The sequence below is a fragment of the Mesorhizobium sp. WSM3224 genome (assembly GCF_000427725.1).
GTDB lineage: Bacteria > Pseudomonadota > Alphaproteobacteria > Rhizobiales > Rhizobiaceae > Mesorhizobium.
Map to the genome: position 1 here is coordinate 1 of NZ_ATYO01000033.1, position 53,415 is coordinate 53,415.

The following is a 53,415-nucleotide window of genomic DNA, read 5'->3' on the forward strand; positions in this document are numbered from 1 at the left end:
TTCTGAGGGCGCTCCAGAGCGCGCCGTCAGTCCCGCCAAGGCAGGTCCCGGGCCAGGAGACGCAAAGCTACATCCCGCCACGTCCAGTGTGGCGCCGTGCTCAATCAGCGCAAGACCAAGCCGCTGCGCGGCGGCTGGACAGCCGGCCTTGCGCCGATCTGCGCGCGACGCTTTCGAGCGCCCTATGGTCGGGACGAACAGCTGCCCCACGATCAAACCAACAGCTAGCAGATCAACCTCTTGACCCAATGGCCCTCATGTGAGGGGGGAGATTAGGTGCTTGGGCGTCTCGCCTTTCCTGCAACGATGGTGATTGGCGAAAGCCGGTGCGACATCCGACCTTCCCCCTTGCGGGGGAGATGTCCGGCAGGACAGAGGGGGGTGCTGTCCGCCAGCGTCTCAATCCAAATGGCCTTCCACGACAGTGACTTGCGGCATCGATGTCCAACGCTAATCTGCCGAAAACTTGGAGGGGGTACAATTCATGCTCGTGGTCTTGAACAGCGATCTCCAACCATCACACCCCCGCCATGGCTGACAGCGTCCTGGTCGTCCTCATTTCGGCCCTCGTCCTTGCCGGCGCCGTCGCCCTCATCGCGATCGCGCTGCGCCGGCGCCGGAAACGCCGCAAGGCGCGCGGCAATCCCAATCCGGCCGGCGACTACGCACGGCGCGCCAATTGGGCGCCGACATCCGGCAAGCTCAACTTCTCGTCCTTCGTCTACATGGATGTCGATGGCGATGGCGCCTATGGCGTGGCCGATCGGCCGATGGCGGGCATCATGGTGCGGCTCTATGACGAGCGCGGCACTTTCCTGGCCGCGGCGCGCAGCAATGGCGCCGGCTTCGCCAATTTCCCGATGTCGTCGAAGCGGCGCAGCGCGGCGATCCAGCGGCCCGGGGTCTATCGTTTCTCGGTCTCGGTGCCGCCCGGCTGGCGCGCCAGCAGCGCCAACGAGGTCCAGGCAGTGCGCCTGCTCGAAGCACCGGGCTCGATGGTCGGCCTCGCCGGCGAGGGCCTGCCGAAGCCGGTCGGCCTTGCGCCGGTGCGCACGGTGAGTGGCGGCACGCCGGCCGGGGCGGGGGCCATCCTGTCTATCATGGGCAAGGGCCGGTTGCTCGAGAGCCGCACGCTGCCTGCGGACGCGGCCTTCCGCTTTCCGCTGGGCGCCGATGCCAATGAGATCGTCATTGCCGGTTCCGGGCTCGACCGGCGGCTCGCGCTGTCGGCCTATCCGGTCGATCTCGGCCTGCTGGCGCCCGGCGCGCTCGCATCCGACGCGGCGCTCAAGGCCATCGGTTTCGACGACATAACTCTACGCGGCCTGTGCAAGGTGCCGTCGGGCCATGCCGGGCTCGACTGGCGCAATCTCAACGTCATGGCGCGCGACCACACCGCAAACAGCGAGGGCTATGTCAACGGCAACGTGTCGGGCGCCTACATCGCCTATACAAGCAGCGGCCATCCGGCCGAGTTTGGCCGTGCCGCGCCCTTCGGCTTCCATTCGGCGATGCTGACCGCAGCTTGGCTCGCCTCGGAAGGCGAGGTGGCGCTGGTCGAAAGCTGGCTGGGGGAAGAACTGATCGCCAGCGCCGAAATCGTGCTGTCGGCGCTGGCGCCGGTGCACTACGCGCCGATGCTGAAGGCGGTGACGCGCGTGAAAATCTCGACCAGGCACCACTGGCAGGCCGTGCTGGATGATCTGGTGGTGGCGCTCTGACGTCGTCGGATGTGTACCGGCGAACCAAGGCTTTTGCGGTTGCCGCAGAGCCTCAAAGAGGGACACCATGGCCGGCGCGAAAGCAGGAAGCCGCAGCCGCGGACCGCGAGACGATAGCCCCCGCGATCGTGCGCAAATGCGAATGGCGCATATGCACAAATCCTAGAGGCGCCCGAGAGGCGGGAAATGAAAAGACAATCCTCGTGGCGGGGATTGTCGAGAGACCAGTTTGGTTACTCGGGCACGGCACCGTTGCTGATGGTAATCGAAAGGCCTGCCACAACCGCCGATAGCTTGCCCTTGCGGACGAAAACCGGCTTCTCGTAAGTTTTCTTCATATTGAAATCCCCCAATCGATACATGCTCAAAAGCGTCGATGGTTCATTATCAACCCGGCACGGGCGAACCAGCCACAACCGCCGAAAGCTTTCCCTTGCGCACCAGAATCGGCTTCTCGTAAGTCTTCTTCATGCGAATTGCTCTCCTCGAAAATTCCGGCGGATAATCTCATATAAGCAGTTTCTGTCAAGCAAGCGGCCGTTCCGTTCCTGGGGACAGCGTTCTACTGATCTAACCGCCGCTCAATAGTATGATGGTCGCGCCTGCCGAAACCGGGTGCGAAAGATATCGCCCCGCGAATCAGTGTGATGTCTTGCACTTAGCCTTGGCCGCAACCTCGGCTAGGATGCAGGGGCCGTTACCGCTGCGGGGTTGCGAGGGCGCGGCTACTGCAAGGCGCGGGGGAGATCGATGAAGAGATCGACCGACAGGCTGCTGGCGCTGGCGATGCTGGTCGTCGGCATTGCCTGTTTCGCCAAGCTCTATCCGGCACTGGACGGCAAGCCCCTGGCGACGACGCGTCTGGAAGTCTTTGGCGCGGCCGGCCTGCTGTCGGTCCTTGCCGGGCTGCTTTTCCTCGCCGGCCTGCTGCCGGCCTCGGCAAGGCAAGATCCGGCTGCCCCTTTGTTCGGCCGCGACGCCGGGATCGAGCCGGCCGGGCATCCATGGCTGCGCCGCGTCGCTCTCGCGCTGCCGCTTTTGGCCCTGCTCGTCATCGTCACCGACCAGTACGGCCCGTGGCGGGCAGGCGTCGAACCGGCCGCGCCGGCCGATTCCAACGAGGTCGCCGCCGCGCCGGCGCTACCTGCTACGCCGCCGCCGGAACTCGCGCCGGTACCCGCGCCCGACCCGGCCGCCGCGCAAGCGCTACTGTCGACGCTTCCGCCAGAACTCGCGCCGGCGCCCGCGCCCGTATCGGCGCCTGCCGGGCCATCCCAGCCGACGCCCGTCCAACAATCGACGCAGCCGTCATCTGCGCCCACCCAGCAAACCACGCTGGCGCCGGCCGCGCAGCCTGAACTGGGCATGCCGCCCGAGACGATCGCGCCGTCTCCACCGGCGCCTCCGGCCCAGCCGACCGCGCCGGAAGGCCATCGCGACGCCGTCGTCTGACTGGCGGTGTCGGCCGACGGCCACCAGATCATGAGCGCCAGCACCGACCGGATGATCAAGCTCTGGGACATCGACGGCAAGCGGCTGATCCGCGACCTCGGCACCCATAAGGACATGGCGCGTGTCGCGCTCTTCATGCCCGGCGGCAAGGCCGCGCTGACCGCCGGCGACGACGGCGAGATCGTGCTGCGCCAGCTCTCGGACGGCACGGTGCTGCACGTCTTTTCGTCGGGCCAGAACGGCGGCGTAAACAAGCTCGCCGTCGGTCCCGACGGCAAACTTGCCGTCAGCGGCCACGACACCGGCTCGGTCGTCGTCTGGGACCTTGAGAAGGGCGCCGTGCTGCATGTGCTGCCCGGCCACGACTGGTCGGTCAGTTCCGTCGCCGTCTCGCCTGACGGAACGCGCGCGATCTCGGGCAGCATCGACGGCGAATTGAAACTCTGGGACATCGTCGCCGGCAAGCAACTGCGCAGTTGGCACGGCCACGAACGCGGGGCCTATGGCGCGGTCTTCCTGGCCGACGGTCATCATGCCATGACCGGCAGCGGCGATTACACGATAAAACTCTGGGACCTCGACACCTTCAAGGAAGTCCGGCGCTTCGACGGCCATTCCGGCACGGTCTATGCGCTGACCTTGTCGGACGACGGCAAGCGTCTCGGCTCGGTCTCGCTCGACGGCACGGCGCGGATCTGGAACATGGACACGGGCGCCGAGATCGCCGAATTCGACCCCGGCACCGGACCGATCTATTCGGTCGCCTTCGCCGCCGACGGCACGCTCGTCACAGGCGGCATCGACCGCACCATCCGCGACTGGCCGGCGGCGGGAGGGGACGGGACGGTGCTGTTTGCGGGGGCGCCGGACTGAGACTAATTCCCGAAACTTGTACACGGACAGGTCGGCGGGACAGCACCCCCCCTGTCCTGCCGGACATCTCCCCCGCAAGGGGGGAGATCGGCAGCTTCGGCCTCGCGCCGTTTCCGCACGCTGGCGATTGGCGAAAGTTTACGCGACATCTGATCTCCCCCCTTGCGGGGGAGATGCCCGGCAGGGCAGAGGGGGGTGTGACGGAACGCGACCTCGGCCGTTGCGACCTTCACGCATGTAGGAAATGAGACATGCCTACCCTCCACCTCGTCGAAGCCTCGATCGCCGACCTGCGCCGCGCGCTGGACGGCGGCGCCGTCACCAGCGTCGAGCTCACCGGCGCGTATCTCAGGCGCATTGCCCATTACGACCGCCATGGCATCGCGCTCAACGCCGTGCCCATACTCAACCCGAACATGTTCGAGGAGGCGCAAGCCTCCGACCGGCGCCGTCGCCAGGGCAAGGCGCTCGGCACGCTCGACGGCATCCCCTACACCGCCAAGGACAGTTACAAGGCGAAGGGCCTGACGGTCGCGGCCGGCTCGCCGGCCTTCGAGCATCTCGTCGCCACGGAGGACGCCTTCACCATCGCCCGGCTGCGCGCCGCGGGCGCGGTGCTGATCGGCCTCACCAACATGCCGCCGATGGCCAATGGCGGCATGCAGCGCGGCGTTTATGGCCGCGCCGAGAGCCCGTACAACAAGGATTTCCTCACCGCCGCCTTCGCCTCCGGCTCGTCCAACGGCTCGGGCACGGCGACCGCCGCGTCCTTCGCCGCCTTCGGGCTGGGCGAAGAGACCTGGTCGTCCGGGCGCGCGCCGGCCTCCAACAACGCGCTGGTCGCCTACACGCCCTCGCGCGGCGTCATCTCGGCGCGCGGCAACTGGCCCCTGGTGCCGACCATGGACGTGGTGGTGCCGCATACGCGCACCATCCCCGACATGCTGGAACTGCTCGACGTGATCGTCGCCGACGACGACGAGACGCGCGGCGATTTCTGGCGCGTGCAGCCCTGGGTGCATATCCCGAAAGCCTCGGCGCTGAGGCCGGCGAGCTATACCGCGCTTCCGATGCAAGGCGCGCTGAGAGGAAAACGGCTCGGCGTGCCGAAACTATATATCGGCAAGGATGACGGCGCGAACCGGCCGATCGAGACCCGTGCCTCGGTGCTGGAGCTGTGGCGGCAGGCGGCGCGGGACCTGGAAGCGCTCGGCGCCGAGGTGGACGAGGTCGATTTCCCCGTCGTCTCGAATTACGAGCGCGATCGTCCGGGCGCTCGCTCGATGGTCGATCGCGGCCCTGTGCCGGTGGAGTTTGCCGAGCGCGAAATCTGGGACTTGTCCATCTGGTCCTGGGACGACTTCCTGCGCGCCAATGCCGACCCCGCTATCCCCGATCTTGCTTCGGTCGACGGCCCGAAAATCTTCCCGCGTCCGCCGGGCGCGTTGCCAGACCGCTATGGCGATGCCGATTTCGATCTGGCGCAGTATGTCGAGCGGGCGAAGCAGGGCGTGGCGCCGCTCGCAACCATTCCAACCATCGAGGCGGGACTGAAAGGCCTGGAGGCAACGCGCCGCGTCGACTTCGAGGAGTGGCTCGACGCGAACCGCCTCGATGCCGTGGTGCTGCCGGCGGCCGCCGACGTCGGTCCTGCCGATGCCGATATCAACGAGGCCTCGGCCCTGCTTGCCTGGCGCAACGGCACCTGGGTCGCCAACGGCAATCTCGTCTGGCGCCATCTTGGCATCCCGACGGTGACGGTGCCGATGGGCACGATGGCCGATATCGGCATGCCCGTCGGCCTGACCTTCGCCGGCAAGGCTTATGACGACGTGGCGCTGCTGACGATCGCCGGCGACTACGAGCGCGCCACAAGGCGCCGCACCGTTCCGCCTCGCACGCCGGCGCTGGCCGATGATGTGTTCGAGGGCAGAGGCGCGGCGGGTCGCGCTGGCGGTGCCCCGCCCACGCTGGCGCTGACCGCGCAGACGACGCGATCCGGCGACACCGACGAGATCGCAATCGTGTTGGAGATCGACGCGGACGAGCCAGCCGAAGTGAAAGCCCACGTCAACGGCGAGCCCATTCTCATGCAGGCAAGACACGATCGTTACACCGGTCGAGCGGCGGTGCCGGCCTCGACGCATCAACGTTTCCACAGCGTCTGGCGCGGCGCCTACGGCTCGATCGTAACGGCCATCGTGCGTTTGCCTGATGGGCACTGCAGCGGAACCTTTGTAATCACCGGCGGGATCGGGTGACAGCCCACGGCCGATCTGGCAGAGCGATTATACGAGGCCGGGCTGGTCTGTCTTGTTTACTGCTCGGGAGGGGACTTTGTACGCCTGCGGGTCAGCCCTTTTTTACCGGGCTTAGGTCGAAGCCGATCCGCGCCTTCGGAAGTGCGCGGCAAGCTGATCGCCGCTACCCGCTCGATCCCGCAATGCGTGGCCGATCCGAGGAATGCCTGAGCAGGGCGAGTGACGGCTACTCCGGGCCGCCCGCCAGGTCGACCATCAGCGCCACCAACCCGAACACCGCGCCGGCCGCGCACACCGCATTCCAACCGCCCCAGGCCCATGCAAGTCCCGCCAGCAGCGAACCGATCGCGCCGCCGATGAAGAAGATGCCGACGAACAGCCCGTTGATGCGGCCACGCGCCTTTGGCTGCAGGAGGTTGACGGCGCGGCGGCCCAGCGTCTGGTCGCCGGTGACGCCGATATCGAGCAGCACCGCACTGAGACCCATGAGGATGAGCGGCAGCCACGCGCCGCCGGCCTTGGCCGCGCCGGCGAAGGCCGCGAGACCCAGCGCCGCGATCAGCATGAGATGGCAGAAAATCGTGGCCGGGTGCGTAAGACCGCGGTCGCCGGCGCGGCCGAAGATCGGCGTCACCGCGGCGCCCCCGGCGCCGACCAGCGCAAACAGCGCAATGCCTTTCTGGCCGAGATCGAAGGGCGGAGCCGAGAGGCGCAGCGCCACCGCCGTCCAGAACACGCTGAACGCCGCCATCACCAGACTCGCGGTGAAGGCGCGGCGGCGCAGCACCGGCTCCTGGCCCAGAAGCCCGACCAACGAGGCGATGAGCCCCGCATAGCTCGCACGCGCCAGCGGCTTCCGCCTTGGCAGGGTGAGGCCGAGCAGGACGGCAAGCAGCGCAAGTGCCGCGGCGCTGATGCCGTAGAAGGCGCGCCAGCCGAAAGCGTCGGCGACGAGGCTGGCAATCGGACGAGAGAGCAGGATGCCGATCATCAGCCCGCTCATCACGTCGCCGATGACGCGCCCGTCCTGTCCCGGCGGCGCCATCGAGGCAGCGACCGGCACCAGCACCTGGATGCAGGAACAGGCGGCGCCTAGGATGAACAGCACGGCGAGCAGCGAAGCGGCGGACGGCGCGAATGAAGCGACCGCCGCGGCGAGGGCGGCCGCGCACAGCATGCGCAGCACCAGCACGCGGTTCTCGACCAGATCCGACAGCGGCACCAGGAAGAACAGCCCGGCGGCATAGCCGAGCAGCGTGGCCATCGAGACCAGGCCGCTTTCCGATGCCGCGGCGCCGAGCGACGGGCCGATCAGCCCGACCAGCGTCTGCGGCGCGAACAAATTGGTGACGATGATGCCGACCGAGGCCGCGAACAGCAGCGTCTGGGACCGGGTGATGGTGCCGCCGCCGGCATGCGGCGGCCGTTCGGCTAAGTCGGCCGTAGCGACCCGGGCGTTGTCTGTTCCGTTCATGGCTGGCCTCGTTGTTCGCATATTCCGCGAGGACTTTATTCGCAACGATCATAATGCTACAATTGAATTGATCTGATAATGATTATGCGAGTTGCGCATGAACATCCACGACCTCGAGGCCTTCGTCGCCGTCGTCGAAACCGGCTCCATCGTCGGCGCTTCGGCCAGGCTCAACCTCACCCAGCCCGGCGTGACACGCCGGGTGCAGAACCTCGAGGAGCGGCTGGCGACGTCCTTGCTCGACCGCCAGTCGAAGCCGCTCAAACCCACCGCATCGGGCCGCGAAGCCTATGAGCATGGCCGCCGCGTGCTGCGCTCGCTGGAGGATCTGAAGGCCGGCGTCTCGCCTGCGGGGGAGGTGAGGGGCGAGTTCCGCCTCGGCATCATGCCTTATCTCTCGACCAGCGCGCTGTCCGAGCCGCTCGATAGCCTGCGCGCCGCCTTCCCGCAACTGACGCTGAAGATCACCTCCAGCCTGTCGCCGCGCCTGGTGGAGCAGGTGCTGCACAGCGAGATCGACGCGGTCGCGGTCTGCCTTGCCGAGGGCGTCGCACCGCCGCCCGAGCTCGACGGCGACGATCTCGGCCTGCAGGCGGTGCTTCTTGTCGCATCGCCGGGCCTCGGCGTGCCGAAGCCGGCCGAGCTCAACGATCTTGCGCGCTATCCCTGGGTGCTCAACGAAACCGGCTGCGGTTTTCGCGCCTTCATTCGCCACCGCTTCGAGGTGGCGCGGCTGCCCTTCCATGTCGGCGTCGAGGCGCAGGGCGCCGACCTCAGGATGTCGCTGGTGGCGCGCGGCCACGGTATCGGCGTCGTCACCCCCGGCGCGCTGTCGGGCAGCCAATGGCGCGACGCGGTCGAGGTGGTCGACTGTCCCGGCTTCAAGCCGCAAGTGCGCTGCTGGCTGCTCCACCGCCCGCCCGCTGGAAGGCTGGCGCGCCCGATCGCGGTCTTTCGCGATGCGTTGGCGGAGGCGCTGAAGGGCCCGATGCCGCTGATGTCGTGAGGCGGCGGCGCCTTATCTTCCCCCTGGCGGTGGAAAAAGCGACTTCAACATCTTGGCAAAGCCAAGTGTTAGAGACCGCCAGAGGGAGTGGACTTCGCCGCCCTTTGAGTTCGCTATCTCCGGGGCTTGCGATCGGGGCAGGGAGGCGAGCCATGAATCCCAAAACTTCTGCTGCATGGAGACGAACACGGGCATCACATCATAGCCATCGTCGAATATATTGACTAAGTCGCTCTTCTTGGGATGTTCCCCCGTTTTCACCTTGCAGACCACCAATCCACGACTCATCTCTGTCACGGTGCCTTCAGGGAAAACATTGGCGCTCGCGCCATAACAAAAGGGCAGTATCCCTTCCACTTCGAGGTGCTTGCGGATTTGGCACAGGGCTTCGAAATAGTCGTCTTCTTCGACCTCGATGACCTTGTTTCGATAGTTGCAGGTGAGCCTGCACCGGGTTCCCACATCGTGTGGCGTGAACACCGCCTGCTCGTCGCCGCCAGTGTCTCCTCCGATCAGGAATACCGTATATTGTTCATCCATTGTCATCCCCCAAATCCCTCGACCTATATTAGTTGTATCGTTTTCCGATTTCAACTAGAGATTGTTTCTCCCAACGCAAGCATAGCGCTCGCCGGCTCGTCCCGGTCCTTGACCCATCCCACACCCACGCTATCTTCGCCGCCATGCCGGTCACCCCCTCCGCCGCCGCTCCGCTCATCGTCATCGACCTGCAGACCGGTATGTTCGACGGCCATTTCGATCCGCCGATCCATGACGCCGACGCCATCGCCGAGCGCGCCCGCACGCTGATCGACTGGGCGCGGCGCTCCGGCCGCAAGGTGGCGTTCGTGCGCCATGACGGGCCGGAGGGCGATCCGCTGGCGCCGGGTGCTTCCGGCTGGCCGGTCTGGCCGCCGCTCGGCCAGGCTGCCGACGAGCCGACCTTCGGCAAGAGCGCCGGCAACGCCTTCTCCAACCCCGGCCTGGCCGAATGGTTGGCGGGGCAGGGCGCGAAGGACGTCGTGCTCATTGGCGCCCAGACCGATTTCTGCGTCGCGGCGACCATCAAGGGCGCCTTTGCCGAAGGGCTCGGCGTCACCGTGGTCTGCGACGCTCATTCGACATTGGACAGCGACAAGGAAAAGGCGCCGGAAATCATCGCGCGGCACAATACGGCGTTCGAAACGCAGGGCGCGCGGATGGCGACGACGGCGGAGCTGACTGGCGGCAATAGCTGAAAGGCCGCATTCCTTCGCGCCCCCCTCTGTCCTGCCGGACATCTCCCCCACAAGGGGGGAGATTGGCTGTCCTAGCGCCTCGCGTTATCTACAGCGTCGGAGATTGGCGAAAGCCAAGGCGACGTCTGATCTCCCCCCAAAGTGGGGGAGATGTCCGGCAGGACAGAGGGGGGCGCTGTCCCGCCGACATTTGTCACTGGAGTCTCGATCCGACGATCCAACCCAAGGAGCCCATCTTGCCCACCCTCACTCTGCCCGCCGAAGGAGGCTGCCGCTGTGGCCGGGTGCGTCTGAAAATCTCGGCGAAACCCTTGCTGACCATGGCCTGCCATTGCACCGGCTGCCAGTCGATGTCGTCCAGCGCCTATTCGCTGAGCGCGGCGATCCCTGCGGAAGGTTTCGAGATCACGAAAGGCGAGTCGGTGATCGGCGGCCTGCACGGCGCGTCGAAGCACTATTTCTGCGGCTACTGCATGACCTGGATGTTCACCCGGCCCGAAGGGCTCGACTGGTTCGTCAACCTGCGCCCGACCATGCTCGACGATCATGCCTGGTTCGCGCCCTTCATCGAGACCTGGACGGCTGAGAAATTGCCCTGGGCGGCGACATCGGCCGTGCACAGCTACGCGGCGCTGCCTGCCTTCGAGGAATACGAGTCGCTGGTCGCCGAATATGCCGAGGCGCGGGGGTAAAAAAACGACGACCCCGGGCAAGGTCGCCGTTGGCGTTTCCGTTCATGGTCGACGCGGCCGTTGGGGGCGCATTGTTGGGGATGTGCTTGGGCGTCCGCGTCGACCACGGCGGCCTCATACCGCAGGCTTCACCATGGCATATTTGCCGCCGGCTGAAACTTCCGCGAAAGCGGTATATGGCGGGGCTCGCGACTTTGCCTTCTCCCCCAAGGGAGTAGGAAAGGACGAAACAGTTTCTATTCCTTGCCGCATTGACCTCGTCCGCTCGACCGGCGACGACTAATGCCTTCCTTTTCAATGGATTGCATCGTGAACCGGACTCGTTTTCTCAACGCCAAACTTGCCGACGGCACACTCGCCGACCTCACCGTCGCCGCCGGCCGCTTCAGCGCCATCGCTCCGGCCGCCAACACGGCGACGCCGCCGGCGGGCGCCATCGACCTCGCCGGCCAGCTCGTGCTGCCGGCCTTCGTCGAGGGCCACATCCATCTCGACACCTCATTCTATGGCGATGCCTGGCGTCCGCATATTCCCTGCACCAACGGCTTTGATGTGCGCGAGCGGGTCGCCTTCCAGATGCGCAACCTCGAGCAGGCCGCGCCGATGGCGGAGCGCGCGAAAAACCAGCTCGAGCTCTGCGTCGGCAATGGCAGCCTTGCCATGCGCAGCCACGTCATGGTCGATGCCGATGTCGGGCTGAAGCATGTCGAGACGATCCTTGCCGTGCGCGAAAAATACCGCGACCTCGTCGACGTCCAGCTCGTCGCCTTCCCGCAGAGCGGCATCCTGTCCTCGCCGGGCACCGCGGAGCTGCTCGACGAAGCGCTGAAGCTCGGCTGCGACCTGATCGGCGGGCTCGACCCGGCAAGCTTCGACCGCGACGTCGACGGTCACCTCGATGTCGTCTTCGGCCTTGCCGAAAGGCACGGCGCCGGCATCGACATCCACCTGCATGACGGCGGCACACTCGGCCTGTTCGAGATCGAGGAGATCGCCGCCCGCGCAAAAGCGCTCGGCATCGGCGGCAAGGTCGCGATCAGCCATGCCTATGCGCTTGGCGACATCTCTCCCGACGCATTGGCAAAGGCCGGCGAGATGCTGGCCGCTTCCGGCGTCGCCATCATGACCAATGCGCCCGGCAACCATCCTTTCCCGCCGGTTGCGGCATTGCGCAAGGCCGGCGTCACGGTCTTCGCCGGCTCCGACAACATCCGCGATTCCTGGTGGCCGTATGGCGACGGCGACATGCTGAACCGCGCCAACATGATCGGCTACCGCTCCGGCTTCTACGAGGACTGGGAACTGGAATCCGCTCATGATTTGGCGAGCCACGCCGGTGCGAAGGCGCTGGGGCTGGAAGGCTACGGCATCGCCGTCGGCGCCAAGGCGGATTTCGTTGCGCTCAAGGCCGAGCATGTGCCGGAAGCGGTGGTGGCGGTGCCGAAGGAGCGAACCGTCTATCGGGCGGGAAGAGAGGTGGCGCGGCAGGGGAGAATGACGCGCTGATGCGGGGCGGCTAATATATCGCTCGCCAAGATTTGTTCGAAAGCGTACAGTGGTGACATCGTCGGCCTGATTTATGGGCGCTGACGCTTGGGAGCGACCATCGCACTCCTGCCCTAACGGCATTGGAGCAAATGGTGCAGCGGCCAGGTCAATCCGGTCTGAGCCCAGAAGCCGTAGCGGCTTTGGCGCGTGAATCCGGAACCACGGAGCAGCAGATACTCGAGATCGTTTCGCTGATCGGCAACGATCGTGCGTCCATCCTCAGGGAAGCGCGTATCCTCGCCGGCGAACGCTCAACGCGCTGATTCAGATCGATTTTGTGGCCTGAATTGTCGGTTTTGTACCAAGCCCGCCCGGCTAATTTGGGTGGGCTATCCTCCCGCGACCGTTTGCAGTGAATCAGGGCGCGGACGGCTGGGAGATTACACGTGCTCTTGCCCGATCCGGGAGAGAGCGATGGACCAGCCGGTCAGCAAGGAGAAGAGCGCACTTTTGCGCCGCATGAGTCCGGGTGACTTCGAGTTGCTCGCTCCGCATCTGCACTATCGGATCCTTGATCTGAGGGCCCCGCTCGAATCGGCAGGCGAGCCGATCAAGACGATCTGCTTCTTCGAATCCGGCATCGCCTCGGTGGTGGCAAGGAACCGGCCGGGGCTGGACACCGAGGTCGGCATAATCGGCCGCGAAGGCATGTCGGGCTCGGCGCTGGTGATGGGCGTCGACTGGGCGGCCAACGATTGCTACATGCAGATGATGGGCGACGCGGTCTGCATGGATGCGGAAGCATTCAAGGGCGCCCTTCAGGAAAGTCCGACGCTCCGCGACTTCCTGCTGCTTTATGTCCACTACCTTCATATCCAGACCAGGTCGACGGCGTTGAGCAATGCCCGCGCCAGGCTGGAGGACCGGCTGGCCAGATGGCTGCTGATGTGTGATGACCGGACCCTCGGCGGCGAGATCCGGGTCACTCATGAATTCCTGGCCGTCATGCTTGGCGTCAGGCGGCCCGGCGTCACCATCGGCCTGCAAATTCTGGAAGGACGCGGCCTCATCTGGTCGCGGCGTGGCGAGATTACCATTCGCGACCGGGATGGTCTGGTCGGTATTGCCGACGGCTACTACGGACAAGCCGAGGCCGAATATGTCCGGATGCTCGGATAAGCTTTGATCGCGACAGGTTAAAAATGGCCGACGCGGCTGCCGGTGAAGCAACGTTGCCCAAGTCGCGCCGGCCACTGCGGCTTACCGCGCGTCCTGTCTAGCACTTGGAAATGCCCAGGCAACGACTGCCTCTGCTTGGTAAAATTCGTACAATCGAGCCGACTGAAGCTTGGCGGACAAGGTATGGATCCCTGTGTTGCCGGCCACTGTCGCGGCGCCGGAGCCTAAACGCAGGCGCCGGAAACGAGAACCTGACCCGGTGCTTTGCCGGCCCAGAAAGCCGATCGTGCAATTGACGAGCCCGTGAGCGAAATCGGCGGACAAGCCGGCGCTTGCCGATCTGTACGAAACCGTACAATCATTTGATCTTGCGGGCCGATTCCGCCGATCATAGATTCATGGTTTCCCATTGCTTCCAAGGAGAGTTGCGATGGATGATGTGACACCGAACGGCCATGTCCCGTCCCGCGTTGAATTGATCGAGGCCTGTGGCGAATGGTTTGTCCGCGTGGTCGAGGAAGACCGGGAACTGACGCGATCCTTCGAGCTTGAATCTTTCGCCCTCGCGTTTGCGGAAGGCCAGAGGCTGCGCCTCAAGCTGGATAGCTTCGAGCGACTGTGACCGGCTCGCCGAACGCGGTTCCTTCTGGTGCACGGTGGCATTGCTCTGTTTATAAATTAATTTGCATGCAAATGTTTCAGGCCGCTCCGGCTTCGTGAAGCATTTCACCGTTCGCGCGCAATCCACTGGTTACAGACACATCGCAAAAGCGGCGTCGGATGAATAGCGGCGCCGGTTTTCCGCCGCTGATTTATGGGGGTTTCCGATGTTCAAAAGTCTTAGCCGAATCCGCGCCGCCTTTGCGCGGTCGACCAAGTGCAAGAGGACGACGCGCGAATTGAACGAGCTGCCGCACGAGCTCCAGAAGGACATCGGCTGGCCGGAGCAGTCGAACCAGCTCGACGAAATCCGGTTGCCGTTCTAAAGCGCGTCGCGCGGCCGGCGTGGCGGTCTTGTAGCCTTATCCGGTCACCCGTCACCCAAGCCACCACCACAAGCCGCCGACCGCCAGCGCGATCAGGGCCGCGACGCCGGCAAGCATCAGGTAGGATCCCATGATCATGCCGTTAATGATCTTCTTGATGCTTGCGCGGTCGTTGAGATTGGGGAAGGGCTCGTTGGGCAGCGCGACGCCGAGGAAATCGCAGAGCGGCGCCCAGCCGTCGCTGACCTTGAACACAAGCAGTTTTTCCGGCGGCACCGCCGCCTTCACTTCCTCGACATAGGAATTGTAGCGCGCCACCGCTTTGTCGCGGTCGTTCATCACGCCCTTCAGCGTCCGGCCCCAGACCAGCTTGCGCGACATGTCTCCGAACTTGCGGCCGAACGGCGTCAGCCATTCCAGCACCTTGAACTGCCAGACATTCTCGGTGAAGTAGATCGTGTCGATGGTGCTGTCGTACCAGGCTTCGGCGCCGCGCGGATGCAGCGTCAGAAGCACTTTGGCTTCGGGGTAGGCGGCCATCAGCTCGCGCCACACGCAGCAGCCCGGATTGTCGACGGTCGCCCGGTAATTGGCAAAGACCCGGTTCCAGTCCTGCTGCGCACCGGGCGAGCTGTTCGCCACTTTGCGCCAGAAATCGAGATGGCCCTTGTTGGCTTTGTTGATGATGACTTCCTGCATGTGGTAGCTCGGAAAGCCGAGCCGGTTCAGCGCGGCGAAAGTCGACCATGTGCCGGTGCGGCCGAAACCGGCCCCGATGATTTCGAGTGTCATTGCCCCATCCCATTTTTGGACCGGTATTCTTTTTCTGGCCGGTCTCCTGGAATGAGGTTGCATCCGCCTGCGCTTTCGCGCAACGGGTTCCATCGGCAATCGCTAAATACTGTTGAATTATTGGGCTGAATGGGGATGGCGGTCCTCTCTCCAGGGCCGCCACCTGCGCCCGATCAGGCGTGGCCGGCCAGCGCGTTCAGCTTCGCGCAGAACTCGGCATGCGGCTTGCTCATTGCTGCGTCGTTGCATTCCTTCATCATGGCGGCCTGGTTCTTCTTCGACATCTTGGCCCAGGCCTTCTTCATCTGGGCGTCCGACTTCATCGTCTTCATCGTCTTGTCGGTGTAGAAGTGTGCCATCATCTTCGGTTCGTCGAGGATACCGGCGAACGCCGTGCCGGTTATGACCGACGCGACCAATAGGCTCAGCAATGCAGTCTTCGTTTTCATGGCCTGTCTCTCCCGTCATTCTAGCCCCGTGGCGGAGCCGCCTTCATCAGTACCACCAATGGTAGTTGAGTTAGAGGACGCTGATATTCCGGGTCAGTCACGTTTCAGTGAACGCGATGGCCGGCGGCAGGTTCCGCCAGCAAACGGGTGCGACCGAAAAAATTGGCCCGTTCGCGTTTCGCGGCTGGGCTATTCAATTCGGCTAAAAAGTCTGATAATAGGTCAGTAAAGTTGACCTAAATGCAAAACTCGCCCTGCGGGAGGTGCGCCTTGACCCTGTTGAACCTTCTGGCCTCGCGCTCCTCGCGCATGAAGGCTTCGGAAATCCGCGAGCTGCTGAAGCTACTCGACCAGCCCGACATCATCTCCTTCGCCGGCGGCATTCCCGACCCGTCGCTGTTTCCCGCCGAGGCGATCGGCGATGCCTACCAGGCCGTGCTCGGCGGCAAGGAAGCAGGAGCGGCGCTGCAGTACCAGGTCAGCGAAGGCTTCCTGCCGCTGCGCAAATGGCTGGCCGCCTATATGGGCAAGCTCGGCGTGGCGTGCGACGAGGGCAACATCTTCATCACCTCCGGCTCGCAGCAGGCGCTCGATTATCTCGGCAAGCTGTTCCTGTCGCCGGGCGACACGGCTCTGGTCACCTGGCCGACCTATCTCGGCGCGCTGCAGGCCTTCAACGCCTATGAGCCGCGCTATGACCGGCTGAACACCGCCGGCGGCAACATGACGCCGGAAGCCTATCGCGCCGCGGCCGCTGCCCCTTCTGCCTTTTCGAAAGGGGGCGGCAAGGTGAAGTTCGCCTATCTGGTGCCGGATTTCGCCAACCCGACCGGCAACACGCTGGACGCCAGGCAGCGCCAGGCGGTGCTCGACCTTGCCGGCGAGCTCGACATCGCCGTCATCGAGGACGCAGCCTACCGCGCGCTGCGCTATGACGGCGAGGGCGTGCCGCCGATCCAGGCGCTCGACTGCGCCCGCTCCGGCGGCATCGACAAGGCGCGCACGCTCTATTGCGGGTCATTCTCGAAAATCCTGTCGCCCGGTATGCGCGTCGGCTGGGTCTGCGCGCCGCGCCATGTCGTGGAGAAACTGGTGCTGATGAAGCAGGCCTCCGACCTGCACAGCCCCTCAATCAACCAGATGGTCATGCACCGCGTCGCCGAGGCCATCTTCGACGCCCAGGTGGAAAAGCTGATCGGCGCCTACCGCAAGCGGCGCGACGCGCTGCTCGGTGCGCTCGAAGCCAACATGCCTGACGGCATTTCCTGGAGCCGTCCGGACGGCGGCATGTTCGTCTGGCTGACGCTGCCGGAGGGCACTGATGCCACCGCGCTCCTGGCGCGCTCGGTGAAGGAGGCGCGCGTCGCCTTCGTGCCGGGCAACGCCTTCTACGCCGATGGCGCCGGCCGCAACACACTGCGCATGTCGTTCACGTTGGCGGATGATCGCGCGGTCAACGAAGGCGTGCCGAGGCTGGCGAAGCTGCTGTGGGGTTGAAGCTGCTGATCTCCCCCCTTGTGGGGGAGATGTCCGGCAGGACAGAGGGGGGCGCCGTAGAGCGCCAACCTCAATTAAACCCGATCGGCCGCGCGCCACTTGGACTTGCCAGGACCCAATTGCAAATTGCCGAGACGCTGGCGGGACAGCGCCCCCCCTCTGCCTTGCCAGGCATCTCCCCCACAAGGGGGAGATCAGATGTCGCCATCGCTTTCGCCAATCTCCAACGCTCCCTTCGCCGGCTATCACCTCCCACTCGCGCAGGCGTGATTGCTAGTGCGCAGGCGTGATTATCGGCGCGGCCGATTCTTCGGCTAGTGTCGCAGCCGATCCAACCCCCTGGATCGACCCGACCGTGGGGTCCCACCTTCATGGTCCGAACCAAAGAGCCCCGACGGCCTCCACCGGCGGGGCTTTTTTGTCACCTGTCCTATGCATATCGGCAGGCGCCGGCGTTGGCCTTCCCACTTGATTGCCCCGTCGCGACAGAGGTCGCTCACCTCACCGTGGGCACAAAAGTCGCGCGGATTTTCTCCACAATGGGGAAGGCTCCCGCGGTTTGCATCGTTCATTGCCACAGGTTCCAACAGAGCTTTGCCGCCAGCCGGAAGAAAGCGTGGCCCTTGTCGGGAGCGGCGGGCAAGGCTCATATGCGCTCCGCAAGAGTGCGCGAAGAGGGATGGCATGATGAGTGATGCACCGCCCCGCGTGACGCTGCTGCTCGGCAGCGCGCCGGATGTCACGCGCTGTGTCGCGTGGACCAAGCATGCATTCGCCAGCATCGTCGCAATCAACAATGCCTGGCGCGTGCGCCCCGACTGGGACGTCCTGGTGCATGCCGGCGATTTTCCGCCTGACCGCATGCCGCGGCGGCATGAACTGCGGCAAGCCGAAATCTTCAGCGCCGCCCACTACGTGCCGGCGCAGAACAGCTTTGGCGGCTTCGTCTATGCCGGCGCCACCATGTCGCTGACGTCGGCCTATTGGAGCGTTCATAGCCAGAGGCCGGACGTGCTCGCCTTCCTGGGCTGCGACATGATCTATGACAGCGCTGGCGACACCCATTTCTACGGCGTCGGCCGCGCCGACCCGCTGCGCGACGACGTCACGCTGCAGAGTCTCGAGGCCAAGTCCGCGCGCCTTCTTTTCCACGCGCTGCGGCGCGGCACGCTTTGCGTCAACCTGTCGGATCTGCCGCGCAGCAGGCTGGTTTTCCCAAAACTCTCCTTCGAGGACGTGCAGCGGCTGTCCATGCCGCAAGTCCTGGCCATGCAGGCCGAGTTGCATGCCGGCATAGACCTCGAGGCGGTTGAAGCGGCCGAGGCGATGGAACGCAAGTTCGGCTATTTCTACGAGGATGGGATGTACTGGAAGCATCTCGACGAGATAGACCGGGCAAAGCTTGCCGGCATCGATCGGCTCTGGATGTCGGCTGTCGCGGGCCTGGCGATGCCGGCGGTCGCGGAATGCAGAGCGGCGGAGTAGAGATTGGAGGTTGCCGGCCGCCGTCACGCAAAGTTGCTCGGTGCCGCCCGGCCCGTTAAGATACGCTCTGCGATCTCAGCCAGGGAGGACGGGCCATGATCCCGCGCCTAAGCTTCATCGTATGCGCATTCACTCTCTTCGCAACCCAGGCGTCCGCCTTTGAGATTTCCAGCCCGTCGGTTTCGGACGGCAAATGGGATGCGAAATATCTCGGCGACAAGGCCGGCTGCGGCGGACAGAGCGTCTCGATCGCGCTTGCCTGGAAGGACCCGCCAGCCGGCACCAAAAGCTTCGCGCTGACCATGTTCGACCCCGACGCCAATGGCGGCAAGGGTTTCTGGCACTGGCTGGCCTGGAACATCCCGGCAAGCGCCAAGGGCCTGCGCGAAGGCGCCGGCGCTGAAGGCGGCAAGCGCATGCCCAAGGGTTCGGTGTCCGGCACGGGCGGCGTCGGCCGCGCCGGCTATTTCGGCCCGTGCCCACCGCCCGGCAGCGGCACGCATCACTATGTCTTCACCCTCTATGCACTGAGCGGAAAGACGCTGCGCATCCCGGAAAATCCGTCGCCGGAGATGGCCTCGACAGCCGCCAAGAGCCAGGCGCTCGGCCAGGCGGCGGTGACGTATACATATGGGAGGTAGCGTAGCGTCCTACTTCCCCTAGTGGGGAGAGTAGGGAGCCTCACTCCGCTGCTTGCAGCTTGTCCTGCGTCTTCGTCTCAAAGTCGCTGGCGTCGTGGCGCTCGCGCAACTGGAAGGCCGGATCGCCGGACATGCGGTTGACCATGCGGCCGCGCTTCACCGCCGGTCTGGCGTCGATCGCGTCGGCCCAGCGCTGCACGTTCTTGTATTCATGCACCGAGAGGAACTGCGCGGCGTCGTTGTAGCTGCGGCCTTTGGCGAGCCCGCCATACCAGGGCCACACCGCCATGTCGGCGATCGTGTAGTCCGGGCCTGCGAGATATTCGCTCTCCGCCAGCCTGCGGTCGAGCACGTCCATCTGCCGCTTGGTCTCCATGGCGAAGCGGTCGATGGCGTATTCGATCTTTTCGGGCGCATAGGCGTAGAAATGGCCGAAGCCGCCGCCGAGGTAGGGCGCCGAACCCATCTGCCAGAACAGCCATGAGAAGGTCTCGGCGCGCGCAGCGCGCTCGGTCGGCAGGAAGGCGCCGAATTTTTCGGCGAGATAAGTCAGGATCGAACCGGATTCGAACACGCGCACCGGCTTCGGCTCGCTATGGTCCATCAGCGCTGGGATCTTCGAGTTCGGATTGACCTCGACGAAGCCCGAACCGAACTGGTCGCCGTCGCCGATCTTGATCAGCCAGGCATCGTATTCCGCGCCCTTGTGGCCGAGCGCCAGAAGCTCCTCCAGCATGATCGTCACTTTCTGGCCGTTGGGCGTAGCCAGCGAATAGAGCTGCAGCGGATGCCTGCCGACCGGCAGTTTCTTGTCATGCGTTGGGCCCGCGATCGGCCGGTTTATCGAGGCGAACTCGCCGCCATTCGGCTTGTTCCAGGTCCAGACTTTCGGCGGGATGTATTGATCCATGTTGAAGGCCTTGTGTTTCGTGAAGCGCGAGATGTTTTGCCACGGATGCCGATAGACTTAGGTGTGGTTTTGCGCGCGTCAAAGAAAAAAGTTCAATCTTCGTTGAACTAGCGCTTGTGCCAGCCCGGCAAGGGGGAAGATCACCCTTGCACCGCGGCCCTTCGGCCATACTTATAGAAGAAGACCCGCAATGCAGGATGGATCGATGACCATCGAAAAAATTTCGCGCTCCGTCGTTGCCGTGCGCGCCACGGTTCCGGACGACGCCTTCACCGCCAATGCGCTGGGCACGCGCCGCGAGGGCAGCGGCGTGGTGATCCGCGACAATGGCCTGGTGCTCACCATAGGCTATCTGATCACCGAGGCCGAGGAAGTGTGGCTGACCGACCAGGACGGCCGCGTGGTCGCCGCGCACGCGCTGGCCTACGACCAGGAGACAGGCTTCGGCCTGGTGCAGGCGCTGTCGCCGCTCGGCCTGCCGGCTGTCCAGTTCGGCGACGCCAGGAAGGCCAAGATCGGCGATGCCGTGACGCTCGCCGACGGCATCGGCCAGCAGGTCGACGCGCATATCGTCACCAAGCAGGAATTCGCCGGCTACTGGGAATATCTGATCGATGAAGCGATCTTCATCGCGCCCGCGCATCCGTCCTGGGGCGGCGCCGCGCTGTTCGACCACCGCGGCAAGCTGCTCGGTGTCGGCTCGCTGCGTCTGCAGATGAGCCGCGCGGGCGAGGTGGCCGACATCAACATGGTCGTGCCCATCGATCTTTTGACGCCGATCCTCGACGATCTCACCAAGCGCGGTCAGGCGGCGAAGGCGCCGCGTCCGTGGCTCGGCGCCTTCTCGGCCGAGTCGAACGGCATGGTGGTCGTGATGAGCGTGGCGGAAGGTGGTCCCGCGGCAAAGGCGGGCCTGCGCCAGGGCGACATCATCTCCGACGTGCGCGACGGCGAGGTCGACGGTCTGGCCGATTTCTACCGCAAGCTTTGGCAGAATCCGGCCGGAGCGGAGATTCCGCTGCGCGTGGTGCGCGACGGTCGCGAGACCTGGCTCAGGGTAAAATCCGCCGACCGCAATTCCTTCCTCAAGAAGCCGCAGCTCCAGTAGTCCGGCGCCCTTATGCACCCCAGGCTGCTGAAGACTTTTCTCGCGGTCGCGCGGACCGGCAACGTCACGCGCGCGGCGCAAGGGGTCAATCTCGCCCAGTCGAGCGTCAGCGACCAGATCCAGGCGCTGGAGACCGAGCTTGGCGCCAACCTCTTCACCCGCTCGCGGCAGGGGCTGGAACTGACGCCGGCGGGCGAGGCGCTGAGACCCTATGCCGAGGACCTGCTGGCGCTCGCCGTCGAGGCCAGGGCCGCGGTAGATGGGACCAGGGCCGAGACGGCTGGCACACTTTCGATCGGCGCGCTGGAGACGATTGCCTCGGCAAGGCTTGCCGGCTGGCTCGCGGGTTTCCGCGCCGCTCACGGTGGTATCGACATCAAGCTCAGGATCGGCGGCAGCGGCGACTTGCTGCGCAGGCTGGGGGAGGGCGAGATCGACGTCGTCTTCTGCTTCGAGCGGCCCGCTGATCTCGATGTCGATGCCGGCGAGCCGGACCAGCGCTTTGCCAGGCGCGTCGTGGCGGTCGAGCCATTGGCACTGATCGCGCCGCCCGGCGACAACCGGGCCGATGTCGATCTGGCGACACTGGCCGAAAAGCATTTCGTCGCCACCGAGACTGGCTGCGTCTACCGCGCCATGGTCGACAAGGCATTTGCCGAGGCGGGTCTCGGCAAGCCCGGCCTCGCCGCCGAAGCCGGCAGCATCGACGCCATTGCCGGGCTGGTAGCAGCCGGCGCCGGCTTTGGCCTGGTGCCGCGGCTGGCGGTCGCCGCCGCGATCGATCGCGGCGACGTGGCCGAGCTTGCCTGGCCTGGGCCGGTCCGCTCGGCGGACGTGGTGATGATCTGGCGGCGCCGCCGCGTCCAGCCGCCGGCGCTGAAGCAGTTTCTCGCGGATATCGGCAAGAATTTCGCGCCGGTCAGACCAGCCGGTGGCCGCCCTCGACCTGCAGCGTCTCTCCCGTCGTAAAGCCGTTGCCCATCAGGAAGCGAATTGCGTCGGCGATATCCTCAGGCCGTCCGACCCGGCCGGCAGGCAGGCGCTTCGCCATAGCGGCAAGCGTCTCGTTCTTTTTCTCGCCCGCGACGAACGCCCAGATCGGTGTGTCGACCCAGCCCGGCGAGACGGCGTTGACGCGGATCGGCGCCAGCTCGACGGCGAGAGCCCGCACCAGCCCTTCAAGTGCCGCGTTGACGGCGGCGACCACCGCACCGCGCGCCGCGGGCCGATAGGCCGCAATGCCGGAGACGAAGGTGAGCGAACCGGTCGGCGGCAACTTCGGCGCGCCATGCTTGGCAATCAGCAGCGGTCCGTAGAATTTGCTCTCCACCACCCGCTGCGCGGCCTCCAATTCGATCTCGGGCAGCAGCTGGTAGGCGCCTTCGATCGCGGCGGCCGTGCTGACGATATGGTCGAGCCGGCCGATACGCTCGAACAGCGCCGCGACCTCGTGCTCGCGGCCGATATCGACCGCCGCCGTTTCGAGCGCGTCCGGGCGGCCGAGATCGTCTCGCGCGGCGTCCAGCTTCGCTTCCCCGCGCCCGGCGATGATGACGTCGGCGCCTTCCTCGAGACAGCGCCTGGCGAGCGCCAGCCCCATGCCCGAGCTGCCGCCGACGATCAGGATTTTCTGCTTGTCCATGTCCACGCCTTTCCTTTGCATGGACTCTGATGTGGCAAGCCGGCGCGCGAAGCGGAAACGGAAGAAACCGATAGCGCCATCGGAAGCTCCGATGACGAGATCGACAGTCCCGCCGGCTTTCGCCGCAAGATCTGGCATAACCGGTCGCGAGACCTGGCCGCGCATGAAATCCGCCGGCCGCAGTCCTTCCCGCGGAAGCCGCAACTGCGGCAACCTTGACTTGGGCGCCGCTCGATCCAGATGCACGGTGCGGGCTCCCGAGTTCATGCATTGCGCACCGATCGTCGACGCCTTCAGCAGGCGAATGCCCGCCGAAAGGAGGTATCTGTGAACAACAAGTCGCTTATCATTTTGGCCACGTCGCTGGTTTCCGGCCTCGTGCTTTCGTTCGGAGCAACGCCTATGGCGGCCGCGCAAAGCGCGGCAACCAAGATCGTGGTCGGCGCCGATACGACCTTTCCGCCATTCGAGACCGAGACGAACGGCCAGGTCACCGGCTTCGACATCGACATGATCCAGGCGATCGCCAAGGCCGAGAACATGACGGTCAGCCTGAAGACGCTGCCGTTCAACGGCATTATCCCCAGCCTGCAGGCCGGCTCGATCGACGCCGCGGTTGCCGGGATAACGATCAAGACCAGCCGGATGCAGAACGTCGATTTCAGCGACGCCTATTACAAATCCGGCCTTTCGGTGCTGGTGATGAATGACGCCGACATCAAGGGCTTCGACGACCTCAAGGGCCACGTGGTTGCCACCAAGAAAGCAACCTCGTCCGTCGACTATCTGACCAGCCACGGTTTCGCGCCCGATTATGTGAAGCAGTTCCAGAGCATCGATGCAGCCTACCAGGCGCTCGAAACCGGCGGGGCGGACGCGGTCATCTTCGACAACCCCGTCAACATCAACTTCAAGGCCGGCCATGACAACGTCAAGACCGTGGGCCCGCTGCTGACCGGCGAATATTACGGCATCGCCATCAGCAAGCAGAAGCCGGAACTGGTCGACAAGATCAACGCCGGCCTCGCCAAGATCAGGCAGAGCGGCGAATACCAGAAGCTTTTCGAAAAATATTTTGGAGGCGATACCAGCGGCGTCGTCAACGAGGTGCAGAAACCTGCCTCCGTTGCGATTTCGGGCTGACGACCGCTCGGGTCACCCGAACGACGATCCTTCAGCTTTCGCGGCCAGTCCGGCAAGTCGATACGCATGGCGCGAGCCGCGCCATGCGCTCCGATGAGGCGGGCGAGAAATAGCACTCCAAGGCACGCTTCATGGGCCCCATCTGGCAAAACCTACCCGTCATCCTCGATGGCCTGCGGCTTACCATCCAGTATTCGATCGTCGCAATCCTCCTGATGGTGGTCATCGGCCTGTTCGCGGCGCTGATGCGCCTGTCGACGGTTGCGCCGCTGCGCTGGATCGCCACCGGCTATGTCGAGATTTTCCGATCCACCCCGCTGCTGGTGCAGCTCTTCTTCATCGTGCTTGGACTGCCGGCGATCCTGCCCGTCAACCAGTGGTTTGGACAACTGACATATCCCATCCTCGCCGCCGCCTTCACGCTCAGCCTGAACGAAGGCGCCTATGTCACCGAGATCATCCGCGCCGGCATTCTCGGCGTCGACCGTGGCCAGAAGGAAGCGGCGCAGTCGATCGCCATGAACGGCTTTCAGACGATGCGCTATATCGTCCTGCCCCAGGCGTTCAAGCGCATGATCCCGCCGCTGGTCAACCAGGCTGCCCAGACGATCAAGGACACCTCGCTGCTGGCGCCGGTCGGCATCGCCGAGCTGGTCTACAAGGGCGAGATCGTGATTGCCGAGACCTTCGCGTCCTTTGCGATCTGGGGACTGATTGCCGCCCTGTACTTCGTCCTCATCTTCTCCCTGTCGAAGTTCTCGTCCTACCTGGAGAGGAGGCTTCAAGTTGATAAACGTTAGGGACCTTCACAAGTCCTTCGGCCACGACGAGATCCTCAAGGGGATAAGCACTCATGTCGAGGAAAAGGAGGTCGTCGTCGTCATCGGCCCTTCGGGAAGCGGCAAAAGCACGTTCCTGCGCTGCCTGAACGGCCTGGAGAAGGCAACCAGCGGCGAGATCGAAATCGCCGGCATGGTGCTGACCGATCCGAAGACGAACATCCACCAATTGCGCCAGCATGTCGGCATGGTGTTTCAGCAGTTCAACCTGTTCAAGCACCTGACCATTCTGGAGAACGTCACGATCGGGCCGCGCAAGGTCAAGAAGATCCCGGCCGAGGAGGCCAACAGGGTCGCGCGCGAATTGCTGGCCAAGGTCGGCCTCGTCGGCAAGGAGGAAAGTTACCCCGATGAGCTTTCCGGCGGCCAGCAGCAGCGTGTAGCGATCGCCCGCTCGCTGGCGATGGGACCGAACGTCATGCTCTTCGACGAGCCGACCTCCGCGCTCGATCCCGAAATGGTGGGCGAGGTGCTACAAGTCATGAAGACCTTGGCGGTCGAGGGAATGACGATGGTGGTCGTCACCCACGAGATGGGTTTTGCCCGGGAGGTCGGGCATCGGGTGATCTTCATGGATGACGGCATGATCGTCGAGGAAGGGGCACCGAGGGTGCTTTTCTCGGATCCGCAACGGGGCCGCACAAAGAGCTTTCTGGCGAAAATCCTGTAGCCGCCGACCCGCTCGCCGGGAGAGCGCGAGAGCGGGGCGATCCGGCCTGACCTTTCGTTGCGAAAGTCAGGCGGCCTTGTGGAACTCCATGTCAAATCGCAGAGGATGGCCGAGCGCCTTGAACGCCTCCTCGAGTGAGTCGAGCCGCGAGTTGTGGTCGAGCCGGAATAGCCGGTCGACATGTTCGCGCTGGCATTTCAACTCGCGCATCAGATCCGCGCGACTCCAGCCCTTTTCCCTCAGGGCCATGTATAGGGCCGACTTCAGGAAAACGAGCGCCGGAATCTCCACAAACCATCCCTTGCCCTTGGTTTCCTTGAGCGGGAAGGGGATATCGTCGCCATTCGCAATGCGGGCGGCGATTGCCTCCTCGATTGCATTGCGCCCATTATGGCAAGCTTCTTCCTCAGTGTCGCCGTAGGACGCGACCTCAGCGAATTGAGGTGCCGTAACCAGCCAGGTATCGTTGTCGTCGGGCGTGAGGGCGAGTTCATACCACATACACTTCTCCTCTATTTCAGGCCCAAATCCTTCTTGTTCTTTTCAACCAGACGCGTTCCAAGCTCCTTGCCGCCACCATGCATTGGCAACTGGGAAACCTTGTCTTTGAACGGACAGTCAGATGACCGCTCCCACCACGGTGGGTTTCGAAGGTGCATCCCTGCTTGGCGAGCCAGCGCCGGAATTCGTTTGCGTTCATAAAGGATAGCGTACTCCACACATCTGTGGAAGTCAACAGAAGTGTGGAGTGTGCTGAAGCGAGGATCCATCGGATCAAGCCGTTTGGCGCCTGCTGACAGAAACTGGCGCCATCCGTCGCCACAACCGCTGCGGAATCGTCCACACTGTTGTGTGATGAAACGAGGAGGTGATGATGCCCCCGATCAAGGTCGATCCGGACAAGGTTCGCGAGTTCCGCGACGCTGAAAGCTTCCATGCCTGGCTGGCCGACAACCATGCCAGTGAAAGCGAGGTCTGGATCAAGATCCACAAGGTGGGCTCAGGGCTCGCCTCGATTACGCCGAAGCAGGCCATCGATGTCGTGCTCTGCTTCGGCTGGATCGACGCGGTGCGCAAGTCGCTCGACGATAAGAGTTTCCTGCAGCGCTACACGCCGCGCGGCAAAAAGAGCATCTGGAGCAAGATAAACATCGACAATGTCGCGCGCCTGATCGAGGAGGGCCGCATGACCAGCCATGGCCTCAAGCAAGTCGACGCGGCCAAGGCGGATGGCCGTTGGGACCGCGCCTATGGCGGCTCGAAGAAGATGACCATCCCGCCCGACCTGCAGGCCGCGATCGACGCCGAGCCGAAGGCGAAAGCGATGCTGGAAAAGCTTTCGGCGCAGAACCGCTTCGCGCTCACCTTCCGCACCCACAACATGAAGACCGAGGCAGGGCGCAAGAAGAAGATCGCCGATCTGGTGGCGATGCTGAAGCGAGGCGAGACGATCCACCCGCAGAAGAAGTAGGGGCGTGATCCGGAACTCAAGGACCGCGTCGGCGGACGTGATTCCCGAAAAGCAAAAAACGCCGCCCTGAAGGACGGCGTTTCCGGAAGCGATGATCCCTAACCCTTTGCAAGCGGTTCCGGATCATCCGGTCATGAAGTTCGAAGGCGTCAGGCCTTACGCGGCCTTCTTCGCAACATGCTTCTTCACATGGTGCTTGCGCACGTGGTGCTTCTTCACGGGATGCTTCTTGGCATGATGCCTCGAGTGCTTCTTCACGTGATGATGCTTACGGGCGTGGTGACGATGATGCTTGCGGTGATGCTTCTTGTGCGGGCCATTGCTGGCGGGCTTGGCGGCATCGGTCGCTGCCGGCTTCGCGGCTTCGGTGGTCGCAGCCGGAGCAGTCGTGGTCGCGGCAGTCGTGGCAGCGGCATTGGCTTCGGTGGTGCCGAGCGCCGGTACTGCGAAAGCGAGCGCGACGGCCAGGCCGAGTGCGGAAAGAAGGGTCTTTTTCATAATCGGCAATCCTTGGTTTAAGGTCGATGTCTGTTGTCGCGCGCCGCAATCGTTCGGCTGCTCCGGTGCCGCTTATGACAGCCGCTCTTTTCGCGAGTTTTTCCGGACTGTTGAATCTTGTTTCTGGATTATGTCCGGCGAGGTCCTCGCCCGCGGAATGGGGAAGTGGCCGCATGGCGATCGGCGAGGGGCAGCGCTTCCGGATGCGGCTACGCCTCCTGCCGCGGCAATGGCGAACGCAATTGGCTCAGAGCCACTCATGAAGCGCGTCGCATAATGATTGCGAACTCTTCACCCTAATCAAACGGCGCGATCGATGCGATCTTGCAGTCAATGCGATCTTGCAGTGGACACAAGGAACCGAAGGAGCAGGAGCAATGACCGGCAACGCAAATTATTCCGGCAAGGTGGCGCTGGTCACCGGCGGCAACCGTGGCATCGGCCTGGAAACGGCCCGCCAGCTCGCTGAACTGGGTTTCACCGTGCTCATCGGTGCGCGCGACTTCGCCAAGGGCGAGGCGGCGGCGAAAAAGTTCGGCGGCAAGGTCGAGGCGATCGCGCTGGATGTCGCGGCGCCCGAAGCGGCCGTGCAGGCGGCGGCCCAGGTCGAGCGCCGGTTCGGCCGGCTCGAAATTCTGGTCAACAATGCCGCCATCCATTACGACCCGTCGGCGCGAGCGCTCAAGCCGGACTGGACGGTGATCCGCGAGGCTTTCGAGACCAACGTCTTCGGCTCCTGGCGCGTCGCTGTCGCCTTCGCGCCGCTGCTCGGCGCCTCCGGCCATGGCCGGCTGGTCAACGTCTCGTCGGAAGGCGGCTCGCTCGCCTCGATGGGCGCCGGCGCGCCGGCCTACTCGACCAGCAAGGCGACGCTCAACGCGCTGACCCGCATCCTTGCGGCCGAGCTGCGCGGTTCAGGCGTGCTGGTCAATTCGATCTGCCCCGGCTGGGTCGCGACCGACATGGGCGGCCCTGGCGGCCGTCCCGTGGCGCAAGGTGCCGCCGGCATCGTCTGGGCCGCGACCTTGTCTGACGACGGCCCGACCGGCGGCTTCTTTCGTGATGGCAAAAAGCTGCCGTGGTGATTGAAGCTAGGATTTTTGGAGTAAGATATTGAAAAATATAGCTTTTCCACTCGGTCGTCGCGAAATCGCAGCAAGAGTGGAAAAACTAGCCGGGTCAATGCTTTAGCCAGCAAACAGCCCAGAATCGGATTCACCCCGCCGCGCCGTTCGCTATGCTACGAAAATAGCATTCTCGGCCCCCGAAATGTGATGCTAGGTTTCGCGCTCCCGGCGGCGGCCGCGCGAGCGGCAGAGGAGGGACGGCAAGCGGGGGCGCAGGCCCGCAATTCCTGCGATATCGGACGGAACTGTTGAACCATTGCGAGGCCGCCGCGTTTCCGGTGGTTGGCCACCAGGGAGGAACCACCAGTGAAAGCATCCTGTCTCGTCTCCGCCGCGCTCATTGCGGCGTCCGCGCTGCCTGCCGCGGCCGGCGAAATTTCCGACGGCAAGGTCAAGATCGGCATCCTCAATGACCAGTCTGGCGTCTATGCCGACTTCGGCGGCAAATGGTCGGTCGAGGCCGCCAAGATGGCGGTCGAGGATTTCGGCGGCAAGGTGCAGGGCGCGCCGATCGAGATCGTCAGCGCCGATCACCAGAACAAGCCGGACATCGCCTCCAACATCGCGCGCCAGTGGTACGACACCGAGCAGGTCGACGCGATCATGGAGCTCACGACGTCTTCCGTGGCTTTGGCCGTCCAGGGGCTTTCCAAGGAAAAGAAGAAGATCGACATCGTCACTGGCGCCGCAGCCACCGACCTCACCGGCAAGCAGTGCTCGCCCTATGGTTTCCACTGGGCCTATGACACGCATTCGCAGGCCGTCGGCACGGGCGGCGAGCTGGTCAAGCAGGGTGGCGACAGCTGGTATTTCATCACCGTCGACTACGCTTTCGGCTATTCGCTGAAGGACCAGACCGCCAAGCTCGTCGAGGCCAGCGGCGGCAAGGTGCTGGGCGAGGTGCGCTATCCGTTGGGTTCCACCGACTATTCCTCCTTCCTGCTCCAGGCGCAGTCCTCCGGCGCCAAGGTGGTCGGGCTTGCCAATGCCGGCCTCGATACCTCCAACTCGATCAAGCAGGCGGCGGAATTCGGCATCGTCGCCGGCGGCCAGCGGTTGGCCGCGCTCCTCTTCACGCTCGCCGAAGTGCACGGGCTCGGCCTGCAGGCGGCGCAGGGCGTGGTGCTCACCGAAGGCTTTTACTGGGACCGCGACGACAAGAGCCGCGAATTCGCCCAACGCTTCTTCAAGCGCACCAAACGCATGCCGAACATGATCCAGGCAGGCACCTATTCGGCGGTGACGCAGTATCTGAAGGCAATCGACAAGGCCGGCACCGACGAGACCGAGGCGGTGGCCAAGCAGCTGCACGAAATGCCGGTCAACGACGTCTTCACCGCCAACGGCAAGGTGCAGGCCGACGGCTCGATGGTGCATGACATGTATCTCTACCAGGTCAAGAAACCGGAAGAGTCGAAGAAGGACTGGGATTACTACACCTATCTGGCGACCATTCCCGGCGACAAGGCCTTCATGAAGGCCGAGGACAGCGGCTGCCCGCTCGTCACCAAGTGACGCTCGACACCGCCATCGCTGTCCGCCGAGACGGTATAGATGACACGCCGCGGGTGGTGCTTTCCGCCCGCGGTCTGCGGCGCGACTTCGCCGGCTTCGTCGCGGTGAAGGATGTCGATCTCGACGTCCATCACGCAAAAATCCATGCGTTGATCGGCCCGAACGGCGCCGGCAAGACCACCATCTTCAACCTGTTGACCAAATTCCTGCAGCCGACCAGCGGCAGGATCGAATTGCTCGGCACCGACATCACCCGAACGCCGCCGGCGAAAGTGGCGCGCATGGGCCTCGTCCGCTCGTTCCAGATATCGGCGATCTTTCCGCATCTCTCCGTCCTCGACAATGTGCGCGTCGCGCTGCAGCGCCCGGGCGGGCTTGGCTACCAGTTCTGGCGCCCGGTCTCGGCGTTGGATCAACTCACGCCAAGGGCGCGCGAGCTGCTCGCCGTCGTCGGCCTCGACGATGCAGCACATCGTCTCGCCGGCGATCTCTCCTATGGCAGGAAGCGTGTGCTGGAGATCGCCACCACGCTGGCGCTGGATCCCAAGGTGCTGCTGCTCGACGAGCCGATGGCCGGCATGGGGCATGAGGATGTCGGCATGATCTCCGGCATCATCCGCTCGCTGGCCAAGGATCGCGCCGTGCTGATGGTCGAGCACAACCTCACCGTCGTCGCCGACCTTTGCGACTGGGTCACCGTCATGCAGCGCGGCCAGGTGCTGGCTGCCGGCGACTACGCCACCGTCAGCCGGGACGAGCGCGTCCGCGTCGCCTACATGGGCACCGAGCATGGGGGGGAAGGAGCATGAGTGAGCCGCTGCTTGCCGTGCGCGACCTCCACGCCTGGTACGGCGAGGGCCATGCGCTGCACGGCGTCAACCTCGATGTCAGGCGCGGCGAGACCGTCACGCTGCTCGGCCGCAACGGCGTCGGCAAGACGACGACTTTGCGCGCCATCATGGGCCTGATCCGCAAGCGCACCGGCTCCGTCACCTTCAACGGCAAGGACTTGATCCGCCTGCCGCTGCACCGCGTCGCGCATCAGGGTATCGGCTTCGTGCCGGAGGAGCGCGGCATCTTCGCCACGCTTACCGTCGACGAGAACCTGATCCTGCCGCCGGTCGTGGCCAAGGGCGGCATGAGCGTGGATGAGATATTCGAACTCTTCCCCAACCTCAAGGAGCGCCGCAACAGCCAGGGCACGAAACTCTCCGGCGGCGAGCAGCAGATGCTGGCCATCGCCCGCATTCTTCGGACGGGCGTCGAAATGCTTTTGCTCGACGAGCCTACCGAGGGTCTCGCGCCGGTCATCGTGCAGCGCATCGGCGAGCTGCTGGCGACGCTGAAGAAGCGCGGCATGACCATCCTTTTGGTCGAGCAGAATTTCCGCTTCGCCGCGCGCATCGCCGATCGATTCTACCTGATGGACCACGGCAAGGTGGTGGAGGGTTTTGCCGTGGGCGAGCTTTCCGCGCACACCGACAAGCTGCACGAGGTGCTGGGGGTATGATGGCCAAATGACCCTGATCTTCGGCATCCCCATCCAGGCCTTGCTCGGTCAGCTCCTGGTCGGCCTCATCAACGGCTCCTTCTACGCCATGCTCAGCCTCGGCCTTGCCGTCATCTTCGGCCTGCTGCGCATCATCAATTTCGCGCATGGCGCGCTCTATATGCTGGGCGCCTTCATCGGCTATCTGCTGCTGGTGCATCTGGGCATCGGCTACTGGCCGGCGCTGGTCCTTGTGCCGCTTATCGTCGGCCTGTTCGGCATTGTGGTGGAACGCCTTGCTTTGTCACGGCTCTACCGTCTCGATCCCCTCTATGGTCTGCTCTTCACCTTCGGCCTCGCCTTGGTCATCGAAGGCGTGTTCCGCTATTATTACGGCGTTTCCGGCAACCCATACGCGGTGCCTGCGCTGCTTGCCGGCGGCACCAATCTTGGCTTCATGTTCCTGCCCAATTATCGCGGCTGGGTGGTGGTAGCCTCGCTCATCGTCTGCATCGGCACCTGGCTGCTGATCGAGAAGACCAGGCTCGGCTCGTATCTGCGCGCCGCGACCGAGAATCCGGAGCTGGTGCAGGCCTTCGGCGTCAACGTGCCGCTGCTCTTGACGCTCACCTACGGGCTGGGCGCGGCCCTTGCGGGCCTCGCCGGCATTCTTGCCGCTCCGGTCTACCAGGTCAGCCCGCTGATGGGCTCGGACCTCATCATCGTCGTCTTCGCCGTCGTCGTGGTCGGCGGCATGGGCTCGATCCTCGGCGCCATCGTCACCGGCTACATGCTCGGTCTCGCCGAGGGCCTGACCAAGGTCTTCTATCCCGAGGCCTCGAACCTCGTCGTCTTCGTCATCATGGCGGTCGTGCTGCTCCTGCGCCCGGCCGGCCTGTTCGGAAGGGACGCCTGAGATGAGCGAGGCCACCCTTCATCAGGAACGCGCCGCTGCCGCCATCAGGCTCGAACGGGCGCTGGTGGCGCTCGGCATCGTGGCGCTGATCGCGGCACCCTTCGTCGTCTACCCGATCTTCGTCATGAAGATGCTTTGCTTCGCGCTGTTCGCCTGCGCCTTCAACCTCTTGCTCGGCTACACCGGGCTGCTCTCCTTCGGCCACGCAGCCTTCTTCGGCGGCGCCGCCTATTTCTGCGCTTATGCGGTGAAAGCCTGGGGCTGGCCGCCCGAGGCCGGCATCCTGCTCGGCACCGCCGGTGCCGCATGCATGGGCCTCGTCATGGGGTTCCTCGCCATCCGCCGGCAAGGCATCTATTTCTCGATGATCACGCTGGCGCTGGCGCAGATGTTCTATTTCTTCTGCGTCCAGGCGCCCTTCACCGAAGGCGAGGACGGCATCCAAGGCGTTGCGCGCGGACATCTCTTCGGCGTCATCGATCTCGGCGTCACCATGAACATGTACTTCTTCGTGCTCGCGGTCTTCCTGGTCGGCGTCTTCGCCATCTGGCGCATCGTCAACTCGCCCTTCGGCATGATCCTGCGCTCGATCCGCGAGAACGAGAACCGCGCCATTTCGCTCGGCTATTCCGTCGGCCGCTACAAGCTCGCCGCCTTCGTCATGTCGGCGGCCCTTGCCGGCTTTGCCGGCGCCACCAAGGCGATCGTTTTCCAGTTCGCCACGCTCACCGACGTCACCTGGCAGATGTCGGGCGAGGTGATCCTGATGACGCTGCTTGGCGGCATCGGCACCATGGTCGGCCCGGCCGTCGGCGCGGGCCTGGTCGTCGGGCTGGAGAACACGCTGGCGACGTCCGGCTTTCCCGTAACCATCGCCACCGGGTTGATCTTCATGGTCTGCGTGCTGGTCTTCCGGCGCGGCATTGTCGGTGAGATCTACGCGCGGTGGCTGGCGCGGGCGGAGTGAGCGCAACGGGGATCTCCCCCTTGCGGGGGATTAGCAGCAGTCCTACGCCGCGCGCTTGGGTTCCACCGCGAACGGGCTGAGCCCCAGCCATGTCTGCATCTTCCTGCCGATGGCCTTGTCGCCGGTCAGAGCGACCTTCGCGCCAGCCTTCTCGACGGTGAGCAGCCCCATCCAGATCGCCGTCATTGTGTGCAGGTCGGTCGAGACGTAGAGGTCGACCGCGAAGCCTGGATCGTACCAGCACAGGTCGACCTCGCCATGCTTCTCGACGATCAGCCACCACGAGCGTTTCGACGCCGGCAGGTCCTGATACAGGAATTGTATCACCGTTCGCCCTTCGGGCAGTGGTGTAGGGTTCAAATTGCGCCGCATGTCCCACATCAGCAGCGACGGATCGAGGTTCTTCAACGACAGCCGCGACTCGACCCACTTCTGTCCCCAGAAGCCCATGGCCTCGACCACTGGGCGCAAATCCCGCCCTGCTTCGGTGAGCCTGTATTCGAAGATTCCCTTCTCGCCGGGCACTTCCTTGCGCTCGACGATGCCCGCTATTTCGAGCTCCTTCAGCCGTTGCGACAGAAGGGTTGGCGACATCTTCGGCACGCCGCGGCGCAGGTCGTTGAAGCGGGTCGAACCCGCCACCAGCTCGCGCATCAGCACCATCGTCCAGCGGGTGCACAGCACCTCGGCGGCCATCGATAGCGGGCAGAACTGCTTGTATCCGTGCTGGGTCATGAACGGTGTCTCTCCCTCGAAGCTGGACCGAACATTAGTCCTTCATGATTGAGGCGGCGAGTACAGAAACTGTACCGGGCCAGTACAGATCGCGGACTGGCTGGTACTGGCCCTGTCATGCGAGCCCTTTGGCCGATGCACGGGATACCCCTGTGCGCCGAACCAGGAGACTAACCATGACCGCTTACCTTATCGCAGACATCAAGGTGAAAGACCCGAAATGGATACCGGACTATGCCGCTACCGTGCACGACCTCGTTCACAAGCATGGCGGACGGTACCTGGCGCGCAGCGGCAATGTGAAGACGGTTGAGGGCAAGCCGCTCGACACCACGCTGATCGCGCTGATGGCCTTCCCGTCGGAAACAGCGGCTCGCGCCTTCACCGACGATCCGGCCTATGCGCCCTTCGTGTCGGCCCGCCGGGGCGGCAGCGACAGCCGATTCCAGTTGATCGACAACACCGATCTGGCCGGAACGATTTCATACTTGCCGAAGGGATGATCGGCGGCCGCCGCATCGTACCCGGGATCATCAAGCACAAACAGCCGCGGCGCTTGCCCGTCGCGCCGCCGTATTTTCGGCGGCCGGCCAGCCGGGCTTTTTCAGGAAGAACGCAATGAACATGACACCAAACTTTTGGAACAGGCTGCTCGTGGCAGCGGCAGCGCTGTCGGCCTGCGCGACCCTCGCTCAGGCGCATCAGGACGCGGCTGCGTCCGTGTCCGGCGACAGTCCGCTGGCCGGCAAGGTGCGGGAGGCCAACAGCAGGTTTCTCGACGTGAAGGCAGCGACCGCCGAGGGCTATGCGCCCATTCCCTGCGCCAGCGGCATCACCGGCGGCGCCATGGGCATCCACTACGTCAACGGCCAGTATCTGAAGGATGACAAGATCGACATCGCCCGTCCCGAAGCGGTCATGTACGAGCCGATGGCGGATGGCACGATGAAGCTGGTCGCGGTCGAATACATCGCCTCTAAGGGTCCGGCATCGCTCGACGGCCAGCTGTTCAACTTCAACAGCGCGCCCAACCGCTACGGCCTGGGCGAGTTCTATGAGCTGCATGTCTGGGCCTGGAAAGGCAACCCGACCGGCACCTTCGCCGACATGAACCCGAAAGTGTCGTGCGAACACGCGCCGGCGCCGACCCAGTAACTGGTGGCGAAAGCTGAGGTGCAATCCAATCTCCCCCTCGTGGGCGGAGATTGGACCCTTCGGCGCCTCGCCATCACCCCACCGGCACTTCCAGCCCGACCTTCACGCGGTCCATCGCCACAAACGTGCGAAACCTTTTGACGTTGTTGTTCTCGAAGAACAGCCGCCTCGTCAGCGCCTCGTAGTCGGCCATAGTCGCCACGGTGACGACGAGGATGAAATCGGCCTCGCCGGTGACGTAGTAGCACTGCTGCACCTCCGGCACCGCGGCGAAGCCGCGCTTGGCGGCGTCGATCAGCTCGGCGCGTTCGCTCTCGACCTCCACCTCGACGAAGATCGTGATCGGGTGGCCGACCCGGGCCGGATCGACCAGCGCGACATTGGCGCGGATGACGCCGGTCTCCTCCATGCGCTTGATGCGCCGCTGCACGGCCGGCGCCGACAGGTTCACCCTCTCGCCGATCGTGCGCTGCGGCGTGGCGTTGTCCTTCTGCAGGATGGAAAGGATGGCGCGGTCGAAGGCGTCGAGGTCGGGCGAAGCGGACATGGCTGCGTTCCAAACGAAACAAACTTGCATTGGAGATGGCAAAATAGAGCGCCTTTCTTGCTCGCTGTGCAATAAATATCAGCCATCAAGACGGAGAAAGCCGATCCATGTTCCTGCTCAACCACCTCCCGGATCATCGCCAGCCGCTGACGAAGGAAGACGCCGCGACGCTTGGGCTCGCCGGCGCCGAGGAGGCCGGGCGCTTCCTTGCCGCGCGTGACAACCATGCCGAGACGCCGCTGCACGCCTTGCCGGCGCTGGCCGGCGAGCTCGGCGTCGGCGCGCTCCACATCAAGGACGAGGGCAAGCGCCTCGGCCTCGGCAGCTTCAAGGCGCTGGGCGGCGCCTATGCCGTTATGCATCTGGTGCTGGAGGAGGCAGGCAGGCGGCTCGGCCGCTCCGTCGAGGTCAAGGAACTGCATAGCCCTGACGTGAAGGCGATCGCCGCCGGCATGATTTTCGCCTGCGCCACCGACGGCAATCATGGACGCTCGGTGGCGCAGGGCGCCGGCCTTGTCGGCGCGCGCTCGGTCATCTTCGTCCATTCGGGCGTCAGCAACGAACGCGTGGCGGCGATCGCCCGCTTCGGCGCCGAGATCATGCGCGTCGCGGGCGATTACGACCAGTCGGTCCGGGAAGCCGCCCGCGTCGCCGCCGAGCGCCGCTGGACCGTCGTCTCCGACACATCCTGGCCGGGCTACGAACGCATACCGGGGCTGGTGATGCAGGGCTATACTGTGATCGTGCGCGAAGCGCTGAAGCGCTTGCCTGAGCCGCCCACCCATGTCTTCCTGCAGGCCGGCGTCGGCGGTTTCGCCGCGGCGGTCGCCGGCCATCTCGCCATCGCACTTGGCCAGCATCGCCCGAAGGCAATCGTGGTCGAGCCCGCGCGGGCGGCGTGCGTCTACGCCACCGCGAAGGCCGGGCGTCCAATCGCCATAGCGCACAGCAAGCCCACGGTGATGGCGATGCTCGAATGCTACGAGCCGTCCTTGGTCGCCTGGCGCGTGCTGTCGCGGCTCGGAGATGCTTTCATGACCGTGGACGAAGAAGATGCCGTCGCGGTGATGAACCGCCTGGCGCGGCCTTCAGGCAATGATCCGGCGATCGTCTCCGGCGAGAGCGGCGGGGCAGGGCTCGCCGGGCTGATCCGCGCTGCTGGCGACAAGAAGATGCGGGCGGCGCTTGGCCTTGATGCGGGCTCCCGCGTGCTTATCGTCAACTCCGAAGGCGCGACCGACCCGGGCCGCTATGTCGAGCTGGTCGGGATGGCGCCGGAAGAGGTTGCACAAGCGAGGCAGCCGGCATGAGCAATCTGACGATCAACGCTGAGCGTCTTCTAGGCCGCATCCAAGAACTCGGCGGAATCGGCCGCGACGCGCAAGGCCGGCTCGTGCGCGTCGCCGCTTCCGACATGGACCGACTCGGCCGCGACCGCCTCGTCGGCTGGCTGGAGGAGGCAGGGCTCGAGGTCGCCATCGACCGTATCGGCAACATTTTTGGCATCTGGAAGGATGGCGCCAACGAAAGCCAGGCGCCGCTCATGCTCGGCTCGCATGTCGACACGGTGATCGATGCCGGCATCTATGACGGCTGCTATGGCGTGCTTGCCGGCCTCGAAGCGATCGAGAGCTTGAAAGAGGCCGGCTTCGTGCCGGGCCGCCCGGTCGTGGTCGCGGCCTTCACCAATGAGGAGGGCGTGCGCTATTCTCCCGATATGATGGGCTCTCTGGTCTTTGCCGGCGGCCGCGACCTCGAGGAGGCGTTGGCCTCGGTCGGCACCGACGGCTCGGTGCTGGGCAAGGAACTGGAGCGTATCGGCTATGCCGGCAAGCACGAGCCCGGCTTCCTCAAGCCGCATGCCTATGTCGAGTTGCATGTCGAGCAGGGACCGGTGCTCGAGCGCGAGGGCATCGCCATCGGCGCGGTCGAAAACCTGCAGGGCATTTCCTGGCAGCGCATAACGATCGACGGCGAGGCCAACCATGCCGGCACCACGCCGATGTCTATGCGCCGCGATGCCGGCGTCGCCGCGGCGCGGGTGATCGCCTTCCTCGCGGACCGCGCCGGCGCCTCGCCGACACGGACGGTCGCGACCGTCGGCACCATCGCCTTCGAGCCCAATGCCATCAACGTCATTCCGTCGCGGGCGACCTTCACCATCGACCTCCGGGACCCCGACGAAATCCATCTTCGCGAAGAGGAAGCAGCACTCGCCGCCTTCCTCGACAACCTTTCCGCAAACACCGGCATCACGATCCATGCCGAAAGCCTGGCGCGTTTCGAGCCGGTGACCTTCGATGCCCGCATCGTCTCGCTGATCGAGGATGGCGCCAGGGCCGCCGGTCTCTCCTGCCGGCGCATGACCTCTGGCGCCGGCCACGACGCCCAGATGATCGCGCGCATCGCGCCGTCGGCGATGATCTTCGTGCCGAGCCGGGGCGGTATCAGCCATAACCCGGCCGAGTTCACCGCCGCCGGCGAACTGGTTGCCGGCGCCAACATCCTGCTCGGCGTCGCCGCCAGGCTGGCGGCTGACTGATTGCTGGGACGACGCGAATGGGCATCGACGGCACGATGCTGCCAAGAAAAATACCACCAAAAATAGTCATGTTGGCGGTCTCGAGGAGATACTGGCGAACATTCGGCGACATCTGATCGAAACAAAAATCAATCACTTAGCTGAATTAAGGCGCCGGAATCGCGCCGCCAACGCAGTCCAGTGCCTCGCAGGAAGAATAGCATGCTGCTCATCAACCAACGTCCCGAACACAACCAGCAATTGGTTGCTGCCGATGCCGAGTCCCTCGGCATGGCGGGAGGCGAGCGGGCCGAGCACTATCTCAAGGCGCGCGACAACCATGCCGAGACACCGCTGCACGCCTTGCCGGCGCTGGCCGCTGAACTCGGCATTGCGGCACTTCATGTCAAGGATGAGGGCCAGCGTCTTGGCCTTGGCTCCTTCAAGGCGCTGGGCGGCGCCTATGCCGTCATCCGGCTGGTGCTGGAGGAGGCCAGCAAGCGCCTCGGCCGCGACGTCGATGTCGGCGAGATCGGCGAGCCAAGAGTGCGCGAGATCGCCTCCGGCATGATCTTCGTCTGCGCCACCGATGGCAACCATGGCCGTTCGGTCGCGCAGGGCGCCGGCCTGGTCGGCGCGCGTTCGGTGATCTTCGTCCATGCCGGCGTAAGCCGCGAGCGTGTCGCTGCCATTGCCCGCTTCGGCGCCGAGATCGTCGAGGTCGAGGGCGGCTATGATCATGCCGTGCGCGAAGTCGCCCGCGTCGGCGCCGAGCGCGGCTGGAAGATCGTCTCCAACACCTCCTGGCTGGGCTACGAGCGCGTCCCCGGCCTTGTCATGCAGGGCTATACGGTGATCGTGCGCGAGGCGCTGCGGCGCTTGGCCAAGCCGCCCACCCATATCTTCCTGCAGGCCGGCGTCGGCGGCTTCGCGGCGGCCATGGCCGGCCATATGGCGATTATGCTTGGCTCGAGGCGGCCAAAAGCCGTGGTGGTCGAGCCGAAGCGCTCGGCTTGCGTCTACGCTTCGGTCCAGGCCGGACGTCCGGTATCGATCGCACACCAGCAGCCGACCGTCATGACGATGCTCGAATGCGCCGAGCCGTCCCTCGTCGCCTGGCGCGTGCTGTCGCGCGTCGGCGATGCCTTTATGACGGTGGACGAAGAGGATGCGGTCGCGGTGATGAAGCGGCTGGCACGGCCCTCGGGCCATGATCCGGCGATCGTCTCCGGCGAGAGCGGCGGGGCAGGGCTCGCCGGACTGATCCGCGCGGCAGGTGACAAGCCTGTGCGGGCAACACTCGGTCTCGACACCCGTTCGCGCGTGCTCGTCATCAACTCGGAAGGAGCGACCGATCCCGGCCGCTATGCCGAGCTGGTCGGCGTCGCCCCGGACGAGGTGCTCATGCAGATTGCCTGAAGCAATTCCGGCAAAGGGCAACTGTCAGGCGCGGCGACTTCGCCGTAGCTTTCCGTCCGCAATTGCGCGAGCTCAAGGAGATGGAGGGCGACCGATGGCCAAACTCGACCAGCAGGCACTGCACCGTGAGATGACGGTGTGGCGGCACGATCTCCACGCCCATCCCGAATTTGGCTTCGAGGAAGAGCGCACCGCCACCTTCGTTGCCGCGAAGTTGCGGGAGTTCGGGCTGGAGGTCGCCGAGGGCATCGGCGGCACCGGCGTCGTTGGCACGCTGACCCGAGGCAGCGGCAACCGCGCCGTCGCGTTGCGCGCCGACATGGATGCGCTGCGCATCGCCGAGCAGGGCACCGCGCCTTATCGCTCGCGGACGCCCGGCACCATGCATGCCTGCGGCCATGACGGCCACACATCGATGCTGCTCGGCGCAGCCAAGCTGCTGGCGAGCGAAGGCGGCTTCGACGGCACGGTGCGCTTCATCTTCCAGCCGGCCGAGGAATGGGGCAGGGGCGCGCTGGCGATGCTGGAGGACGGGTTGCTGGAGCGCTTTCCCTTCGAGGAGATTTTCGGGCTGCACAACATGCCGGGCCTGCCAGTTGGCCATTTCGAGAGCCGGAGCGGCCCGGTCATGTCGGCCGAGGACAATTTCGAGATCATGCTCAAAGGCCTCGGCGGCCACGCTGCGCGGCCACACGCCGGGCAGGAGACGATGGTCGCCGCCTGCGCGCTGGTGGTCAATTTGCAGACCATCGTCTCGCGCCGCCTGAGCCCGGCCGATATCGGCGTCGTCTCGGTCACCGAGCTCATCACCGACGGCACCCGCAATGCGCTGCCGGGCATGGCGCGCATCCTCGGCGACTGCCGCAGTTTCCGGCCTGAGGTGAGTGCCGCGATCGAGAGGGAAATGCGCCGCATCGCCGAAGGCACGGCGCAAGCTTATAACGTCGCGGCTGAATTAACCTACACCCGCGAGTTCGTGCCCTTGATCAATGATGCCACGCTTGTCGACGAAGCACTTGCGGCAGCCCGTGCGGTGCTGGCCGACGATGCCGTTGGGATCGCGGCCGACGACGCTGTTCGCGTCGCGGCTGAGCCGATGACGGCGTCGGAGGATTTCGCCCGCTTCCTCGACCATGTGCCTGGATGTTTCGTCTTCATGGGCAATGGCGAGACCGCGCCGCTGCACAACCCGGCTTACGACTTCAACGACGAAGCCCTGCTGCACGGCGCGCGGTTTCATGCGGCGGTGGTGAGGCGGCGGCTGGCTTCAGGTTGAAGGGAGCCGCGATTGGCGAAGGCCTGAGCGGCGTGGTCTCATCCGATGCCAAGGCGAGGTCGCGATCGTTATATCAGCGTATACTAAATTTCAGCTTTGAGTTAGATTGAAGGTCGATCTTGTTGAGTGCCCCGGGACGAGGCCGTGGGCAGCCTCAGGGAGGATACAATGATCGAGCGGGGACGCGTATGGGCGAGACGGGCTTCGTGGGCGCTTTGGCTTCTCGCTCTCCCCGCCCAGGCAAGCAGCTTGGGTGATCTGGTCAAGGGAGGCGACGTCGCGGCCGTGACTTCCGCTTTGGACCAAGGCGCCGAAGTCAACGAAATCGACGGAGTTACGGCGCTCTACATCGCCTGCGAAGGCGGAAACGTCGAGCTGGTCGGACTTCTGATCAAGCATGGGGCGGACGTTAACCTGCCAGTCAGTTGGCAGAGAACGCCACTCTACGCCGCCAACAAGGGTGGGCACGCTGACATCGTCAAGCTGTTGCTCGACAACGGGGCCGATCCAAATCAATTGGCGAAATCGCAGGCGCCCCTGCACGTGGCTGCCGAAAATGGCTGCCTTCAATGCGTCATCCATCTTGTGGACGCCGGGGCAGAGGTCAACGCACTGACATCGAATGGAAATCCGCCCATACATTTGGCCAAGCTTGGTGGTCACGACGACGTCGTGGCTTACTTGCGCAGTCATGGCGCCGCACGACCAGCCATTGCGCCGATTTCGGCACGACTTGCATCGGCAAATGCTCAATCGGGCAAGGAAATTTACGACAGCACGTGCGGGGCCTGTCATCTTTCGCCGGAGGTCAGGGTTCCCAAAAAGGTCAGTCTGTGGGGCATCGTGGGGCGCCAGAAGGGTTCACAAAGCGACGTCCAGTATTCGTCGGCTCTAAAGGACGCAGTTGGCAATTGGACCTTCGAGGAGCTCAACCTTTTCATCTCGAATCCCGCGCTCACTTTGCCTGGAACAGACATGTCTTTCGCGGGTCTGCGGGACGAGAACAAGCGAGCGGACCTCATCGCCTACCTGCGGACCTTGAGTGACGCGCCATTGCCGCTTCCCGACAATTGATTGCCGCTGTCGGCAGGTCCTGTGATCCGCCAATTCACTTGCAGCGGCGACGCACGACGTGCGGCCGGAGGCTGCGGCGTGTTATGCCCCGGTAACTTTTTCTTCTCTGCTTTCGTGCAGTATTGCCGGGACGGGACGGCAAGAACAAAGAATGGCGGACGACGATAAACGCAACGGCAAGTTCTGGGCGATGGCGCTTGACCGCGCTCATCTGGGCCTATGGGACTGGAATCTGTCGACCGGCGATTGCTACTATTCGCCGACCTGGTCGAAAATGCTGGGCTACGAGCCGCATGAACTCGCCAACACGTCCGATCTCTGGCTGAAACTTACCCATCCCGACGACCGCCAGCGCGCGCAGGAGAGCGGCGATCGGCACATTGCGGGTATCGTCGATTCCATCGAGACGGAATTGCGCCTGCGCCACAAGGACGGCCATTGGGTCTGGGTGCTCGACCGCGGCGGCATTGTCGAGCGCGACGCCGCGGGCCGCCCGGTACGGCTGATGGGCGTGCAGACCGACATTACCCGGCAGAAAGAAGCCGAGGCAGAGCTCGAGCAGGTCAATATCCGCTTCCGCCTGGCGATTGCCGCCAGCGGCACCGGCATCTGGCATCACGACATCGGCACCCGGAAAAGCTATTGGGATGCGCGCACCCGCGAGATATTCGGCCTCGTTGCCGATACCGATGAAGTGACGGCCGAGCTCTGGCACACCTACCTTCACCCCGACGACAAGGACGCCACCGAGCGGGCCCATCAGATCGCGCCCGGCTCGAACAGCGTCGTCGCCTCGCAATACCGCATCGTCCTGCGTGACGGCCAGGTCCGCCATGTCGAGTCGCTGGTGCGCTTTATCGCCGGTGTCGGTTCGGCCGGTCAGATCCTGGGCACCGTGCGCGACATAACCGACGAAAAGCAGCGCGCCGAGGAACTGGCCTACGCCGCGCGCCACGACGCGCTGACCGGGCTGCTCAACCGCTCGGCCTTCGACCGGCTGCTCGCCGAAAACATCGCCATGGCCGAGCGCCTGCCGCTTGCCGTCTTTTATGTCGACCTCGACTACTTCAAGGCGCTCAACGACTATGCCGGCCATGCCGCCGGCGACCTGGCGCTGAAGAGCGTCGCGGCGGGCATCCTCGCCAGCCTGCCCGCGTCGGCGCATGCCGCTCGCCTCGGCGGCGACGAATTCGCGCTGTTGGTGCCGAACTGCAATGAGGCCTGCGCCGAGCACCTTGCCCGGGCCGTGCTCACCGCCGTGCGCGATGCCGATCTCGGTTCGGCGGTCACCTCGCGCAGGCTTGCCGCCAGCATCGGCATCGCCTTCGTGCGCGACCGCAACATGAGCGTGGCCGACGCGCTCGCCTGCGCCGACGATGCCTGTTACGTCGCCAAGGCCGGCGGCCGCGGCCGCTTCGCCGTGTTCTCGCCGGAAACGACGTCGGGCGCCGGCGGCCTCAACGCCGCGCGGCTGGCCGCCGACCTGGTCGATGCGATGGAGGACGGCCGGCTGAAGCTGTTCGGCCAGGAGATCCACCGGCTCGGCCAGCCATGGCAAGACAACCGCCATGTCGAGGTGCTGGCCAGGCTCGAGGCCCGCAACGGCAAGATGATCCCGCCCGGCGATTTCATGCCGGTCGCCGAACGCTTCGGCCTTGCCGCGAGGCTCGACCGCTGGATCATCCGCACCGCGCTGACGCGCCATGGCGAGGCGATGCGCGCGGGCGCCATCTCGCTCGACTTCAACCTGTCGGCGCAGACGCTTTCCGATCCGCAGCTCTGGGATTTCGTCGACGAGACCATCGCCGACAGCGGCGCGCCGCCATCGGCCGTCGGCTTCGAGATCACCGAGACCGCCGCCGTCACCAATTTCGATGCCGCGGCGGAATTCGTGCGCAAGGCCCGGCTGCGCCATTGCCGCGTCAGCCTCGACGATTTCGGCGCCGGCATGAGCTCCTTCGAATATCTCAGGCGCTTCCCCATCGACGCCATCAAGATCGACGGCTCCTTCGTCGAGCACATCGCCGAAAGCCGCTTCGACCGCGAGATCGTCTCGGCGATCGTCGGCATTGCCCGCTCGATGGGCGCCGCGGTGGTGGCCGAGAAGGTCGAGGAAAAGAACGCGCTGGAAATCCTCGTGGGCATGGGCGTCGCCTTTGGCCAGGGTTACTTCCTGCACCGCCCCGAGCCGCTGGAAGCGATCGTGGCGCGGGCGACGACCGGCGGCACGCTGGGTATGCGGGCGGGCTGATACTTTCGATCTCCTCCACAGGCAGATCAGCCACCCATCAGCCACCGCAACGTGCCCGCCGAAGCCACCCCGATCACCACCGTCGGCAGCATCGGAAGCCTCGTCGCGGCAAGCACGGTGATGGCCAAAGCGGCGAGGTCGGCCGGGTTCTTCGAGACGAAGTCCGGCGCGATCACCGAGATCAGCACGCAGCCGGGTGCGGCTTCCATCACCGCGGTGGCGCGGGGCCCGAGCGTGCGGTTCCTCAGCACGACATAGCCGCCGATGCGGGTGAGGTACGTCACGCCGGCCATCGCCAGTATGGCGAGCACGGTCATCGGATCGATCATTTCTCACCTGCCAGGAACCACGCGGCCACCAGGCCGGAAAGCGCGCCGGCCGCCACATACCAGGCGCCGGGCACGACGAGATAGGTAAGCGCCGCCACCGCCAGGCTGACCAGCCAGGGACGCGCCGCGGCAAAGCCCTTCCACATGCCGCTGAGCAGCACCAGGAAGACGGCCGGGAACGCCATGGCGAAGCCGTATGTCTCGACGTTTCCAAGCACCGGGCCGAGTGCGGCACCGCAGGTCGTGAACGCGACCCAGGCGAGGTAGAAGGGCAGGGCGGCGCCGAGATAATAGGCCAGGCTGAAGGCCGGTCGCATGCCGGCGGAAGCCCGGCGTTGGGCATCCGCCAGGCCGACGGCCCAGCTCTCGTCGCACATCAAAAACAGCGCCGGAAAAACCTGGCGCTTCGGCAAATGGTTGATGAACGGCGCAAGCGCCGCGCCCATCAGGAAATGCCGGCTGTTGATCAGCAAGGTGATGGCGGCGATCAGAAGGATGTGCGGTGGCGAGCTCCAGAGCCGGATCGCGGCGAATTCCGAGCCGCCGGCGAAGTTGAGGCCGGTCATCAGCGGCACCTCGCCGACGGACAGGCCCTTCTGCGCGGCTTGCGCGCCAAGCACCAGCGCATAGGGGACGATGCCGAGCAGCACCGGCGTCGAGGCGGCGAGCCCGCGTCGGAACTCGGCGCCCCGCCCGTTGGCGGTCGGGCCCTCGGCGAGGGCGATCTCGGAAACGCTCATGGCTTTGCCTTCGGCTGGCCTCGCGGCCGCCTTTCTCCCGGTCGGTTGCGGGGTTGTCGGTCGCCGGACCATAGCCGAAACACCCGGCAATCGGGTTGCGAAGATGCGCCGTTTCTGCCAGAATTTGGCATCCGATGTCGCAATCAGGAAAAAGATTGGAATTCGAAGCTATGAAGCTGGATGACATCGACAGACGCATCCTGCGCGCCCTGCAGCGCGACGGGCGCATGGCCAACAATGATCTGGCGAAGGAGGTCGGCCTGTCGCCATCGCCCTGCCTGCGCCGTGTCAAGCTGCTGGAGGAAGCCGGCGTCATCGACCGCTATGTCGCGGTGCTCAACCCGGCCAAGATCGGACGTGGCCAGACCTTCTTCACCCGCATCTGGCTGAAGCAGCAGGACGAGGACACGATCGAGCATTTCGCCGCCGAGGTGGCGAAATTCCCGGAAGTGATGGAGTGCTATCTGATGCTGGGCGACTGCGACGCAATGGTGCGGATCGTGGCCGCCGGCATCGATGACTACCGCCGCTTCCAGTCGGAGCATCTGAGCCGCATCAAGGGCGTGCAGAACGTCAAGACGGATGTGCCCAGCCAGACAATCAAGCAGACGTCCGAAATGCCGCTGTAGGATTCTTTCCTTCTCCCGCAAGGGGAGAAGGGAAGGCCATCACTAATGCGCGTGGCTCTCATTCTGCTTGCGCGTCGCCGCCGCCTTCTTGGCCGAGGCCGAGCGCTCGGTCGCGGATCGCTCGCCCGACGCCTTGCCGCCCATCCTGCCGCCCTTGTGCGCGGCCGGATTGCCGGTGTGCTTGCCGCGGCCGGAGCCGCCTTCCTTCTTGCCGCCGGCATCGTCCTTGTTGATGGTCGCCCAGGCGCGCCGCTCGGCTTCCTTTTCGGAAACGCCGCGCTTCTCGTAACCTTCGGCGATATGGTCGGCCTTGCGTTCCTGCTTGTCGGTGTATTTCGATTTGTCGCCGCGTGGCATGGTTTCGTCTCCTTGATCGTTGGAAAGCCGTCAGCTTTCCGCCTTCATGATCCGCGCGATCCTCAAAAGCTTGTCGCGGTCATGTCCGTGCTCTTGGATCAGCTCGCGCGCCTGCTTGGGCGATAGGTCGCTGTTCTCGGCCAGGAACCACACGTCGGGATCGTCGCCACCCTTGGTCGGCAGGTTGCCGCCGGGCGGCGCATGAGCGGCGCCCGGACGATGCGGGATCTTGCCTTTTGCCTGGGTCATCGCAGGCCTCCTTCGATTTCCAAATCAGCTTGCCGGCTTCTTGCGGCGTGCTTCCTTCTTGCGGCGCAGCACCTCGTCGGTGCCGACGATGTTCTTCGAGCCGCCGGTGATCGCTGTCGAAACCACGGCCGGCGGATCGCTTGCCGGAAAACTGTCCTCGAGGCCGGATTGCAGTTGCTCTTCCAGCGTGCCCGGATCCTCCGAACGGCCTTCAGTGCGCCGCTCGTCGATCTCTTCCAAATCGTGCCTGGCGTCGGGATGCTCGCGCACGTTGCGCAACGTGGACACGACGAGCTCGACCGCGAATTCCTTCATCGCTTCGGCCTGCGGGGCGCTTACGTCGGTTTCCTCGATCAGCCGCACCAGGATCGTTCGAGCTTGTCCAGTCCGCGCATGCCTTGGCCGCGCGCCAGTTTTTGCGCCAACGAATGGATGAGCAAGGGACCGAAGATCGAATAGGCCTGCATGCGGGTCTCGTCGACGCGTTCGAGATGAAGTGTATGCAGGGACATCGGTGCCTCCGTTGAACATCCTGCGGCGTTGGCTGCCTTAGGAGAACTGGAGGACAGGGAAGAGGTTCCATCGCGGGTTGGATCGCGCGACGGTGGAAAATGGCGTCCGTGATCGGCACGGACGCCATTTTTGAACTCATCGCTGGCCACCCTTGCGGCCGGCTTCCGAGGCGCGTTGGCGGTCTTCGGCGAAGTTGCCGCTGCCGCCCCGATGCTGGCCGGCATTCTGCTGGCCCATGTTGCGGTTCTCGGCCTGCTGCTGTCCGCTCCCGCGATGCTGGTCGTCGCGGTTCTTATGGCTCTGCTGGCCGGCCTTGACGTGCTGTTCGTGGTTTCCGCCTTGATTGGGCATATGGAGTTCTCCGTTGCTTGGGATTTTCCTTGAGGGTGAATTCAAGGACGCGTTCGACATCCTTGAGTAAGGGGAACAGGTGCCGGCAATCGATGTTCCGGCCGAAACATTTCGTGACTCAGACTGAAGTCCCACTTGGCGGACGCATTGGGCTGGCTTGTGCAACCAATATGCTTTTTGCGAATTGGTGGGCGGCCGACGAGAAAGCCCCCTCCATCGCCGGCCATCCCGGGTGTCCGCCGATAGCCCCCCGCGCAATTGCGGCGGGCACCCATATCAACAACAAGAAGGCCGTGACCGGCTTCGGAGCGAGACGACGTTTTGACCTATATCTCTGCAAAACACGCCCGGCAGGATGCCGAAGGCCATCCTGCCAACGACAACAACCGTGCCACCCTTGCCGATCTTTCGTTCCTCGATATCATCAACGACGAGGACGAGGTCGCCGACATTGCCAGGCGCGCCGAGCGTTTGGGCCATGCCACGCTCATTGTTATGGCTATCGGCTTGGCGGCCTTGCCGCTGCTTTGCCTGCTGCTTGTGTGAGCCAGGCCAGCCAGGCGCTTGGCTGGTAGGCTAGCCAGGCGCTTGGCTGGCCGGCGCGATCTTCCGCAAAGGTCGTTTCTACCTTCCGGAAAAGAAAGCGTCGAGCGTGGCCGCGGTTTCGATCGGCGACTCCTCCGGAAAGAAGTGACCGCCGGGCATTGCTCCGCCGCTGGCATCGTCGGCCCAGTTCCGCCATACGCCGAGCGGCCCGCCTTCGTCCCGGTACCATTCGGCAAGCGCGCCGTGCTCGCTCCATAGCGCCAGCAACGGACAGGCTATGCGCCGGCCAGCCGCCTGGTCCTCACGATCGTGCTCGCGGTCGAGGGAGGCCGCCGCGCGATACTCTTCGCAGATCGCGTGGATATGCGCCGGGTCGCGCAGCGCATCGATATAAGCCTGTCGCACGCCGGGTGGGAAAACGTCGGGCGCGGACCCCCAGCCGGAAAGCGCATCGTCGACAACCGCTTCCGCGCCGGCCGCCAGCATCGTCTCCGGCAGCGGTTCGGGTTGCGCCAGCAGGGACCACGGCCAGTAGCCGAGCGCCAGCCTTGCATCGGCGCGATCCCAGGCCTCACCGGTCGGGACGATGTCGAGCACCGCAACCTTCTCGACGCGGTCCGGATGGTCCAGCGCCAGCCGGTAGGCGACACGCCCGCCGCGATCATGGCCGGCGACCAGGAAGCGCCTGAAGCCCAACGTCTCCATCAGCACCACGAGGTCGGCGGCCATGGCGCGCTTGGCATAGGGCGCATGATCGGCGCTCGAGGGCGGGCAGGAGCTTTGCCCATAGCCGCGCAAATCGGCGCAGATAACGGTGAAATCCCGCGCCAGGCTGGGCGCCACGTCGCGCCACATCACATGTGTCTCCGGAAAACCGTGCAGCAAAAGCAGGCCTGGACCGTTGCCGGCGCGGCGGGCGAAGATCCTTGCTGCGCCGGTGTCGATCTTGCTGGCGTCGAAATCCACAAACATGTTCGCCTCCGGGCGGCTGGAATGGACCACGGCCTAGCTGCGCGGCGCCTTGGAGCGCGACCACAACTGGTCGAGCATGGCGAGGGCGGCACTTGGACCGGCAGGCTTGAGCAGGCCCTGTTGCGCGGCGGCCTTCTTGAAGGCGGCGAAGGCAATCGCCGGCCGGCAGGTGCCAGTTATCGCGTCATCCACCAGCCGGGCCGCTTCGAGATAGGCCGGCGCCTCCTTGTTTTTCCAGGTGCCGTCGAGCGCCTTTCTGGCCTCGGCGATGGTGGTGACCACCATGGTGCCGCCGCCGACAAAACGGATGGTGAGCGGTAAAAAACGGCTCATCGGTCTTTCACCATCCGGCCCATTCGCGTGCGCCAGGCCAAGCCGGCAAAGGGCGCGGCCGTATTAATGGCGGCGGCGAGAACGAAAGCGGGCTGTTCATGCGCAAGGATTTCATAGTGCATCACAAGATTGGAATGGCCCTAAAACGATGATTTCGTCAGTCGGTTGCATCCGGCCGGCCGGTCCGAGGTTACAAGTCTGAGGCTACATTATGCTCGCGGGCCGGGCCGGCGGCGCCGGCCGATGCGGCGGACGCGAACGTCCTTGGGACTCCCCTCGAGAGTCCCCCCAAGGTTAGCACCGCGGCCGGGCGGCATTTAACTTTGATGGATGTATGTGCGGGCACCGGGGCGGAGTGCGGCAAACCGGGTCCAACCTTTTCCGTCGGCATGCGTTGTCCTGTGAAAGGAGTCCACCATGGCGACCAGCAGAACAAAATCCGGCACGGCCAGGAAATCAGACACCGTGCAGACGGCGCGCGGGCAGCGCGCCGTGAGCGCAAGGTCGATGCCGCCGATCGCCGCGAACCGAAGGCTAAGTCGCCGGGCGCCATGCAGGCCGGCGCGCGCCACCCAAGAGGAGGATCCCATGAAGAAAGCGCTTCTCATTGCGGCCTTCACACTGATCCCGGCGCTGCCGGCGGCGGCCCAGGCCGCCCAGCAGCCGGAGGATCAGCAGACGCAGAACTGCCAGGCCAAGCCCGACGCCAACGACCAGCAGCAGAAACAGAAGCAGCAGGCCGATACGGATGAACTGTCGAAACAGCTTGGCAATTGCGGCGGCGTGCTGAAGCCGCCGCCAACCGGCGACCAGAACGCGAGGACCCCGCCGCCGACCGGCAACGACATGCCGGTGATCAAGCCGGGCGAGGTGGCGCCGCAGACGGGTCAATGAAGGGTCAGTGCTTGCGCTTCTCGCCCTCGGCGGGCTTGACCGCTGGCGACCTGTGGGCCTCGCGTATCATCTGCAATGCCTCGTCGCGGGTGAGGCCGCATTTGCGGGCAAAATAAGCCGCCTCGTGGATCTCGGCGGGGGAGGCCGCCGCGATGTCGGAAGTACCCTGTCTATCTTTCTTCTTGGCCATCGGTTCACCGTGCCATGAATCACTTAGTCAGCTAATTATATCTCCATTGTCTGTCATTGCAAATTCTGGGGAATCCGCCTCACCGTCGATCGAGCCGCGTCTGGCGAACTACCGCAATTCCGATGAACCTGTTCAAAATCGCTCGAACCGCTGCTCCACTTTGCGGGCGAACCTTTCCCGCTTCTCTTTGGAGGTGCTTTCCACCGAGTATTTCGACAAATACAGGTGGTTCTCCGTGCGCCCGCACATGGACTTCAATCCGCGCAAAAGCACCTTTCTGCCCGGGTCCTGCATATAGAGCCTGGTGTACCACCACGGCGAGCCGCAGGTGGTGACCACTCCCATCCGGCGGATGTTCAAAAGCGCCGGTTTGATGGTGCCGCCGTCCGTCGGCAGCTCGAAAGCAACGCCCGGGCGCCACACCCGGTCGAAATATCCCTTAAGCACGGCGGGCATGCCCGACCACCATGTCGGGAAGCAGAACACGCACGCTTCGGCCCATTTCAACGCATCGACATAGACCTCCAGATCCGTCGGCGCGAGCGACAGGTCGGCGTGCCCCTTCAGCTCCGCGGACTGCATGACCGGATCGAACTTCATGGCATAAAGATCGAAGTCAACGACCTCGTCGCCTCTGGCCCTCAGAACCTCCACGATGCGCCGATGAAGCGACGCTAGGTAGCTGTCCTCTGCCGGATGCGCATAGACGACATTGACCTTCATCGCCTGCCCCACGCGCCTCTGATCTACCTTGAGGCTAGTTGAATGCCGTCGGTTTGCCTAGGCTTGAGCGGGGATTGCCGGCTTCATGCGCCACGGGCAAAAATGCGGCCGGAACCATCGCGCCAGCCCCGGGTTGTGCTCAGCGGGCCGCGTCAGCCGGACCTGGTGGCAAAGAGAACAGGGCTGGTTTCTCCGGCTTCACGCCCTGGCCAACGAAACGGCAGTCGAGCTCTTGTCCCACCCGGCCCGCTCCGCTGGTCGAACTTTCCCGCGGGGTCATTGTCGGTGAGGTTGCCCTAAGGTTCCTTAGTTTCGGCAGGTGGCTTGCGCCGCCCGGGAACCTGCGCTTTCGGAAGTATTATCCGCGAAACCCTTGCCGATGGCGAAATTAAGCGCTATATGTTCGAAATCGATCTTGCTGAACGAACGTTGTTTCCGCGCAAATTTGCGCTCTTACGATCTTCCATCTCAATTTCGAAGATTGCGTCGCTTGGCAGTTGCTAGGCGCGTGTAATTTTGCGTCGATTTGTAAGGAGATCGCAATGACTACTGGAACCGTGAAGTTTTTCAATTCCACCAAGGGTTTCGGCTTTATCGAGCAGGGCGGCGGCCAGCCGGACGTGTTCGTTCACATCTCGGCCGTGGAGCGCGCGGGAATGCGCTCGCTCGTCGAAGGCCAGAAGGTCAGCTTCGACGTCGTGAAGGACGCCCGCAGCGGCAAAAGCTCGGCAGAGAATCTGCAAGCCGCCTGATCACAGCGCCTCGGGGTCCCTGACCACGGATGTACTGGCATCGGCCGTAAAGGCGCATTGGAGAAGGTCGGGCTTGCCCGGCCTTTTTTGATTTGAGGAGAAGAAATGAAGTCCCTACCGGATACCAATCTGTTCAAGCCAGCCCAATCCCGGACGGAAGCCAAGACCGACGCTACTTCTCGCGTCGCGCGGCAGATACTGGACCTGGAAGCCAAGGCTAGGGCCGCCAAGACGGAACGGTTGCGCGCGGCCAGGCTGGCGCAGGAGCCCGAAGCCCCCGCCGTTGCGCCGAAGAAATCAGTTAAGAAGCGCCAGAAGAACGCGTAAAGCCAGGGCCGGCGTTTCGCCAGAGCTGGCGTTCGGCTATTCGTGGTTCAATTGCAGCAGATCGCCGGCGGTATCGCCGCCATGCGTACGCTTGCCCAGCATTTTATCCAGATCGCTGCGGGTGTCGCGGCTGCTCAAGGGCAGATCGAGCGCCGCCTGGGTCTGGTCGTCGAACTCGATCGGCGCGCCGTAAAGCTGCGCGATCTGCATCACCAGGGTTTCGATGTCTTCCCGGGCGATGTTCTCGCCGAGGTTTTTCAGCCTGATTTGCTCCGACAACCCGACGATGTTGATGATGCCGTTTGCCCGCATGGCCTCGTGGACCCTGCAATAGGCGCCGTCCCGCAACTTCTTCGAAAACCTCTGGAACATCAAACCCTCCTTCCGCGGAGTGTTTGTCCCTTCACGAGAGAATGCGCCCAAGGCGCGCCACTGGCAATACAAAAATCATTAAATCAATAAATAAATCAGTTAGTTAGCATAATATACCAAATGCAGTTTCTACGCATCCTTAGCAAGGTTAGGCTGAGAGCCTGTTCGCTAATCACGCACCCTTGACGCCTTATGCACCGTTTCCTATTTCTACTCATTGTGAGGTACATACTCATTCGTAGCGTTTGTCTTTGATGGAGGCAAAAGTGGCGGAGTTGGAGCGGCCGCAGCGGCTGCAGATCATGTTGACCGACGAAGAGCTTGCGGCATTGGAGAATTGGCGTTTCGAAAAGCGCATGCCGAGCCGCTCGGCGGCGGTGCGTGAATTGTTGCGCCGTGGACTGGCGTCGGAAGGGTTCCTGACCGCCGAGACCGGCGCAAAGTCGCAGGATTTCGGCGTGCTGCCGTCGCCGCACAAAGAGGAGCCTGAGCACTCCTCGAGCGGCGGCTAGGCATTTGCTTTGTCTCGGAAGCGCGCTACCTCATGCTGATGAGGAAATCCGGGGGGCAAGAAAGGGAAGACGCGAACGCCGATGCGCGTCTCGCGGCCATTGTTGATTCTTCCTACGAC

63 protein-coding genes and 1 pseudogene (1 of these 64 only partly in view) are annotated in these 53,415 nt (G+C 64.3%); 41 read left to right on the forward strand and 23 right to left on the reverse strand.

Features of this window, described 5'->3' with window-relative positions:
• The first annotated feature begins 530 nt into the window (after positions 1-530).
• The 4 genes from YU3_RS0130170 to YU3_RS0130190 all read left to right on the forward strand — a co-directional run bounded on the left by YU3_RS0130170 (position 531) and on the right by YU3_RS0130190 (position 6,307).
• On the forward strand, positions 531-1,721 hold the full coding sequence (locus YU3_RS0130170) for a hypothetical protein (RefSeq protein WP_027169712.1): 1,191 nt from the start codon (positions 531-533) through the stop codon (positions 1,719-1,721).
• A gap of 750 nt (positions 1,722-2,471) precedes the next feature.
• Positions 2,472-3,173, forward strand: a complete 702-nt coding sequence (locus tag YU3_RS41900) for a hypothetical protein (RefSeq protein ID WP_245273703.1) — start codon at positions 2,472-2,474, stop codon at positions 3,171-3,173.
• Between the two features lie 6 nt (positions 3,174-3,179).
• Positions 3,180-4,046: a WD40 repeat domain-containing protein gene (locus YU3_RS41905; protein WP_348631197.1), complete on the forward strand. Its 867-nt coding sequence runs from the start codon at positions 3,180-3,182 to the stop codon at positions 4,044-4,046.
• Positions 4,047-4,297: 251 nt separating this feature from the next.
• The gene (locus YU3_RS0130190; RefSeq protein WP_027169713.1) at positions 4,298-6,307 is read left to right on the forward strand and encodes an amidase; all 2,010 of its coding nucleotides are present in this window, start codon (positions 4,298-4,300) and stop codon (positions 6,305-6,307) included.
• Positions 6,308-6,533: 226 nt separating this feature from the next.
• Here the strand turns inward: YU3_RS0130190 and YU3_RS0130195 are convergent, their stop codons facing one another.
• Positions 6,534-7,781: an MFS transporter gene (locus YU3_RS0130195; protein WP_036259907.1), complete on the reverse strand. Its 1,248-nt coding sequence runs from the start codon at positions 7,779-7,781 to the stop codon at positions 6,534-6,536.
• A 97-nt stretch (positions 7,782-7,878) separates the two neighbouring features.
• Here YU3_RS0130195 and YU3_RS0130200 point away from each other — a divergent pair, with 97 nt between their 5' ends.
• Positions 7,879-8,787, forward strand: a complete 909-nt coding sequence (locus tag YU3_RS0130200) for a LysR family transcriptional regulator (protein ID WP_027169715.1) — start codon at positions 7,879-7,881, stop codon at positions 8,785-8,787.
• Between the two features lie 12 nt (positions 8,788-8,799).
• On the opposite strand, the gene YU3_RS37790 is transcribed toward YU3_RS0130200, so the two are convergent.
• Entirely contained in the window at positions 8,800-9,327 is a 528-nt protein-coding gene (locus tag YU3_RS37790; protein WP_198021745.1) for a hypothetical protein, read from the reverse strand.
• A gap of 143 nt (positions 9,328-9,470) precedes the next feature.
• On the opposite strand from YU3_RS37790, the gene YU3_RS0130210 reads away from it, so the two are divergent.
• From YU3_RS0130210 to YU3_RS41400, 6 genes are all read left to right on the forward strand, one after another.
• Positions 9,471-10,025 (forward strand): isochorismatase family protein, encoded by a 555-nt coding sequence (locus YU3_RS0130210; RefSeq protein WP_036259909.1) that lies wholly within the window; start codon positions 9,471-9,473, stop codon positions 10,023-10,025.
• A gap of 236 nt (positions 10,026-10,261) precedes the next feature.
• The gene (locus YU3_RS0130215; RefSeq protein WP_051334141.1) at positions 10,262-10,717 is read left to right on the forward strand and encodes a GFA family protein; all 456 of its coding nucleotides are present in this window, start codon (positions 10,262-10,264) and stop codon (positions 10,715-10,717) included.
• Positions 10,718-11,014: 297 nt separating this feature from the next.
• Positions 11,015-12,223, forward strand: coding sequence for an amidohydrolase family protein (locus YU3_RS0130220; protein WP_027169718.1), 1,209 nt, complete (start codon positions 11,015-11,017; stop codon positions 12,221-12,223).
• Between the two features lie 456 nt (positions 12,224-12,679).
• Positions 12,680-13,384 carry a Crp/Fnr family transcriptional regulator gene (locus tag YU3_RS0130230; protein WP_027169719.1) on the forward strand — a complete coding sequence of 235 codons (705 nt, stop codon included), beginning with the start codon at positions 12,680-12,682 and terminating at the stop codon, positions 13,382-13,384.
• Positions 13,385-13,814: 430 nt separating this feature from the next.
• Positions 13,815-14,006 carry a hypothetical protein gene (locus YU3_RS0130235; protein WP_027169720.1) on the forward strand — a complete coding sequence of 64 codons (192 nt, stop codon included), beginning with the start codon at positions 13,815-13,817 and terminating at the stop codon, positions 14,004-14,006.
• A gap of 205 nt (positions 14,007-14,211) precedes the next feature.
• Positions 14,212-14,370 carry a hypothetical protein gene (locus YU3_RS41400; protein ID WP_198021746.1) on the forward strand — a complete coding sequence of 53 codons (159 nt, stop codon included), beginning with the start codon at positions 14,212-14,214 and terminating at the stop codon, positions 14,368-14,370.
• Positions 14,371-14,421: 51 nt separating this feature from the next.
• Here YU3_RS41400 and YU3_RS0130245 read toward each other — a convergent pair whose 3' ends face one another.
• Positions 14,422-15,162: a sulfotransferase family protein gene (locus YU3_RS0130245; protein ID WP_027169721.1), complete on the reverse strand. Its 741-nt coding sequence runs from the start codon at positions 15,160-15,162 to the stop codon at positions 14,422-14,424.
• 173 nt (positions 15,163-15,335) lie between these two features.
• On the reverse strand, positions 15,336-15,611 hold the full coding sequence (locus YU3_RS0130250; RefSeq protein WP_027169722.1) for a hypothetical protein: 276 nt from the start codon (positions 15,609-15,611) through the stop codon (positions 15,336-15,338).
• A gap of 240 nt (positions 15,612-15,851) precedes the next feature.
• Here YU3_RS0130250 and YU3_RS0130255 point away from each other — a divergent pair, with 240 nt between their 5' ends.
• The 3 genes from YU3_RS0130255 (at position 15,852) to YU3_RS37800 (ending at position 19,234) form a co-directional block, all read left to right on the forward strand.
• Positions 15,852-17,108, forward strand: coding sequence for a PLP-dependent aminotransferase family protein (locus tag YU3_RS0130255; protein WP_051334142.1), 1,257 nt, complete (start codon positions 15,852-15,854; stop codon positions 17,106-17,108).
• Between the two features lie 684 nt (positions 17,109-17,792).
• Complete coding sequence (locus tag YU3_RS37795; RefSeq protein ID WP_036259911.1) at positions 17,793-18,593, forward strand: hypothetical protein; 801 nt, start codon at positions 17,793-17,795, stop codon at positions 18,591-18,593.
• A 95-nt stretch (positions 18,594-18,688) separates the two neighbouring features.
• Entirely contained in the window at positions 18,689-19,234 is a 546-nt protein-coding gene (locus tag YU3_RS37800) for a YbhB/YbcL family Raf kinase inhibitor-like protein (protein WP_036259913.1), read from the forward strand.
• A gap of 40 nt (positions 19,235-19,274) precedes the next feature.
• Here the strand turns inward: YU3_RS37800 and yghU are convergent, their stop codons facing one another.
• Positions 19,275-20,144, reverse strand: a complete 870-nt coding sequence (yghU, locus tag YU3_RS0130270; protein ID WP_027169724.1) for a glutathione-dependent disulfide-bond oxidoreductase — start codon at positions 20,142-20,144, stop codon at positions 19,275-19,277.
• A gap of 205 nt (positions 20,145-20,349) precedes the next feature.
• Here yghU and YU3_RS0130275 point away from each other — a divergent pair, with 205 nt between their 5' ends.
• Both YU3_RS0130275 and YU3_RS0130280 read left to right on the forward strand, forming a co-directional pair.
• A complete protein-coding gene (locus YU3_RS0130275; protein ID WP_027169725.1) occupies positions 20,350-21,252 on the forward strand; it encodes a S1C family serine protease in 903 nt (300 codons plus the stop codon).
• Positions 21,253-21,264: 12 nt separating this feature from the next.
• On the forward strand, positions 21,265-22,221 hold the full coding sequence (locus tag YU3_RS0130280) for a LysR family transcriptional regulator (protein ID WP_027169726.1): 957 nt from the start codon (positions 21,265-21,267) through the stop codon (positions 22,219-22,221).
• On the opposite strand, the gene YU3_RS0130285 is transcribed toward YU3_RS0130280, so the two are convergent.
• Entirely contained in the window at positions 22,172-22,894 is a 723-nt protein-coding gene (locus YU3_RS0130285; RefSeq protein WP_245273705.1) for an SDR family oxidoreductase, read from the reverse strand. The two genes, YU3_RS0130280 and YU3_RS0130285, sit on opposite strands and share 50 nt — an antisense overlap.
• Positions 22,895-23,221: 327 nt before the next feature.
• Here YU3_RS0130285 and YU3_RS37805 point away from each other — a divergent pair, with 327 nt between their 5' ends.
• From YU3_RS37805 to YU3_RS0130300, 3 genes are all read left to right on the forward strand, one after another.
• Positions 23,222-24,037: a transporter substrate-binding domain-containing protein gene (locus tag YU3_RS37805; RefSeq protein ID WP_051334143.1), complete on the forward strand. Its 816-nt coding sequence runs from the start codon at positions 23,222-23,224 to the stop codon at positions 24,035-24,037.
• Between the two features lie 131 nt (positions 24,038-24,168).
• Complete coding sequence (locus YU3_RS0130295; protein WP_027169728.1) at positions 24,169-24,837, forward strand: amino acid ABC transporter permease; 669 nt, start codon at positions 24,169-24,171, stop codon at positions 24,835-24,837.
• On the forward strand, positions 24,824-25,546 hold the full coding sequence (locus YU3_RS0130300) for an amino acid ABC transporter ATP-binding protein (RefSeq protein WP_027169729.1): 723 nt from the start codon (positions 24,824-24,826) through the stop codon (positions 25,544-25,546). Before YU3_RS0130295 ends, YU3_RS0130300 begins: the two co-directional genes overlap by 14 nt.
• A 66-nt stretch (positions 25,547-25,612) precedes the next feature.
• Here YU3_RS0130300 and YU3_RS0130305 read toward each other — a convergent pair whose 3' ends face one another.
• Complete coding sequence (locus tag YU3_RS0130305) at positions 25,613-26,047, reverse strand: type II toxin-antitoxin system HicB family antitoxin (protein ID WP_027169730.1); 435 nt, start codon at positions 26,045-26,047, stop codon at positions 25,613-25,615.
• 373 nt (positions 26,048-26,420) lie between these two features.
• On the opposite strand from YU3_RS0130305, the gene YU3_RS0130310 reads away from it, so the two are divergent.
• Complete coding sequence (locus tag YU3_RS0130310; RefSeq protein WP_027169731.1) at positions 26,421-27,017, forward strand: YdeI/OmpD-associated family protein; 597 nt, start codon at positions 26,421-26,423, stop codon at positions 27,015-27,017.
• 156 nt (positions 27,018-27,173) lie between these two features.
• On the opposite strand, the gene YU3_RS0130315 is transcribed toward YU3_RS0130310, so the two are convergent.
• The gene (locus YU3_RS0130315) at positions 27,174-27,515 is read right to left on the reverse strand and encodes a hypothetical protein (protein ID WP_027169732.1); all 342 of its coding nucleotides are present in this window, start codon (positions 27,513-27,515) and stop codon (positions 27,174-27,176) included.
• A gap of 377 nt (positions 27,516-27,892) precedes the next feature.
• Here YU3_RS0130315 and YU3_RS0130320 point away from each other — a divergent pair, with 377 nt between their 5' ends.
• From YU3_RS0130320 to YU3_RS0130345, 6 genes are all read left to right on the forward strand, one after another.
• Entirely contained in the window at positions 27,893-28,600 is a 708-nt protein-coding gene (locus YU3_RS0130320; protein ID WP_027169733.1) for an SDR family NAD(P)-dependent oxidoreductase, read from the forward strand.
• A 348-nt stretch (positions 28,601-28,948) separates the two neighbouring features.
• Positions 28,949-30,157 (forward strand): ABC transporter substrate-binding protein, encoded by a 1,209-nt coding sequence (locus YU3_RS0130325; RefSeq protein ID WP_027169734.1) that lies wholly within the window; start codon positions 28,949-28,951, stop codon positions 30,155-30,157.
• Positions 30,158-30,171: 14 nt separating this feature from the next.
• The gene (locus YU3_RS0130330; protein WP_027169735.1) at positions 30,172-30,966 is read left to right on the forward strand and encodes an ABC transporter ATP-binding protein; all 795 of its coding nucleotides are present in this window, start codon (positions 30,172-30,174) and stop codon (positions 30,964-30,966) included.
• Entirely contained in the window at positions 30,963-31,667 is a 705-nt protein-coding gene (locus YU3_RS0130335; RefSeq protein WP_027169736.1) for an ABC transporter ATP-binding protein, read from the forward strand. Before YU3_RS0130330 ends, YU3_RS0130335 begins: the two co-directional genes overlap by 4 nt.
• A 7-nt stretch (positions 31,668-31,674) precedes the next feature.
• Positions 31,675-32,562, forward strand: a complete 888-nt coding sequence (locus YU3_RS0130340; protein ID WP_027169737.1) for a branched-chain amino acid ABC transporter permease — start codon at positions 31,675-31,677, stop codon at positions 32,560-32,562.
• A 1-nt stretch (position 32,563) separates the two neighbouring features.
• Entirely contained in the window at positions 32,564-33,529 is a 966-nt protein-coding gene (locus YU3_RS0130345; protein ID WP_027169738.1) for a branched-chain amino acid ABC transporter permease, read from the forward strand.
• Between the two features lie 42 nt (positions 33,530-33,571).
• On the opposite strand, the gene YU3_RS0130350 is transcribed toward YU3_RS0130345, so the two are convergent.
• A complete protein-coding gene (locus YU3_RS0130350) occupies positions 33,572-34,264 on the reverse strand; it encodes a helix-turn-helix domain-containing protein (protein ID WP_027169739.1) in 693 nt (230 codons plus the stop codon).
• A 176-nt stretch (positions 34,265-34,440) separates the two neighbouring features.
• Here YU3_RS0130350 and YU3_RS0130355 point away from each other — a divergent pair, with 176 nt between their 5' ends.
• Both YU3_RS0130355 and YU3_RS0130360 read left to right on the forward strand, forming a co-directional pair.
• Positions 34,441-34,767, forward strand: coding sequence for a DUF1330 domain-containing protein (locus tag YU3_RS0130355; protein ID WP_027169740.1), 327 nt, complete (start codon positions 34,441-34,443; stop codon positions 34,765-34,767).
• A 115-nt stretch (positions 34,768-34,882) separates the two neighbouring features.
• The gene (locus tag YU3_RS0130360; protein ID WP_198021747.1) at positions 34,883-35,419 is read left to right on the forward strand and encodes a hypothetical protein; all 537 of its coding nucleotides are present in this window, start codon (positions 34,883-34,885) and stop codon (positions 35,417-35,419) included.
• Positions 35,420-35,492: 73 nt separating this feature from the next.
• Here YU3_RS0130360 and YU3_RS0130365 read toward each other — a convergent pair whose 3' ends face one another.
• Positions 35,493-35,966 (reverse strand): Lrp/AsnC family transcriptional regulator, encoded by a 474-nt coding sequence (locus YU3_RS0130365; protein WP_027169742.1) that lies wholly within the window; start codon positions 35,964-35,966, stop codon positions 35,493-35,495.
• Between the two features lie 107 nt (positions 35,967-36,073).
• Between YU3_RS0130365 and YU3_RS0130370 the strand changes: the two genes are divergently transcribed.
• The 6 genes from YU3_RS0130370 (at position 36,074) to YU3_RS0130395 (ending at position 44,507) form a co-directional block, all read left to right on the forward strand.
• Complete coding sequence (locus tag YU3_RS0130370) at positions 36,074-37,276, forward strand: diaminopropionate ammonia-lyase (protein ID WP_027169743.1); 1,203 nt, start codon at positions 36,074-36,076, stop codon at positions 37,274-37,276.
• On the forward strand, positions 37,273-38,508 hold the full coding sequence (locus tag YU3_RS0130375; RefSeq protein WP_027169744.1) for a Zn-dependent hydrolase: 1,236 nt from the start codon (positions 37,273-37,275) through the stop codon (positions 38,506-38,508). The genes YU3_RS0130370 and YU3_RS0130375 overlap by 4 nt, the downstream gene beginning before the upstream one ends.
• A gap of 201 nt (positions 38,509-38,709) precedes the next feature.
• Positions 38,710-39,906: a diaminopropionate ammonia-lyase gene (locus YU3_RS0130380; protein ID WP_027169745.1), complete on the forward strand. Its 1,197-nt coding sequence runs from the start codon at positions 38,710-38,712 to the stop codon at positions 39,904-39,906.
• A gap of 94 nt (positions 39,907-40,000) precedes the next feature.
• The gene (locus YU3_RS0130385; RefSeq protein ID WP_027169746.1) at positions 40,001-41,182 is read left to right on the forward strand and encodes a M20 aminoacylase family protein; all 1,182 of its coding nucleotides are present in this window, start codon (positions 40,001-40,003) and stop codon (positions 41,180-41,182) included.
• 249 nt (positions 41,183-41,431) lie between these two features.
• The gene (locus YU3_RS38825; RefSeq protein ID WP_198021748.1) at positions 41,432-42,256 is read left to right on the forward strand and encodes an ankyrin repeat domain-containing protein; all 825 of its coding nucleotides are present in this window, start codon (positions 41,432-41,434) and stop codon (positions 42,254-42,256) included.
• A 151-nt stretch (positions 42,257-42,407) separates the two neighbouring features.
• Positions 42,408-44,507 (forward strand): EAL domain-containing protein, encoded by a 2,100-nt coding sequence (locus YU3_RS0130395; protein ID WP_027169747.1) that lies wholly within the window; start codon positions 42,408-42,410, stop codon positions 44,505-44,507.
• 26 nt (positions 44,508-44,533) lie between these two features.
• Here the strand turns inward: YU3_RS0130395 and YU3_RS0130400 are convergent, their stop codons facing one another.
• Positions 44,534-44,836 (reverse strand): AzlD family protein, encoded by a 303-nt coding sequence (locus YU3_RS0130400; RefSeq protein ID WP_027169748.1) that lies wholly within the window; start codon positions 44,834-44,836, stop codon positions 44,534-44,536.
• Positions 44,833-45,576 (reverse strand): AzlC family ABC transporter permease, encoded by a 744-nt coding sequence (locus YU3_RS0130405; protein ID WP_027169749.1) that lies wholly within the window; start codon positions 45,574-45,576, stop codon positions 44,833-44,835. The genes YU3_RS0130400 and YU3_RS0130405 overlap by 4 nt, the downstream gene beginning before the upstream one ends.
• Before the next feature lie 170 nt (positions 45,577-45,746).
• Between YU3_RS0130405 and YU3_RS0130410 the strand changes: the two genes are divergently transcribed.
• Positions 45,747-46,205 (forward strand): Lrp/AsnC family transcriptional regulator, encoded by a 459-nt coding sequence (locus YU3_RS0130410; protein ID WP_027169750.1) that lies wholly within the window; start codon positions 45,747-45,749, stop codon positions 46,203-46,205.
• A 42-nt stretch (positions 46,206-46,247) separates the two neighbouring features.
• Here YU3_RS0130410 and YU3_RS0130415 read toward each other — a convergent pair whose 3' ends face one another.
• From YU3_RS0130415 to YU3_RS39890, 5 genes and pseudogenes are all read right to left on the reverse strand, one after another.
• Complete coding sequence (locus YU3_RS0130415; RefSeq protein WP_027169751.1) at positions 46,248-46,562, reverse strand: hypothetical protein; 315 nt, start codon at positions 46,560-46,562, stop codon at positions 46,248-46,250.
• A gap of 30 nt (positions 46,563-46,592) precedes the next feature.
• A complete protein-coding gene (locus tag YU3_RS37815) occupies positions 46,593-46,811 on the reverse strand; it encodes a hypothetical protein (protein WP_036259916.1) in 219 nt (72 codons plus the stop codon).
• A 24-nt stretch (positions 46,812-46,835) separates the two neighbouring features.
• Positions 46,836-47,174 carry a hypothetical protein gene (locus YU3_RS41405; RefSeq protein WP_051334145.1) on the reverse strand — a complete coding sequence of 113 codons (339 nt, stop codon included), beginning with the start codon at positions 47,172-47,174 and terminating at the stop codon, positions 46,836-46,838.
• Positions 47,165-47,323: a hypothetical protein gene (locus YU3_RS40910; RefSeq protein ID WP_156913645.1), complete on the reverse strand. Its 159-nt coding sequence runs from the start codon at positions 47,321-47,323 to the stop codon at positions 47,165-47,167. The genes YU3_RS41405 and YU3_RS40910 overlap by 10 nt, the downstream gene beginning before the upstream one ends.
• 142 nt (positions 47,324-47,465) lie before the next feature.
• Positions 47,466-47,561 (reverse strand): annotated as a pseudogene (locus YU3_RS39890) (KGG domain-containing protein); the annotation flags it as partial.
• Positions 47,562-47,996: 435 nt separating this feature from the next.
• On the opposite strand from YU3_RS39890, the gene YU3_RS0130435 reads away from it, so the two are divergent.
• On the forward strand, positions 47,997-48,221 hold the full coding sequence (locus YU3_RS0130435) for a hypothetical protein (protein ID WP_027169753.1): 225 nt from the start codon (positions 47,997-47,999) through the stop codon (positions 48,219-48,221).
• 78 nt (positions 48,222-48,299) lie between these two features.
• Here YU3_RS0130435 and YU3_RS0130440 read toward each other — a convergent pair whose 3' ends face one another.
• From YU3_RS0130440 to YU3_RS0130455, 3 genes are all read right to left on the reverse strand, one after another.
• Complete coding sequence (locus YU3_RS0130440) at positions 48,300-49,193, reverse strand: alpha/beta hydrolase (RefSeq protein ID WP_027169754.1); 894 nt, start codon at positions 49,191-49,193, stop codon at positions 48,300-48,302.
• Between the two features lie 33 nt (positions 49,194-49,226).
• A complete protein-coding gene (locus tag YU3_RS0130445) occupies positions 49,227-49,526 on the reverse strand; it encodes a DUF982 domain-containing protein (RefSeq protein ID WP_027169755.1) in 300 nt (99 codons plus the stop codon).
• A 317-nt stretch (positions 49,527-49,843) separates the two neighbouring features.
• Positions 49,844-50,098: a hypothetical protein gene (locus YU3_RS0130455; protein ID WP_027169756.1), complete on the reverse strand. Its 255-nt coding sequence runs from the start codon at positions 50,096-50,098 to the stop codon at positions 49,844-49,846.
• A 16-nt stretch (positions 50,099-50,114) separates the two neighbouring features.
• On the opposite strand from YU3_RS0130455, the gene YU3_RS0130460 reads away from it, so the two are divergent.
• Positions 50,115-50,420: a hypothetical protein gene (locus YU3_RS0130460; RefSeq protein WP_027169757.1), complete on the forward strand. Its 306-nt coding sequence runs from the start codon at positions 50,115-50,117 to the stop codon at positions 50,418-50,420.
• Between the two features lie 4 nt (positions 50,421-50,424).
• Here YU3_RS0130460 and YU3_RS0130465 read toward each other — a convergent pair whose 3' ends face one another.
• Both YU3_RS0130465 and YU3_RS0130470 read right to left on the reverse strand, forming a co-directional pair.
• Positions 50,425-50,610, reverse strand: a complete 186-nt coding sequence (locus YU3_RS0130465; protein ID WP_027169758.1) for a hypothetical protein — start codon at positions 50,608-50,610, stop codon at positions 50,425-50,427.
• Between the two features lie 132 nt (positions 50,611-50,742).
• Entirely contained in the window at positions 50,743-51,333 is a 591-nt protein-coding gene (locus YU3_RS0130470; protein ID WP_027169759.1) for an NAD(P)H-dependent oxidoreductase, read from the reverse strand.
• Between the two features lie 542 nt (positions 51,334-51,875).
• Here YU3_RS0130470 and YU3_RS0130475 point away from each other — a divergent pair.
• Together YU3_RS0130475 and YU3_RS0130480 are read left to right on the forward strand one after the other, a co-directional pair.
• A complete protein-coding gene (locus tag YU3_RS0130475) occupies positions 51,876-52,085 on the forward strand; it encodes a cold-shock protein (RefSeq protein WP_027169760.1) in 210 nt (69 codons plus the stop codon).
• Between the two features lie 105 nt (positions 52,086-52,190).
• Entirely contained in the window at positions 52,191-52,412 is a 222-nt protein-coding gene (locus YU3_RS0130480) for a hypothetical protein (RefSeq protein WP_027169761.1), read from the forward strand.
• Positions 52,413-52,448: 36 nt separating this feature from the next.
• On the opposite strand, the gene YU3_RS38830 is transcribed toward YU3_RS0130480, so the two are convergent.
• The gene (locus YU3_RS38830; protein ID WP_051334147.1) at positions 52,449-52,784 is read right to left on the reverse strand and encodes a hypothetical protein; all 336 of its coding nucleotides are present in this window, start codon (positions 52,782-52,784) and stop codon (positions 52,449-52,451) included.
• Between the two features lie 266 nt (positions 52,785-53,050).
• Between YU3_RS38830 and YU3_RS37830 the strand changes: the two genes are divergently transcribed.
• Together YU3_RS37830 and YU3_RS0130495 are read left to right on the forward strand one after the other, a co-directional pair.
• Positions 53,051-53,296, forward strand: coding sequence for a hypothetical protein (locus tag YU3_RS37830; protein WP_051334150.1), 246 nt, complete (start codon positions 53,051-53,053; stop codon positions 53,294-53,296).
• 38 nt (positions 53,297-53,334) lie between these two features.
• Positions 53,335-53,415, forward strand: partial view of a PAS domain S-box protein gene (locus YU3_RS0130495; RefSeq protein ID WP_051334151.1) — the start only. 963 nt of this gene lie beyond the right edge of the window; 81 of the gene's 1,044 nt are visible here — the first part of the coding sequence; its start codon is at positions 53,335-53,337; the stop codon falls past the right edge of the window.

Coding starts and splice junctions, on each gene's coding strand:
- YU3_RS0130170 (WP_027169712.1), top strand. CDS start 531: ATGGCTGACAGCGTCCTGGTCGTCCTCATTTCGGCCCTCGTCCTTGCC.
- YU3_RS41900 (WP_245273703.1), top strand. CDS start 2,472: ATGAAGAGATCGACCGACAGGCTGCTGGCGCTGGCGATGCTGGTCGTC.
- YU3_RS0130190 (WP_027169713.1), top strand. CDS start 4,298: ATGCCTACCCTCCACCTCGTCGAAGCCTCGATCGCCGACCTGCGCCGC.
- YU3_RS0130195 (WP_036259907.1), bottom strand. CDS start 7,781: ATGAACGGAACAGACAACGCCCGGGTCGCTACGGCCGACTTAGCCGAA.
- YU3_RS0130200 (WP_027169715.1), top strand. CDS start 7,879: ATGAACATCCACGACCTCGAGGCCTTCGTCGCCGTCGTCGAAACCGGC.
- YU3_RS37790 (WP_198021745.1), bottom strand. CDS start 9,327: ATGGATGAACAATATACGGTATTCCTGATCGGAGGAGACACTGGCGGC.
- YU3_RS0130210 (WP_036259909.1), top strand. CDS start 9,471: ATGCCGGTCACCCCCTCCGCCGCCGCTCCGCTCATCGTCATCGACCTG.
- YU3_RS0130220 (WP_027169718.1), top strand. CDS start 11,015: ATGGATTGCATCGTGAACCGGACTCGTTTTCTCAACGCCAAACTTGCC.
- YU3_RS0130230 (WP_027169719.1), top strand. CDS start 12,680: ATGGACCAGCCGGTCAGCAAGGAGAAGAGCGCACTTTTGCGCCGCATG.
- YU3_RS0130235 (WP_027169720.1), top strand. CDS start 13,815: ATGGATGATGTGACACCGAACGGCCATGTCCCGTCCCGCGTTGAATTG.
- YU3_RS41400 (WP_198021746.1), top strand. CDS start 14,212: ATGTTCAAAAGTCTTAGCCGAATCCGCGCCGCCTTTGCGCGGTCGACC.
- YU3_RS0130245 (WP_027169721.1), bottom strand. CDS start 15,162: ATGACACTCGAAATCATCGGGGCCGGTTTCGGCCGCACCGGCACATGG.
- YU3_RS0130250 (WP_027169722.1), bottom strand. CDS start 15,611: ATGAAAACGAAGACTGCATTGCTGAGCCTATTGGTCGCGTCGGTCATA.
- YU3_RS0130255 (WP_051334142.1), top strand. CDS start 15,852: ATGCAAAACTCGCCCTGCGGGAGGTGCGCCTTGACCCTGTTGAACCTT.
- YU3_RS37795 (WP_036259911.1), top strand. CDS start 17,793: ATGATGAGTGATGCACCGCCCCGCGTGACGCTGCTGCTCGGCAGCGCG.
- YU3_RS37800 (WP_036259913.1), top strand. CDS start 18,689: ATGATCCCGCGCCTAAGCTTCATCGTATGCGCATTCACTCTCTTCGCA.
- yghU (WP_027169724.1), bottom strand. CDS start 20,144: ATGGATCAATACATCCCGCCGAAAGTCTGGACCTGGAACAAGCCGAAT.
- YU3_RS0130275 (WP_027169725.1), top strand. CDS start 20,350: ATGACCATCGAAAAAATTTCGCGCTCCGTCGTTGCCGTGCGCGCCACG.
- YU3_RS0130280 (WP_027169726.1), top strand. CDS start 21,265: ATGCACCCCAGGCTGCTGAAGACTTTTCTCGCGGTCGCGCGGACCGGC.
- YU3_RS0130285 (WP_245273705.1), bottom strand. CDS start 22,894: ATGGACAAGCAGAAAATCCTGATCGTCGGCGGCAGCTCGGGCATGGGG.
- YU3_RS0130295 (WP_027169728.1), top strand. CDS start 24,169: ATGGGCCCCATCTGGCAAAACCTACCCGTCATCCTCGATGGCCTGCGG.
- YU3_RS0130305 (WP_027169730.1), bottom strand. CDS start 26,047: ATGTGGTATGAACTCGCCCTCACGCCCGACGACAACGATACCTGGCTG.
- YU3_RS0130310 (WP_027169731.1), top strand. CDS start 26,421: ATGCCCCCGATCAAGGTCGATCCGGACAAGGTTCGCGAGTTCCGCGAC.
- YU3_RS0130315 (WP_027169732.1), bottom strand. CDS start 27,515: ATGAAAAAGACCCTTCTTTCCGCACTCGGCCTGGCCGTCGCGCTCGCT.
- YU3_RS0130320 (WP_027169733.1), top strand. CDS start 27,893: ATGACCGGCAACGCAAATTATTCCGGCAAGGTGGCGCTGGTCACCGGC.
- YU3_RS0130335 (WP_027169736.1), top strand. CDS start 30,963: ATGAGTGAGCCGCTGCTTGCCGTGCGCGACCTCCACGCCTGGTACGGC.
- YU3_RS0130340 (WP_027169737.1), top strand. CDS start 31,675: ATGACCCTGATCTTCGGCATCCCCATCCAGGCCTTGCTCGGTCAGCTC.
- YU3_RS0130345 (WP_027169738.1), top strand. CDS start 32,564: ATGAGCGAGGCCACCCTTCATCAGGAACGCGCCGCTGCCGCCATCAGG.
- YU3_RS0130350 (WP_027169739.1), bottom strand. CDS start 34,264: ATGACCCAGCACGGATACAAGCAGTTCTGCCCGCTATCGATGGCCGCC.
- YU3_RS0130355 (WP_027169740.1), top strand. CDS start 34,441: ATGACCGCTTACCTTATCGCAGACATCAAGGTGAAAGACCCGAAATGG.
- YU3_RS0130360 (WP_198021747.1), top strand. CDS start 34,883: ATGAACATGACACCAAACTTTTGGAACAGGCTGCTCGTGGCAGCGGCA.
- YU3_RS0130365 (WP_027169742.1), bottom strand. CDS start 35,966: ATGTCCGCTTCGCCCGACCTCGACGCCTTCGACCGCGCCATCCTTTCC.
- YU3_RS0130370 (WP_027169743.1), top strand. CDS start 36,074: ATGTTCCTGCTCAACCACCTCCCGGATCATCGCCAGCCGCTGACGAAG.
- YU3_RS0130375 (WP_027169744.1), top strand. CDS start 37,273: ATGAGCAATCTGACGATCAACGCTGAGCGTCTTCTAGGCCGCATCCAA.
- YU3_RS0130380 (WP_027169745.1), top strand. CDS start 38,710: ATGCTGCTCATCAACCAACGTCCCGAACACAACCAGCAATTGGTTGCT.
- YU3_RS0130385 (WP_027169746.1), top strand. CDS start 40,001: ATGGCCAAACTCGACCAGCAGGCACTGCACCGTGAGATGACGGTGTGG.
- YU3_RS0130395 (WP_027169747.1), top strand. CDS start 42,408: ATGGCGGACGACGATAAACGCAACGGCAAGTTCTGGGCGATGGCGCTT.
- YU3_RS0130400 (WP_027169748.1), bottom strand. CDS start 44,836: ATGATCGATCCGATGACCGTGCTCGCCATACTGGCGATGGCCGGCGTG.
- YU3_RS0130405 (WP_027169749.1), bottom strand. CDS start 45,576: ATGAGCGTTTCCGAGATCGCCCTCGCCGAGGGCCCGACCGCCAACGGG.
- YU3_RS0130410 (WP_027169750.1), top strand. CDS start 45,747: ATGAAGCTGGATGACATCGACAGACGCATCCTGCGCGCCCTGCAGCGC.
- YU3_RS0130415 (WP_027169751.1), bottom strand. CDS start 46,562: ATGCCACGCGGCGACAAATCGAAATACACCGACAAGCAGGAACGCAAG.
- YU3_RS37815 (WP_036259916.1), bottom strand. CDS start 46,811: ATGACCCAGGCAAAAGGCAAGATCCCGCATCGTCCGGGCGCCGCTCAT.
- YU3_RS40910 (WP_156913645.1), bottom strand. CDS start 47,323: ATGTCCCTGCATACACTTCATCTCGAACGCGTCGACGAGACCCGCATG.
- YU3_RS0130440 (WP_027169754.1), bottom strand. CDS start 49,193: ATGTTTGTGGATTTCGACGCCAGCAAGATCGACACCGGCGCAGCAAGG.
- YU3_RS0130445 (WP_027169755.1), bottom strand. CDS start 49,526: ATGAGCCGTTTTTTACCGCTCACCATCCGTTTTGTCGGCGGCGGCACC.
- YU3_RS0130460 (WP_027169757.1), top strand. CDS start 50,115: ATGAAGAAAGCGCTTCTCATTGCGGCCTTCACACTGATCCCGGCGCTG.
- YU3_RS0130465 (WP_027169758.1), bottom strand. CDS start 50,610: ATGGCCAAGAAGAAAGATAGACAGGGTACTTCCGACATCGCGGCGGCC.
- YU3_RS0130470 (WP_027169759.1), bottom strand. CDS start 51,333: ATGAAGGTCAATGTCGTCTATGCGCATCCGGCAGAGGACAGCTACCTA.
- YU3_RS0130475 (WP_027169760.1), top strand. CDS start 51,876: ATGACTACTGGAACCGTGAAGTTTTTCAATTCCACCAAGGGTTTCGGC.
- YU3_RS0130480 (WP_027169761.1), top strand. CDS start 52,191: ATGAAGTCCCTACCGGATACCAATCTGTTCAAGCCAGCCCAATCCCGG.
- YU3_RS38830 (WP_051334147.1), bottom strand. CDS start 52,784: ATGTTCCAGAGGTTTTCGAAGAAGTTGCGGGACGGCGCCTATTGCAGG.